Below are 57671 nucleotides of genomic sequence, written 5' to 3'. Positions count from 1 at the left end.
TGAAAGCTCCGGACAGTCAGATTGCAGTGACCCTCTACAACCTGCGCGATTACTGCAAAACCGAAAGCGACCTCGACAAGACGCTCGACAAGGTCTGCGATATCGGTTACCGCGCGGTTCAGGTCTCCGGGACGCCGCTCCCGGCCGATGTGATCAGAAAACAGCTCGACAGCCATAACCTCTACTGCTGTGCAACCCATGAGGGGCTCGACACGCTCAAAGGCGATCCCGCCGCGCTGATCGACCGGCTCCAGACGCTCGAATGCGATTTCACCGCGCTCGGCGCGCCCCCGCCGGAGTACCGGCAGGACGTGAAGATGGTCGATGAACTGATCCGCATTTTCGAAACGATGGGCGGCAAGCTGCGCGAAAAGGGAATCCGTCTCGGCTACCATAACCACCATTTCGAGTTCGAGCGGCTGCCCGGCACCCGGCAGATCATGCTCGACTACTTCTATGAGAACAGCAATCCGGAGCTTGTGGCGGCCGAGATCGACGTTCACTGGGTCACGCGCGGCGGCCAGAATCCCGTGAACTGGATTCACAAGGTCGGCAAGCGCATGCCGGTGATCCACTTCAAGGATTTCGCGATCATCGACGGCGGCACTCCGGTCTTCTGCGAGATCGGCGAAGGCAACCTCGACTGGCCGGCGATCATCCAGGCCTGCCGCGAAGAGGGGGTGCGCTGGTATTCGATCGAACAGGATTCGCTGTTCCGCGACCGCGACATTTTCGAGTCGATCAAAATCTCCTTCGACAACCTGAAGGCGATGGGCGTGAAGTAATTCCGTCCGGTCTACGGGAGAAAGGCGGGCGTGCGGTTTGCATGCCCGCTTTTTTGTGTGTCCGGGCGGCGCTTTTTCCGGCCTCCGGCTTGAAAGCCGCTTCCGGGCGTGGTATTTTAAAGCATTTGCACACAGGAAAGGTTTACGGATGGTCTGGGAGCTTTTGTCGAACCCGGTGCTGGTTTCGGTCGCGGTGCTGCTCGCGCTCGCCGCGCTGCGCATGAATGTCGTATTCGCACTGATTTCGGCTGCGGCGGTCGGCGGCATGCTGGGAGGACTCGACGGCGAGGCGTTCGCGCTGCTCGGCAGCGGCGAATTCACGGAGTTCTGGAAGAGCGCCGTTTCGGTGTTCGGTTCGACGATGAAATCGTTCCAGAGCAGCCTCGACAACGGCGCGGTGCTCGCGATCAACTATGTCATGCTCGGAACCTTCTCGATCGCGATTTCGCGCTCCGGCGTCACGGAACTCATCGCGCGGAAGCTCTTTCAGTGGATCGGCTGTGAAATGACCGCGAAGAAGCTGTTCTGTTTCAAATACGCGCTGCTCGGCATCCTCACGCTCACGGCGGTTTCGTCGCAGAATCTGATTCCGATGCACATCGCTTTCATTCCGGTCCTGATTCCGCCGCTGCTGCCGGTGTTCGACCGGCTCCGGCTCGACCGGCGCGCGGTGGCCTGCGTGCTGACCTTCGGGCTTATCACACCGTACATGGTGCTGCCGGTCGGCTTCGGGAAAATTTATCTCAACACGATTCTGCTCGACAATATCCGGCGCAACGGCATGGAGGTGGCCGCCGCGCAGGCCTCCCCGGCCATGTTGATTCCGGCGCTCGGCATGGTGGCGGGGCTGCTGATCGCGGTGTTCCTGAGCTATCGCCGTCCGCGTGCGTATAATCCGGTCAAAACCGAGCTCATGGTGGAAGCGACTGAGCCGGTCGAGATCAGGCCGTTCAATGTGGCGGTCGGCGTTGCGGCGATCCTGATGGCGCTTTTCGTGCAGATATTTCTCGATTCGCTGCTGATCGGTTCGCTGCTCGCGGTCATGGTGTTTGTCGCGGCGCGGGTCATCCGCCTGCGCGACACGCAGGATGTTTTCGTGCAGGGCGTTCACCTGATGGGCGGAATCGGCATCGTCATGATCGCCGCCGCCGGGTTTGCGAACGTGATGAAGGACACCGGCGGCGTGGCTGAGCTGGTCGAGCTCGTGAAGGGCGTCGCCGTTCACTACAGGGGGGTGACGGTCTTTGCGATGCTGCTGATCGGGCTGATTATCACGATGGGAATCGGTTCTTCCTTCTCGACGGTGCCGCTGATCGCCGCAATCTATGTGCCGCTCTGTGCGGCGCTCGGCATCTCTCCGCTGGCGACGATCGCGATCGTCGGCTCGGCCGGAGCGCTCGGAGACGCCGGCTCCCCGGTGTCCGAATCGGTGCTCGGTCCGACCGCCGGGCTCAACGCCGACGGGCAGCACGATCATATTTACGACTCGACGATTCCGACCTTTCTGCACTACAATCTGCCGCTTCTGGCGGCCGGGTGGATCGCCGGAATGATTCTGTAATTCGGAGGAAGGAGCACGACATCATGTTTGGATTTTATCGTCTTGCGGCGGCGGTCCCGAAGCTGAAGGTGGCCGATGCGGCGTTCAATACGGAGGAGCTTCGGCGCTGTTTCCGGCAGGCCGCGGAGAACGGCGCCGACGCGGTTGTCTTCCCTGAGCTCTGCGTGACCGGTTACTCCTGCGGCGATCTGTTTTTCCAGGAACGGCTGCTGGCGGCGGCCGAAGCTGCCGCCGTTGATTTTGCGGCGCGGACGGCCGGCAGCCGGACGGTCGCCGTCATCGGCCTGCCGTTCCGCCGCGGCGACGTGCTTTTCAACGCCGCCGCCGTCGCCGCGGACGGAGCGATCCGCGGAATCGTGCCGAAGTGCGTGCTGCCGAACTACCGGGAATTTTACGAGAAGCGGCATTTCCACTCCGGGCGCGGCATAACGGACGCGACTGCGTGCATCGGCGGCCGGGAGGTGCCGTTCGGCGCCGACCTCATTTTCGACGGCGGTGCCGGGTTCCGTTTCGGCGTTGAAATCTGCGAAGACCTCTGGTGCGTGCTGCCGCCGTCGCTGTACCTGGCGCTCGGCGGGGCCCGGGCGGTGTTCAACCTTTCCGCTGGCAACGAACTGGCGGGCAAGGCCGATTACCGCCGGGAACTGGTGACGCAGCAGAGCGCCCGCTGCCTCGCGGCTTATGTGCTGGCCGGGGCCGGAGTCCATGAGTCGACGACCGACCTGGTGTTCGGCGGACACGCGATCATCGCTGACAACGGCCGCCTGGCGGCGGAAAACCGCCGTTTCGACCGGGAGTCGAGCCTGACGTACGCCGACGTTGATTTCGAACGGCTCGGCGCGGCGCGGCTCTCGGAGAGCTCGTTCAACGACAATCCGCTGCCGGAGGGAATGCGTTTCCGCCGGGTCCGGCTGCCGGAGGCGGCAGGTTCTCCGGATCTCCGGCACGCCTCGATTCCGCGTCATCCGTTTGTGCCGGAGAACGCAGCCGGCCGCCGGGAGCGCTGCCGGGAAATCTTCGATATCCAGTGTGCGGGGCTCGCCAAGCGGATCGAGCATACGCGGGCGAAGACGATGGTGATCGGAATTTCGGGCGGGCTCGATTCGACGCTTGCGCTGCTGGTCGCGGCCGAATGCTGCCGCCTGCTCGGCCGCCCCGCCTCCGATATCATCGCTTTCACGCTGCCGGGGTTCGGCACGACCGGAAGGACCTACAACAACGCCGTGACCCTCTGCCGGCTGCTTGGAACGACCTTCCGCGAAGTCGATATCAAAGCCGCCTGCCTGCAGCATTTCAGCGACATCGGGCACGATCCGGCGATCTGCGATACGGCATATGAGAATGTGCAGGCGCGCGAGCGCACCCAGATTCTGATGGATGTCGCGAACAAGACCGGCGGGCTGGTGGTCGGCACCGGCGACCTTTCCGAAATCGCGCTCGGGTGGAGCACCTACAACGGCGACCACATGTCGATGTATGCCGTGAACTGTTCAATCCCGAAGACGCTGATCCGCTTTCTGATCGAAACCACGGCGGAGCGGGAGACGCCGGAACTGGCGGCGGTCCTGCGCGATGTGATCGATACTCCGGTCAGTCCCGAGCTTCTGCCGGCGGACGGCGACGGCGCGATCAACCAGAAGACCGAGGAGCTGATCGGTCCCTACGAGCTGCACGATTTCTTCCTCTATCACTTCATCAAATACGGCGCGGAGCCGGAGAAGATCCGTTGTCTGGCCGAAAACGCGTTCGCCGGAACTTATCCGCCCGACGTGATCGGCCGCTGGTTTGCGTTGTTCGTGCGGAGATTTTTCCGCCAGCAGTTCAAGCGCAGCTGCGTGCCGGACGGTCCGAAGGTCGGTACGATCGCGCTTTCGCCGCGCGGCGACTGGCGCATGCCGAGCGACGCGAGCGACGCGGCCTGGAACTGCTGAGAAGCGGCCTGTTCCCGTTCAGAACGGACCGTCGCAGACGCTTTCTCCTTCGCAGAGGGTCATCGGCAGAAGGGTGACCGCGTTGCCGCCCGCTTTCGGGTGACGCATGACGTCGAGCAGCGCCCGCATGGCGAGCTGACCGAGCCGCCGGTTGTCGAGCGCCATCGTGGTCAGGGCCGGGCGGCAGAGTTCGGTCACGCGCGAGTCGTTGCCGATGCCGATGACGGAAAGCTGCTCGGGGATGCGGATCTTGTTCTCCTGAAACACCTGAATCGCTCCGAGCGCCATATTGTCGTTCAGCGCCAGCAGCGCGGTGGCGCCGTTGAGGCCCTTGCGCAGCAGGGAGGCCGCCGCGGCGGCCCCGCCGGAGACGGTGTCGGCGTCCCACCCGGCCTCTTCGACGAAGGCGATTTCGGAGAGCAGTCCATGCCGGTGCATTTCGGCATGGAATCCGGCCCAGCGTTCGTTCAGCCGCATTTTGCGGGGACGGACCGAGATCATGCCGATCCGGCGATGGCCGCGCTCGATCAGGTAGCGCACCGCCCGGGCAGCGCCGGAGAGGTTGTCCTTGCTGACGCAGGTTACGCCGGGCAGGTCGGTCACGTTGTCGACGAGGACGACCGGAACCTGGCACTTCTCGATGAATTTTTCGGCGATGAAATCCGGGGTCGGGCCGACCAGCATCGCGCCGGCGATGCCGCGGGTGCGGAAGGCGAGGCGCGACAGCGAAAAACGTTTTTCGTCCGCCTCCCACGGCAGCGTCAGGCAGACCGGGCGGATGCCGCTGCCGGGACCGGCGGCCGACTCCGCGCCGAACAGGATTTCGGCGAAGAGCGGGGAGATGATGCCGCGTTCGATCCAGCGCGGCATGACGAAGGCGACCGGCAGGTCGGTCACGGGACCGAGCAGTTTTTCGGCCTGCTCGACGTTGCAGACCCGGAAGCCGCCGCGCGGAACGGCAGTGAGCACTTCGGCGTCGACCAGTTCGCGCAGCGCCAGATGGACGGTCTGGCGGCTGCACCCGGTCGTCTGTTCGAAGGTCCGGATCGAGGGCAGGTACTGCCGCTCCGGCGTCCCCCGGTCGACGATATGGCGCAGGATCTTCTGCCGCACCTCATGAACTTTGTTTCTCAAAACAGATATTTCTCCGTGTCGTCAATATACCGTTTTCGTCATATAAATGCAAGCAGACCCGTTATTCAAACACTACGAGCGGATATTGCTCCGGTGTTTTGGATTCTCCGATGCCGGGAACAATGTGAATCCAATTTTCGCGTCCTTCGCCGTCGTTGTCGTTAATCAGGAGATTGAACCGGAATCCTTGCCGCAGCAGCTTCGGCGACAGCTTGAGCGCAGTAAGGGGGATCGATACCTGATAGGAGGTTCGGTTGCCGTCCCGCTCAGTCTTCAGAACCGCGGTTTTCATTACTGGCGCCGGATCAAGTCCATCCGGAGTACTCCAGCAGAATACTTCGTTTTTTCCGTCGTCACGCCGGGTCAGACCGATTTCCCACAGGCCGGAATGTTCCGGAACAGCGATGGCAAACTGTACACAGTCTCCCTGCCAGACGCCGGAACCGGAGAACGGCTGGCAATGGCGGTCGTCAGTCACATCCACGGCCAGGATGAAGTTCTGTCCATCTTGGCTCAGGCGGGCGGTCGCGCTCAGGTCTTCCGGCCCCTTCCAGTTCAGATGTTCCCTGCTCGGATCGGCGCCGATCAGGCTGTGAACTTGCTCACGCCGGTTCAGCAGAAAATCCGGCGCGCCGTCGTTCCGCTTCGCGGGAATCACGGTCGCGGACAATACGGGCAGTTTAAAACAGCCAGTCCAGCCGGAATTGATTCCGTGCCATTCCACTTTGATGAAATCTCGGACGCCGGATGGCAGGCGGAATTTTGCGTCGACCTGAGCCTCAATTGGAATGCACCGCGATTCCCCGGCGGCGAGAGAGATGCGGAGTTCCGGGCAGATGAGGCGGATGCCGGGAGGGGGCGAAAATCGAAGAACAAAATTCTCCGGTTTCGGCAGGGGATTGTTTGCTGTGAACTGAAAAGCGAATGTTTTCCCTGCGACTGCCGCTCCGGAAAAGACGGCTTTGAATAGTTGGCCAGCCGGTTCGATATCTGTCGAGACCGGAAGTTCAACCGCGACAGGATACTCGGAGGCTTCAAGCGGGAAACAGCCGCCAACTGTCGGAATCGGTCTCCGGTTTCCCATCAGGTCGACAAGCTCCGGGACCGTTCCTGCGGCACTCGTCTGAAAGAGCAGCGTTGCGGGGGGCGTATCGACCTCACTCCATGCTGCCAGCAGCCGTTTCTGATGATCGGCGAATTCAAACAGCCAGATTCCGTCAGGTGCGGGAAGCTGCCGGAGGAATTTTTTCGTACGGAAAAGCCCGGTCAGCGTGTTATACGCGACATAGACCGGTTTGGGCTGAAAATCGTTGGTGAGCAATCCGTAATTGTGTTCGCCGTTATCCGGGTCGAATCCGTCGTTCCTGAGATCGTACCAGTTGTAGCCGACCGCGCCGCGGCTCCAGGCGAATAATAGTTTTTTCCAGAGAGCGGCCGCCTGACGCTTTTCACGGCCCCCGGCCGCAGTGAGTGCGGTCTCATTCGCATACCACGGGGCAGCTATGCCGAGCCGGCGTCGCATCGGCAGAAATTGTTCGTCGATGATCCGGCAATACGCTTCGAAAGGACCGTGCTCGTGATGCGCATGAATGTCGAACGTGCCGTTGGTTCCCGCCAACGCTTTTTCGATATAACCGGGAGCGTGGGAGCTCGCCACCTGCAGCATCGTGGCAAAGCCGCCGGTCAGGATCACGGCGGCCGGATCAGCCTTGCGTAGCTCTTCCGCTCCGGCACGGAAAAGCTCGATGTAATCCTCTGCTCCGAAGTTGTAGAAGGCAGCAAGGTCCGGTTCGTTGAACTGCTCGTAGAAGCGGATTTTGCCGCGATAGCGCTCGGCGACTCGGCGGATATATTCCCGGTAAAGGGCGGTCTGCGGTCGAATCTCACCCCTGATGTCGGAACGCACCGGTACGTATCCCGGAGTTACAGCCCAGCGTGGCGGCGCACCGAGCAGAGCTTCGAATTCGATTCCATGCGATTCGTAGAGACGCAGCACGGAATCGGGATAGCTGAAGTCCCAGTCTCCACCCGGTTGCGGCTGGAGTGCGCGCCAGTGAATATCGAGCCGCAGAACCTTGATGCCAGCCAAGCCGGCGGCCCGCGCTTCAAGCTCGCGGTCCTGTTTACTCCAGCGGTAGGGATGCGAATGGACACCGAACAGGAAACCGGAAGTACGATTCGGAGTTGGTCCGGATGGTTCCAGGCTGGCGAATTGCAGGGTTCCGCCGTGCTCCGCTCCTTCCTTATTTCCCTGTACTGTCCAGAAAATCTGCCAATGTCCCGGCGCGGGAAGCGGACGGTTAAGCGGCAGGCGCATCGTTCCTCCCGGTGGCAGTGATAATGACCGTTCAAGTCGGAAATGTCGGCCGTAGAAGTCTTCAAAGCGACAGGAGGCTCTTCCGTCGAATTCACGGTCGCCGCAGTTGGTGAAAACAACGGCGAGTTTCGACTCTTCGCCGGGACGGATCAGGTACAGCGGATCTCCGGTGTCGACTTTCGCTTCAATGGCTGCGAGTGAAAATTTTTCGATACGTCCTATTGTGAACTCGCCGCGTTTTCCCGTACCACGGAATCCGATGGCGAATCCGGTGATTGTGACTTCTCCATCGATGCGTCCGTTTTTGTCACCGCCCCAGAAATCACGGATTTTTTCCTGTGTGATTTCAAATTCGACACTGTCGTGAAAACCGCGTTTCCGGGTATCGAACTGAAACGTTTCGCCAGATGAGTCGGTGAGACGAATTCGAATCCGGTCGAAGTTTTCTGTCAATTTCCCATGCAGGGCGGCTCGTAGCACACACGGTTCGAAACGACCGAGCCGGATTGGTTTCGTAAAGACGAATTCCCCATACGGAGTATTGCCGGATTCCCAGCAGAACCGGATTCCCGGAGAACCGTCCGGCAAAGTCGCGCTGATCGCCGAATGGCGGCGGCTTTTTGCCTGAACTGCCGAAGCTGACCAATGGACCGGCAATGGAGCGGCGGCAGTTATGGATATCAATGCAAACGATATGCAGAAAAGTGACAGTTTCATGGCAATCATTCCTGCGTCGCGACAGGAACGCCGTTCCTGACGACCTGTTCGATGGTGGCGGACGACCGATATAGTTCCTTCTTGCCCAGCGAGGCGACATGGCCGTCTGCAAATGCGGTATTTGCACGGTTGTTGTGCCGGATCGACGCGCCCCCTTCGCCATCAACATTCGGTTGGAAGAACCAGAGCATCTTCCCCGCGTTCGAGTGAGTTCCGCGGTATTCGGTATCCATCACCAGAAGAATCTGCGATGGAGTTTTCATTTTCTTGAAGGAATAGCCGTTGTTATTGTTGTCGAACTTGTGAAAATACGGCCCAGTTTCCTTGATCTTCGCCTCGTAGCGGGTGGTATCGCTTCCGTTGTAGCGATTGTCGAAGGCTCCGTAGGTCTGATACAGAAAATAATCTTTTCCGGCCGATAGACTCGAAGGACAGACCAGCAGCTTATTTTGTCTGGTGTCCGGCAGATAGGCATTACCCCCGGTGCGGCCGATTATGAATTCGGACCACGATTTGTTGCCGGCCGCCTTCGAATAGCGCATGACGATTCCGTCGTAATCGTCCGCGTAGAATTGAAAACCGGTCATGATTTGCTTCAGATTTCCGGTACACGATGTGGAGCGGGCGCGTTCTCTTGCCTGATTCAGCGCGGGCAGCAGCATCGAGGCGAGGATCGCGATGATCGCAATAACGACAAGAAGTTCGATCAAGGTGAAATTCCGTTTCATGGCATTGTCTCCGTTGGGTTGGTTGAGCATCTGTTTAAATTATACCGGAGAACGGCGGCCATGTCAATAACCCGCAATCTTTTTCCGGAATCATTCATGACAGAATCATGACAGACGGCTAGGACAGGGCGGCGGTCACAGCGAAATGACGAGGATGCCGGAGAGAACCGCGAGGAATGCCGCCGCCGCCGCGAAACCGGCCTTTTCCCGCAGAATCGCGCGGCTGTAAATCAGGAATCCTGCAATGCAGGAGCCCATGGCGACCGGGTAGCCGATCGAGCCGCAGCCGAGGGACGCGAGGATATTGAGTCCGCGGTAAAAAAGGAAGAACAGCGAAACGATGTTTACGCAGCCGAGCGTGACCAGCGGCAGCAGTGTGCCGCGTGCTCTCCACCGGCTCCGGGCCAACCCGGCGTTCACGCCGAACGAGGCGAGCACGCCGAGCTGGACCAGCAGTGCCCGGCGCGTGCTCGGCATGTCGCCGGCGCCGAGGTAAGAGGGCAGATTCGCGCAGCATTGCGAGATTCCGGCAAAAAAAAAAGCGCCGAGCGTCGGAAGGAGCCAGTTGCCCGAAGTTCCCGGTTTTTTCTCCTTCGAGAAGCTGAAAAGAACGATCGCCGCCAGGATCAGCGCCAGCCCGGCCAGGCGGCTGACGGTCGGGGCGACGCCGAAGAACAGCATTCCCATCGTGAACGGAAAGACGAGCGCGCTCTGGGTGATTCCCCAGACCGCACCGTTGTGACCGCGCGCCATCCCGGCATTCATAAGCTTGATCATCAGGTAGTTGCCGACTCCGGCGCCGAATACGGCCAGCTGGAGCGGAAGGGGGATCGTGGCGCTTCTCTGGAACAGGAGCGCGCCTCCCGCCGCGGCGGCGGTCAGCAGCGCGGCGCCGGCCTGGATGAAGTCGAGGTCGAGCCGCCGCCGCGCGGCCGTGCTGATCACAACCGCGATCAGCACCCAGCAGAGGCCGGTTGCGACGAGAAGCAGGGTGCCGTGAATCATGCGTATGTGATCTCCACGCGCTCCTGCGGTATGACCGCGTCGACGACCGCGTAGCGGCCGGCGCCGACCCGCTCTTCACGGAAATCGGCCGGTTCTCCGTTTCGGGAGACCCTGAGTTCTCCGGCCTCTTCCGGCACGAACAGCCGCAGCTTCGCATGATCGTGCCGTGAGAGCAGTTCGAAACCGAGTTGTTTCTTATCGTAATCGGCGGTGAAATGATATTCGGCCGCCGCGCCCGAGGCGGCGTATTCGAGCCGCACGTGCGCCTCCGGCTCCCGGGCCGCGGCGAAGCGCGGCGAGAGGGTGACGTCGCGGAAAAGCCTGTCGTTGTCAACCACGCCGGCGAGCCCGGCGCATTCGGCATGCATAATCTCCGCTCCGCACCAGCAGCGCGGACCGCCGCCGATGTCGCGCCCCTCCCAGTCGTAGAGGAAGGCGATCTTGCCGTCGCGGAGCATCTTGCGGCCCATGCGCTTGAGGATGTCCACGCCGTACTCCTCCATGCCGGTTTCGAAAGCGCCGAGCGCAAGCTGTCCGGCGACGAAGGGAGCGATCGCGCCGTTGACGTAAGCCCCCGGTTTCATCCCCTTGAAGCAGGGGTAGGGGGGCTCGAGATTGCGGAAGTCGTCGAGTTCGCCCCGGTATTTCTCCCGCATCGCCCGATAGGCGTCGATGACGCTCCGGCGTTCGTCGAAGTTCAGGATATTGCGGTTCAGCGCGTAGGCGTTCGAAAGGCTCATCTGGCACGTTTCGTCCACGCCGTAATTCACCGGGTCCAGCGGCAGGAAATGGCGGAAAAAGCTGCCGTTCCAGAGATGCTTCATGATCCGTTCGCGCAGCGCGGCGGCCTCCTCCTCATGGCGTGCGGCGGCGGCCTCGTCGTTCAGATGGCGGTACAGCTTCGCCAGCAGCAGCTTGGCGTTGTAAAGCCCGGTGTTGTCACCGTGGAAGATGCCCATCGGGTCGTCCGGACGCACGGCCCGGTCCCAGCTGGAGTCCTCCCGGTCGAGAAAGTCCCAGGTGTCGAGCGTGCGCGGACGCTTGGCCAGCTGATGCTCCGCATCCCAGCGCAGCGGATCGGTCATGATGTAGCGGAGGCCCTTTTCGACACGGGGCAGGTTGCGTTGGAGCCATTCGTCGTCGCCGGTCGCCTGCCAGATCATGTGGACGCCTTCGGCCATCAGGTACTCGATGTCGGCCTCGAGTTCGAGGCGGCAGAGGCCGAAGCGCGAACCCGGCTCCCGCAGCGCGCACTCTTCGGAAGTGATCCGGTACTCCCGGCCGTCGTGCCGGAACGGAGCGCCGGAGTGCATATCGGTCAGCGGGGCGACGATTTCGTAGAAAAAGCCTTTTTCGTGCTGGCGCTCGAGCAGCAGGTCCGGAAACGAGCGGATGTCGCGCTCGGTGTAGCGGAATCCCTTGAGCGTCAGGATATAATCGCGTATCCAGTTCAGGTTGACCCGGACCGGTTCGTCGTGCCGGTAGAGGAACACGCGGTTGTTGAACTCCATTGCCCCGGCGCACATGCCGAAGAGCAGCGAGAGCGGCTCCCCGTGAAAGGCCGTGGCGGCATCGGGAATGTTGGCTGTGGCGATGAAACTGCCTTCGATCCGGCTGAACACTGGAATTTCCTCCTGGATTGGTTTCGTACACTGCTCTTTATTATAGCCGGTTCCGGCTTGAAACACAAGAGCGGAACTGTTATATTACTTCTTGAATCGTCACCTTTTGAAAAACGGAGGAGCCGGATGGGACCGGTCGGCCGGGAACTCGGACTTGAACATCTGTCGCGGGAAGGATTCCTGCGGCTTGTCGATTTTGTGCTGGAACAGATTCCGCCGGCGCGGGTTCATGCGGGCAGGCGGATGCCGCCGCCGCCGTCTGGCGTGTCGGTCGAGCTCTACGCTTATCCGGTCTTCGATGTGCCGCTCACCGGCGGCAAACACCTGCGCTGCGGCGACGGAGACGGCGTTGCGGAGCTGGAACTTCATCCCGGCGAAGTTCTGTTTTCGGAGCCTTTCGCCTGGAAGCTGCCGCTGTGGGACCGGCCGCACGAGCTCTGCTGCCTCGTTTTCCGGCCGGAGTGCATCCGGATCACCTACGTTGATGCCGGTTCCGGCGGGCGCCCGGTCTGCGGCTGCTTTTTCCATACGGCGCTGCCGCCCTCCGACACGGTCCGCAAGGTTGCCGGCTGTCTCGCTGCGGCGCCGGACGAGGCGAGGTGCGACCTGGTCCGCGCCCTGTTCCGGATGAGCCGGGCGGCGCTGGCCGAAGACCAGGCGGAGCCCCCCGGCAAGGCGCGAATCACCTATGAGAAAATCCGCCTCCATCTCGAAGAAAATTTCGGTGTGGAGACGGACCGGGCGCGGGTCGCGCGGCTGTTCGGCCTGAATCCCGGTTATCTTTCGCGCCTCTTCGCAGAGCACGGAGAGCGCGGTTTTTCGGAGACGCTGCTCGAGATCCGCATGGCGTATGCCGCGATGCTGCTGCGCGAAACGGAGCTTCTCGTCGATGAAGTCGCATTCCGCTGCGGCTACCGCAGCACGACTTTCTTCTCCGCGGTATTCCGGAACTGCCACGGCATGCCGCCGGGGCGGTTCCGACGCCGGTTCCGGTGATCCCGGGCTCGCTGCTCAGGCGGTCGCGCCCGGATCTTCCGCGCTCTCGTCGATGCGGAGATAGCGGAGCTCGATGCCGCGTTCCCGGCAGAACGTTTCGAGGCGGCTCATCCGTTCGCGGTTCCCGGTATGCGCCGTGACCAGGAGCTTGCCGAACGGGTGCCGCGCATGGATCTGCTCGAGGCGGTCGCTTCCGCCGAACACGCGGAAGCCGTAGATGTGCAGCCCGTGCAGCGCGGGGTCGTCATCGATGATCCCGACGATCCGCTCGGGATTGTCCGCCTTTTTGGCGCAGTAGAGGCAGTTGATGTATACCCGGCATTTCAGGCCGCCGCCGTAAATGACGAGTTTCCGCTGCAGTTCCGGCGGCTGGCGCTGCACGTACAGCTCGTGAAACCAGAACCAGCCCGCGTAGTGGATGATGAGCCGCTCCGAGACGATCAGCAGCGTGGCGAGCGTGATGAAGAGCAGGCTTCCCGTGACGAACTGCCGGATGCCGACCCCGAAGGAATCGGCGATGTACTCGTAGCTGCCGCAGAACAGCAGCAGACTCGAAAGGATGGTCCCGGACAGGATAAGCAGGGCGAGTCGGCAGTAGTCGTTCACGCCGGCGCGGAGCCAGTAGACCCGGTAGATTCCCGAAAAACAGAGCACCAGCGCGAGCGGACAGAAGCAGTAAACGAAGATTTTGAGGTTGCCGATTTCTTCGGTCGCACACCAGTGGGCGGTCAGGAAGGCAATGCCGATCAGCGCAAAGTCGATGAACGGGTGTACGAGGTTGATCAGCAGCCCGCGGCGCGGTTTCGACAGGCCGTTCTGGATCAGGCGCGCCGAATCGCTGAGTTCGACGCCCGCCAGCTGGCGGATGGCCAGCAGCACCGCGAGCAGCAGGATGATGTACGCGATCGCCGCCGCAGTGCGGAAGACCAGCAGCAGCAGAACGCCGGCCGCGAATCCGCAGCCGAGCAGGTACATGATGAGCGCCGTCGTCGCCTGCTTGTGCGTCTTTTTGAACAGGCGATGGTGCAGGTGGTCCTGGTCGCCGTCCATGATTCCGCCGGCATGCGGGTCGAGCAGCTTGCGCATGCTGCGCCGCCAGATCGCGAGGATCACGTCGAAAAGCGGCACGCCGATGGCCAGCAGCGGCAGCAGCAGCGAGGTCGCGGTCACGGCATGGTCGATCGTCGAGAGGCCGATGACCGCGAAGATCAGTCCGAGAAACGTGCTGCCGGTGTCGCCGAGAAAAATCCGGGCCGGATAGAAGTTGTAACGCAGGAATCCGAGGCAGGCGCCGGCCAGAACCAGCATGGTGACCGCCTCCGCGTCGTGTCCGCCGATCAGCAGGAACCAGATCGTCATGCAGCCGCCTGAGACGATCGCGAGTCCCGAAGCGAGTCCGTCGAGCCCGTCGATCAGGTTGAATGAGTTCAGAATAATGATGATCCAGACCGCCGTGAAGGTGAGCGACAGATACCAGGGGACCGGCCAGCCGAACACGCTGTAGGTCTGCGCCCCCATGCTCCAGACGATCAGCGCCACGAGAAGCTGGACGAAAAGCTTGATCCAGGAACTCAGCTCGAAACGGTCGTCGACCATGCCGAGGCCGCCGAGCAGGAGCGAAGGCGGCAGCAGCCGCTTCCAGAGTTCCGCCACCGGCCCGGACTGCTCCAGCGCCAGGATGCCGAGCACGAGGAAAAAGGAGAGGATGATCGCGATCCCGCCGCCGCGGGGCACGATCCGCTGATGGATATGGCGGCCGCCGGGCTTGTCCACATAGCCGAGGCGCGGCAGCAGGCGGATCGCAAAAAACGTGAAGAACGCGGAGAACACCGCCGCCGCTCCCGGATACACGATCCAATTCGCATAGTATTGAAGAAATTCCAGCATCGTCAGACACTCGCTTTCCGCTGAGGCCTCCGGCCTTTCAGCAGCCGGAGAAGCCAGTTGCCGTTCTCCTCGGGCCGGAGGCTCACCGGCGGGAGGTTTTTCAACAGCCGTTCGGGATTCGTATCCATGATCGTTCCGGCGTACGCCTTCCCGCAGCGCTGCTCGAGATGGGCGCGACAGCGGCTCAGGCGGAAGGTCCGGTGCCTGCCGTGGGCGTCCGACGCGACGTAGTGGCAGCAGCCGCTGCGGATCAGGCGCGCGGCCATGCGGCGGCAGCGCGGGCCGTTGCCGCCGAGGATGCTGTCGGCGTTGAGCTGGAAAAAGGCGCCGAGCCGCGACAGCTCCAGGGCGGACTCCACTTCCGTCAGGTACCGCTCCGGGTGGGCGATGATGATCTGCATATTGTTCCGGCCCAGAAGAAAAAACAGCTCCTCGATGGACGGAGGCAGGTTCGGAACGCCCAGATCGATCAGGACAAATGAGCTTTCTCCGAGCGGCCGCAGATTTTCGATCTCCGCATCGAGCCGGGCGAACGAATACTCCATACCCGGCAGCAGACGGATGCCCGCGGCTTTTGCGCTGCCGGCAAGCTTCTCAAGGACCCGGGGGCAGTCACGGTACGCCTTCGGCGAATAGTGCGGAGTGCAGATCAGCGTGTCGATACCGTCTTCTGCCGCCGTCTGCAGCATCTGCTCCGCAGTTTTGAAATCCGATGCACCGTCATCCATCCCCGGAAGGATGTGGCAGTGAATATCGACCATCAGGCCTCTTCCTTCTTCTCTTTCGCTTTTTCTTTCCGGGAACTCTTGCTTTCGCCGTATCCGTAACCGTAGCCGTAGCCGTATCCGTAACCATACCCGTATCCGGCGGTCTGGGCCGAATAACGGTTGAGGACGACGCCGAGGATATTCACATCGAATTTGCGCAGCTGGTCGACGACCTGCCGGACCGCATCGACCGGTGTGCGCCTGCTGTTGACCACGAGAATCGTTCCGTCGGCCAGCTTGCTCAGCAGCAGCGGATCGGCCATGTTCATGCAGGGCGGCGAGTCGAGAATGATATAGTCGTACCGGGTCGCCAGCTCATCCAGAATGCCGGAGGTCTGGAAGATTTCAAGCAGCCGCGTCGGGTTCGGCGGAATCGGGCCGCTGCGGATCACCGAGAGCGGGGTCCCGAGCACGTTCTTGTGGATGACCTCGTCGATCTTCTTTTCACCCAGCAGGAAGTTCACGAGTCCCGGCTGGCGCGGCAGATCCAGATAGTCGTACTCCGCCTTGCGCAGATCGCAGTTGATCAGCAGCACGCGCTTCGAGTTGCCGCACAGCGTCAGGGCCAGATTCAGCGAGGTGAAGCTTTTGCCGTCCTTCGGAAACGCGCTGGTGAGGACCAGAATCTGCGCCCTGTTCTTTTTCGGCAGGGAGTATTGCAGATTGGTCTGCAGCAGCAGGAAATCTTCGAGGATATGATTGAAGCAGTAGCTGTCGCTTTTTTCCGTCAGGCAGGCGAGATTCGCATTCTGCTTTTCGGAGCAGGTTCCGATCATGCCGATGGTCGGCAGGTCGAGCTCCGCCTTGACGATATCCGAGTTGCGCAGCGTGTACCGGAAGAAATCGTACAGACAGAAGAGCCCGAAGACGAAACCGGCGCCGAGCAGGAACGCGATCACGGTGACGCGCGCCGTTTTCGGACTCACCTTGCCGAGCACCTGCGGGGAATCCACGACCTGCACCCGCTTGATCTTCATGAACTTTTCGACGGACTCGGAAAATACCTCGGCGATGACCTGCGCCGCTTTCTCGGCTTTGACCGTCGACTGGCTGAAGACGGAGACCTTGATGAACCGCGTCTTGTTCAGAACCAGCGCCTCGAACCGGTACGGCACCTCGGCCAGCTCCGGATATTCCAGATTGAGCCGCCGGCGCGCTTCATTGCTCACGTTGCGGCTGCCGAGCAGTTCCTTGTAGTCGTTCACGAGCAGATTGCCGAATATGATATCCTGCTGGGTCAGTTCGCGCGGTTTCCGGGCGTCGTCGGCATCGTCTGCCGCCGGTCCGGCGGACGGCAGCAGATGGTTCTCGTTTTCATATTTCGGATTGCCGCCCCAGGCGAAAAGAGAGATTTCGGCCTTATAGGTGGGAGGAACCAGGTAACGGCAGACCAGATAGGCGGAGACGCCGCAGAGGACGCCCGCCAGCACGATCCACAGATAATGTTTCCGCAGGTTTCTCCAAAAGAAAAAGAAATCGATTTCCTCCATCCGTCTCATCAATCAATACTCCTCCGCGGGATAATGCTGTTTCTGTCGTCCATTCATCCGGGTTTCTTCGAAAATTGCAGGTACTATCATCATACTATACACCCGGATTTAACTTTTTACTGCCTTGAAAAACAAAATTTCTCGTGTTTTTCAGACTTTGCCGGGTATCCGGCCCGTTTCATTCCTCAGGGGAAAATGGCCCGCCCTCCGGGGCGCGGCGCAATTTCTCTGAATCCGGCAGCGGGGGCCGCTGCGGAGCTCCTGAAACGCGAGGCTCCGCCGGAACCGTTCAGTCCAGCCGGGGCCGGTCGGTCAGCGTGACCGACGGAGCGTTCAGCTTGTGCAGTTCAAGGACGACAATCTCATTTTTCCCTTTGCGCAGCAGCGGCGCGGGGATGTAGAGCGTATTGCCGGGGCCGATGTTCCAGTAACGGCCGATGTTGAAGCCGTTGATCCAGACCACGCCCTTGACGCCCGGGAATTCGAGGAAGGTCTCGGCCGTCTCGGTGACATCGAAGCTGCCGCGATGGAAGGCCGGCCGGTTCTCTTCCGCCGAAAACGGTCCGTAAACGAGGCCGCTCAGGTCGTCGAGCTCAAGGTTCCACACTTCGAAGTTGCTCAGCATCTGCCAGGTTATGCCGACGCCGAGCGGCAGTCCCTTGCAGTCCCGCCCGACGAGCGGTCCGTAGTTGATGCGTCCGGTGTTCTCGACGAGCAGATCGAGCACCGCTCCCGCCGGCCCGGTTCTGACCGGCAGGAAACGGTCGGCGTCGTTGCGGTAGACGGTCCCGAGATAGCTCCCGTCCGCCCAGGCCATGACCCGGTCGCGCACTTCCGGAAAGTAGAGCCGGTTGTCGAACGGGCCGGAGAGTTTCGTGCGGTAATGGATGAAGCCGAAGTTCTGGCCGCACGCCTCCATGGTCGGCGGCCGCACCGATTCATGCTTTGCGGCGAGCCGGTCGAGCGCTTCGAGCAGCGGGGCGCTTTCGGTCAGCTCCGCCTTGCCGTAGGCGGCTTTGCGGACCGGGGAGGGAGTGCCGAACGGCGCGTCGGGGCGGTATTTGCGGATGACCTCCTGGCAGGCGAAGAATTTCGGTGTCGGGTCGCCCCATTCGGTGAGCGGGCCGTCGTAATCGTAGCTGGTCACGGTCGGGGCGTAGTCGCCGGGCCGGTCGCCGTTGCCGTTGGCGCCGGCGGTGAAGCCGAAATTGGTTCCGCCGCAGAACACGAAGAAATTGACCGAGGCGCCGGTTTTCAGCATCGCGTCGAGCTCCTGTGCCACATCATCGGCGGCGCGGGTGTGGTGCTCTTCTCCCCAGTGGTCGAACCAGCCGTTCCAGAACTCCATGCAGAAATCCGGCCCTTCCGGCCGGTATTTGCGGCTCTGGGCGAACGCTTCGGCGGAACGGCTGCCGAAGTTCACGGTCTGGAAGCATTCGGGGATCGTGCCGCCCTGGAGCATCCAGTCGTCCGGCCCGTCTGAAGTGAAGAGCGGCACGTCGATTCCATTGTCGAGGCAGATTTGCCGGACATGCCTGAGATAGGCTTTGTCGTTGCCGTAACTGCCGTATTCGTTTTCGATCTGCAGCATGATGACCGGGCCGCCCGCCGTGTACAGGTGCTTTTTCACGAGCGGCAGAACCGTGTTCAGATACCGGTCGTTCGCGGCGAGAAAAGCAGGGTTCATGCAGCGGAACTCGACGCCGGGCCGGGCGGAGAGCCAGGCCGGCAGCCCGCCGTTCTCCCACTCGGCGCAGATGTACGGGCCGGGACGGACGATCGCATAGAGTCCGGCCCGGTGGATTTCGTCGAGAAACGCTTCGAGATCCAGCATGCCGGCGAAGTCGAACTGCCCCGGTTTCGGTTCGTGCAGATTGTGACAGACATAGGTTTCGACCGCGTTGAGGCCCATCATCTTCGCTTTGGCGATGCGGTCGCGCCACTGCTCGGGACGGATGCGGAAATAGTGAATGGTTCCCGAGATGATCTGCGTCGGCTTTCCGGCGATCCGGATCGCGCCGCCTGAGATTTCGACTCCGGCCATGTGTTACCTCTTTCGTTATTGGTCGATGAAAAATTGAACGTTCGCTTTTTTGAGTTCGCCGCGCAGAATCGTTTCGAGCGCCTTTGCGGTTTTTTCGGACCGGAGCTGGAGCCGCAGGTACGGGGCGGCGTCTTTGAGCGGAATGTAGCGTCCGGGCGTTTTCGATTTGACCTTGATCAGAAAATAGGCCTCCTGATTTTCAAGGAGTCTGCTGACGCTGCCGGCCGGCAGAGCCGGGTCACCCTGCTTCAGGAGTCCGAGCAGGTCCGTTTCGGAGAGCTCCGCTCCGGACGGGTTGGTCTCGGCTGCGACCCGGTCGAAATCCTCGCCCTGCCGCAGGCGGGCGCGGACCGTTTCGGCCGCCTCCCGGGCGTCGGCCCGGCTCTTCGGAATGCGGATCACGCCGAACTGGTATTGCTCCGGCAGCCGGAACTGATCCTGATTCAGCCGGTAGACCTGTTCGATTTCGGCGTCGCTGACCGCGATGACCTCGGGAGCGGCCCGGCGCAGGAACTCCTGCAGCGCGACGTTCCAGCGGTAGTTTTCGGAGGCGGCGATGCGGGCCTTTTCCCCGCTTTCGCGAGTCGGCAGCCCGTGCGGAAGCAGCCGCTCGAGCTCTGCGAGATGCCGTGCCGCGGCTTCCTCCGACGGCGTGATGTTTTCGGTCGCCAGCAGCCGGCCGAGCAGGAAAAAGTAGACCTCCGTCTCCGCCGCCTGCCGCGCCGCGGCCCGCATGGCGGCGGGACCACCCTCCGGTGAAAGTTTTCCGGAGTTTTTCAGGCGCGCGACGACCGCGTCGCGGGTCACGGCATGGCCGTCGACGGTTGCGACGATGGCAGGGAGCGTATCGAATTCCGCAGCCGGGAGCAGAATGCCGGCCATTGTCAGCAGCATGACGGGCAGAAACCGCATTTTTCGGCCGGCTCCTATTTTTCCGGGGCCGGGGGCGTTGCCGCCGGGTTCACGGTCGGTTCGGGAGTGGCGGTCCTGGCCGCCTCTTCCCGGGCGGTTTCATCGATTTTGAGCTTGTAACTGTTGAAATAGGCCTGAAGCTTCGGCGTCATGTTCGCGGAGAGCCCGGTCGAGGCGGCGGTCAGCGCCGCCGACATGGCCGCGGAGTTTTTCGCCTCCTTCATCTCATTCAGCAGCATCTTCGCGTTGCGGAGCTGGCGGACCCGGCCGCGCTGGCGGGACAGATCGCGGTTGCCCGGATACGTCTTGACCCCTTCATTCAGAATTTCCAGCGCCTTGTCGATGTTGCCGGCGTTGATTTCACCCTGGGCGCGCTGCAGGTAGGCGTTGCTCTGCTGGATCGTGACCAGCTTGATGATGTAATCGTTGGCATTGTCCATCTGCCGAAGCTTTTCGCCCTGTTCCGAAGCGGCTGCGGCATCCGCCGTCGTCATGCTGTTGAAGAAGCGCAGAATCAGGGAATTGCGCTCAACGGGCGGCGCAGGATGGGCTTTGCCGCACCCCGTGACGCCTCCGGCCAGGCAGAGAACTGCTGCGATTGTAAGCAAATGTTGTCTGTTCATATCCTATAAGATAGCCCGCCTTTCTGCGTTTTGCAAAGTTTCGGCATAAAAAAAGCCGAACCTGAGTTCGGCCTGGCGGATTCCGGTCTGTCTCTCCTTACGGTTCGAGGCGGAGATCGTCGATGATGAACTTCACGGGGGCGCCGGAGGCGTTGTACAGGAAAATTTCGCCGCGCAGCTCCTCCGGCTTCATGCCGTTCCTGCCGAACTTGAAGTCCCGTTCGAATTCAAGCCTGACAGTGCGCCATCCGGCGGCGTTCCCGTCGAGCGGAAGCACGGCTTCGGCGCGGCGCGTCCAGTCGCGGTTCGGGAGCGCGATCCGCAGGGAACCCGGCGTTTCGGCCTTGTACCGGAAGCTGACCGCCGTGCACTTCTTCCGGGCGGCCGCGGCCGCATCGAACCGCGTGAAGGCGGCCGGCGACTCGCTGCCGGCCGGCGCGGCGAGCTCGATCCGGGTCGAAACGGCGCCGTCCGCGACGTTCTCCGGCTCGTCGGCGGCGCGAACGGTCCGGACCTTCGAGGCGGAGGCGGCGTTTTTCGGACCGGCGGTTTCCCATTGGAAGGTTCCGGCCCGTTCATCGCCGAACGGGAGCTGTCCGGCGCGCCGGTCTTCGGCGGCGCTTTCGCGGAGCAGGTCGAGCAGGATCACCATCGCGGGCGTCTCCCAGTCGGCCAGCCCGGCGCCGAGCGCGTTCGCCGAACAGCCCGGCATGGTGAAGGTGCGGTAGAGCATGCGTTCGAGATCGGCGCGGTCGCGCGGAGACTTCAGGTAGGCGTTGCCGGCGGTCCGGCTGTACAGATAGGGCGCTTTGGCGGCGTATGCGGCGTCGCGGAAGGCGGCTTCGTACTTCCGCAGCGGTTCCGCCAGCGCCTCGTTCGAGCGGTAGAAGGCCAGCAGCTCGACCGGAACGCCCTTGCTCGTGCTGTAAAAGTCCTTGCCGTCGATGAAGTGGTTCAGCAGCCCCTTCGAGATCGAAGTCGGCCAGAGCGAGGGCCATCCTTCGCCGTAGCCCTGTGAGACGCCGAGCGGCAGGTAGGCGTCCTTGCGTCCGGCCTGTTCAACGTCGGCCATCTCGTGGATAACCGGCGCCAGGTGCGGCGGAATCGGGAAGTTCAGCGAGTTATAGAATTCGCTCATCAGCAGCCGGGCCCCGGTCGATGCGCCGGCTTTGGCGGCCATGTAACGGCCGAAGTCGGCCTCGTCCGGCTTGCCGAGGAACTCCTTGATCCGGACCATCCCGGCCCAGCCGGAAAGCTCGGCGTTCAGCATGTCGATGTTGTTGCCCATGCCCCATTCGACCGCATTCGAGGCCATCCAGGACCAGTCGTGCGAAACCAGGAGATTGCTCATGAAGAGGTCGATGTACGGTTCGTTCGACGCGAAGAATACCGGGTCGCCCATGATGCGGCTGTAAAGGCCGAGCGTCTGGAGGAAGATGCCGGCCGTCTCATTCATGTCGTGGAACATCCAGTAGCCGTCGTTGAAGCGGACCGGGGCGATGAACGCCATCAGGTACCAGGCGCCGGTGAACGGCTCCTGCCGGTAACGCAGGAAGGTCTTGTACTGGAAGAATTCGATGTCGCGCCGGATATTCCGGGCGATCTTCGCGTTGAGCCGGGCGCGGGTGTCGCCGTATCCCCTGATGCCGTCGAGATACGGCTTGAACATGAGGTTGCCGGCCACGCCGCCGAGCGTGCGGTGCAGGTCGATGTAGTTCCATTCCGCCGCTTCGGGGCCGGGTTTCATGGAGGTCGCTTCGCGCAGTTCGCGTTCCGGGTAGACCGTTTTTTCCCGGCGTTCCACAATGCCGTAGTCGGAGGGGATATAGGAGAGCCCCGGCTCCGCTAGGTGTTCGGTGATCCGTTCGAACAGCGCTTTGTTCACCGGCAGTTCGAGGTGCGGATCGGCAGCCGTCACCGGCAGCGGATAATCGACTTCCGGAATCGCGAGCGTGTATTCGGAACGTTTGCCGGAAACTCCGTGCAGCGGCCCCTGAAAAGTCGCGTAGTCGAGGTCGGCGGTTCCGTCGGCGAACTTCACGTTGCCGGACTTCGCATAGAGCGGCAGCAGCGGCGGAACCGGAGCGACGTATTCGGGCTCGACGCCCCAGTCGTTCGGAATGACCAGATAGTCGAAGTCGTTGCGGATCAGGACGGTGCCGTTCTTCTTGTCGAGCTTGTAGCGTTCGGTGCAGCCGACTGTCCGCGCGGCCTGAATCCGGCTCCAGCGGGCGCAGCGGGCGGCGATGTCCGCCGGGAGCGCCTGTTCCCAGCCGACGGTTTCGGCGGGCGTGTAGTGCTTGATGCCGGCCAGCGGCATGACGGCGAGATCGACGCCGCGTTTCGCGAAATCGATTTCAAGGTGTTTGCCGTTCATCCGGGCAGCGGAGATTTTACGGCTGAAGGTGAAGAGCAGCGGCCACGCATCGTATTTGTCCGTCCGCTTCCAGACCAGGAACCAGTTGGAGGAGAGTCCCTTGAGATCGACCATCGCGCCCGGTTCCAGCGAAATCGCGCGGGTCCCGCCTTTGACCGGATAGGCCAGCGTCGCCGACATCGGGCTCTCGATCGAAACTTTATCCGCATCGGGGTTGCGCAGCAGGACGCCGGGCGTGCCGAGCCCCCAGACGATTTCGGTGCCCTGTCCCCAGCGGCCGCCGGTCCCGAGCATGGATTTGCCGAGCCAGCTGGTTTTGAGTGCCGCGAGTTTGCCCGGCGTGTGGCTGCCGGAGAAGCTCACGCCGAAGTAATCCTGATCGACGTCCCACATCCGGAAGGTCTGTTCCGGACGGATGCTGATGGCGTTGATCCGGTCGTCGTTCAGCCAGCCGAACCGCCCGAAGTTGTTGCGGCTGATCCCTTCGCGAAAGCCGTCGGCGTCGGGCGCGGCGGCGCGGAACACGGCCGGGGCCTGACGTTCGGCCTTGAGTCCGAGACCGTACGGATAGATCATTCCATCGTAACCGGCGCCCGGCTTCAGCGCTCCGGCGTAGGCGATGACGCGGCCGGAGCCGAACCGCTTTTCGGCGATTTCGGGAGAACCGTCGGAAGCGGCCTGCAGCAGCTTTGCATCTTCGGCCGTCGAGGCGTTGAGCAGGTAGGCGGGATTGCCCGCATGGTCGCGCTTCGGCGCGGCGGGATACAGGGAGCCGCGGTTCAGCTTGAGCGGGTTCAGCTCGTCAAGCTGGGGATGGTTGACGCCGAAGAAAAGAGCGGTTCCGCCGTTTGCGACGTACGATTTCAGTGCTTCGAATTTCGATTCCGGCAGCGGGGCATAGCTTGAGACCACGACGCAGTCCGGCTTGCCCTGCTCCGGGAAATCGCGGAGCGGCTCGATCAGGTTGCCGTCTCCATTGATCCAGAAAGCGAATCCCTCCGGCGTGACGCTGTCGAGCAGATAGACGACCCGATGGGCGAATTTGCCGCTGCGGACATAAAATTTCATCCGGAAATAAGCCGCCTGTTTGTCGGCTGCCGGCTTGATTTCAAGCGTATGCCAGCCGCTCTTGAGCGCGGAAACCTGCTTCGGCGTCAGCAGCCGGTAGACGGCCAGTCTGCCCTGTTTTTCGAAGGCGCGGGCGACACCGGCGGCAAGCTGCCGGTTGGCGAGGTCGAAAATCCGGTAGTCGACTCCTTCGCGCAGCGCGCTGTCGTCACCGTCCTGGAACCGGTAGGTGAAGCTGAGCGATTCGGAGGGGGTCAGGAAATGGTCGTTCTTTTCAAAATGGAATCCGTCCGGAACCATAGCCCCGGAGGCGGCGAGCACAAACAGTGCCGAAATACCGGCGAACAGTCGTTTCATGGCATACCTTTTGTTTATCGTTCGATCAGTAAAGTTGGAATTTCGGTCCGGCAGGGAGCGCCGGTGCGGTCGGCGGTCCGGCGCCGGATCAGGTCACAGACCCGGTCGGTCAGCTTCGCGTAATCGACGCAGCTGGTGACGATCGCGGGGTGCCAATGCTGGAATTCGCGGTAGTCGCCTTCGCCGGAAAGGGCGATGTCCTTTCCGGGAACGCGGCCGAGCTCGATCACGGTCGACGCCGCGCCCTGCGCGACGATGTCGTTGTGACAGATCACTGCGTCGGCTCCCGCCAGCGCCTCGCGTTCGCGGGTCAGCAGCTCGCGGGTCAGCATGAATTCGCGGAACATGTTGAAGTCCCCGGCATTGCGCGGGGAGAGCACGAGTCCGGAGGCGTCCGGGTGCGCTGCCAGCGCCCGCTTGAAGCCTTCGAGCTTCATTTCGGCGTCGTATCCGTAATAATCGGGCCGGAGCGCTTTGATGTTGCAGCTCGACACGAAGATGAAGTTCCGTCTGCCGGCCCGGTGGAAGTGTTCGAACAGCAGTTCGATCTGCCGGTCGTTCCGCCAGTACAGGAAATCGTACTCCTCCTCCACGCCGGTGAAATCGCCGTGGCGGCGGAGGCTTTCGGCCGAATAGACCTCGATCATCGGCAGGTTGCGCCGGGAGAGCGAATCGCAGAGCAGGTTGTTGACCTGCCCGAAGTTGATGACGCAGTCGAGGTCGAGCAGCCGCGCGTTCCATTCGGCGCGGGAGTCCTCGTCCTTGATCCGCAGGATTTCGAGATTCATGTCGAGCCGCTCGTCGAGCGCTTTTTCGAGTTCGCACAGGATTCGCTGCACGATCGGAATCCCGGCGGTATGGAGGATCGGCGAACGGACATCTTCCCCCATCACGAAACCGACCCGGCCCCGGCGCGGCGCGTTGCGCCGCATGAGGACGCCGCCGATGTGCGGCCGGTAGTTGAGTTTGCGCATCGCGCTTTTGACCCGGCCGCGGGTGTCGGAAGAGATCGGGAAGACCTCGGTGCCGTTGATGAAGTTCGACACCGTGGTGGTGGAGACCTTTGCCGTTTTCGCTATGGTGTTGATATTGATCTTGTTGTCCATGATGTTCCATCGGGCGGCCGAAACCGGCCGCCGTCGTGTTGTTCCGGGGGGCGGGGCGGAATCCGTCGGAACGGTGATTAAGGCTCGGATTCGGCCTTGTTCGCCCGCCAGTGGCGCTTGTGCATGGTTCCGTCACTGACATTCGCGCTGTTGATCATGATATTGTCGACATTGCCGCCCAGAAAGAGGAATGTCCCTTTGGTTCCGCCGTGGGTCCACTGGGTCGGAATCGAGAACTGGTAATGGGTTGCGACTGCGCCGCTGTAACAGGTCATCTGCTCGTGCGGCTGGCAGACCAGGGAGATCAGCTGGGACGGCCGGTTCCGCACCCGGTTGATTGCCCCCTTCAGGCAGGATGCGTCGCCGTCGGACCAGAGATATCCGTTCGCCCGGTAGCTTTTGGGGCTGTGTTCGGTTGTGGTGCGTTTGATGAGGTCGCTCGGACAGCGCAGCAGTTTCACGCCGCCGCCGGAATACGGGATGTATCCGCCGTCCAGAAGCCGGTGCTCCCAGCCGACGCCGCTGTCGGCTTGCGGCAGGCGGTCTTTGTTGGCGTCGGCGTACATCTGGCACTGGAGCCCGATCTGCTTGAGGTTTCCCTTGCAGGTGGTTTCCCGGGCTTTCTCCCGCGCCTGGTTCAGTGCCGGCAGCAGCATCGAGGCCAGGATCGCAATGATTGCAATAACAACCAGAAGTTCGATCAAGGTGAATGGAAAACGGCTGGCGGTGAAGATATTACGTATTCTGTTCCGGTTCTTCATGATTCTGTTTTTCTTTAATTTGGGTATTTTCAGGATATCGCACGGGAGAATCAGGGCTCGGATTCAGCCTTGTTCGCCCGCCAGTGGCGTTTGGACAGAGTTGAGTCCGAAACCGTCGCGGAATTGAAAGAGACGTTTCCGACGTTCCCCCCGAGAAAAAGGTAGGTGCCTTTGGAACCGTGCGTCCACTGGCCGGAACTGGTTGCGCTCGGCATGGAAAAACCATACTGAAATGCGGCGGTCCCGGAGTAGAACACCATTCCTTCATGCGGCTGGCAGACGAGGGAGATCAGTTGCGAAGGCCGATTTCTTGTCCTCAGATAAGCGCCTTCGATGCAGGAACCATCGGCGTTTCCCCACAGGTAACCGTTGCAGCGGTAGCTCTTGGGGTTGTTGTTGACTGCCAGCGCGGCGGCGGTGCGCGGGATCGTGTCGCTGGGGCATTTGAACAGCTTGGTCACTTTGCCGGAATACTGAACCATACTGTTGACAAGCCGGTGTTCCCAGCTGACTCCCGAGCTTTTGGCATCCGCTTCCGGAAGCCGGTCCCTGTTGCTGTCGGCGTAGAGCTGAATCTGCAGCCCGAGCTGCCGGAGATTGTTCTGACAGCTGGTGGCCCGGGCCCGTTCCCGCGCCTGGTTCAGCGCCGGCAGCAGCATCGAGGCCAGAATTGCGATGATCGCGATGACAACCAGAAGCTCGATCAAGGTGAAGCGGAAACGCATAATATGTACTATGTTACGCATTTTGTGCCTCTTTTTCATTTTTCTTCTTTCCCTGTTTTTCCGTTTCCTGTGTGTTCTGTTCGACACGGCTGAACATAGTACATATTATACGCTCCCCATGCTCCGCCTTGCCGCACATTGTGATCATCTTCAAATTTCCGTTGTTGTGAACCTCCTGTCGTTTATATCGGATGTTGATGGTTATATGTTGAACATTGTATGTTGATCGTATATCCTGCAATATAATTATACCAAACCGAAAAGCGGTTGTCAAGAGGGTATTGAAAAAAAATGGAAAAAATGCCGGAGTGCCGGCCATGTTTCCGGCTGCGGGATACAGAGGAGCTGCCGAACGGATGAAACCGGTGAACGGGCCGCTCCCGGCCGCCGCTACGGCCTGAGCAGCAGCGTGGGCAGTTCGATCCGGAGGAGCTTCCCGGCGCGGCCCGCGGTTCGGAGCTCGATCAATTCGCAGAGCCGTTCGGTCAGGGCCGCGTAGTCGACGCTGCTGGTCGTGACCGCCGGGTGCCATTCCTGGAATTCGCGGTAATCTCCTTCGCCGGAAAGCATGAGGTCCGCGCCGGGTTTCCGGCCCAGTTCGAGCGCGATCGAGGCGGCTCCCTGCGCGACGATATCGTTGTGGCAGATCACGGCATCGGCTCCGGCGAGCGCTTTCTGTTCGCGCTCGAGCAGCTCGCGGATCAGCTTGAATTCGCGGAACATGTTGAAATCCCCCACATTGCGCGGCATGAGGATCGTGCCGGAAGCGTCCGGATGGGCGGCCAGCGCCCGCTTGAAGCCCTCGAGCTTCATTTCGGCGTCGTAACCGTAGTAGTCCGGCCGCAGCGCCCTGACGTTGCAGCTCGACACGAAGATGAACCGCCGCGCTCCCCGCCGGTGGAAGTGGTCGAACAGCGTTTCGATCTGCCGGTCGTTCCGCCAGTACAGGAAGTCGAACTCCTCGTCGACGCCGGTGAAATCGCCGTGGCGGCGGAAGGTTTCGGCTGAATAGACCTCGATCATCGGCAGGTTGCGCCGGGAGAGCGTGTCGCACATGAGGCTGTTGACCTGCCCGTAGTTGACGAGGCAGTCGAGGTCGAGCAGCCGCGCGTTCCATTCGGAGCGGGAGTCTTCGTCCCTGATCCGCAGGATTTCAAGGTTCATGTCGAGCCGCTCGTCGAGCGCTTTTTCGAGCTCGCACAAAATCCGCTGCACGAGCGGAATTCCGGCCGTGTGGAGGACCGGCGAGGTGACGTCCTCCCCCATCACGAAGCCGACCCGGCCGCGCCGCGGCGCGTTGCGGCGCATGAGAATGCCGCCGATGTGCGGGCGGTAGTTGAGCTGCCGCATCGCGTCTTTGATCCTCGTCCGCGTATCCGGGGAGATCGGGAAGACCTCGGTGCCGTTGATGAAGTTCGACACCGTGGTGGTCGAAACCTTCGCCGTTTTCGCGATCGTGTTGATATTGATTTTGCCGTTCATGGCAGCCTGCTCTCCGGGGATTTCACATGCAACGTATATTACCGGCATATCATACACGCTGCCCGGAGATTTGTCAAGCGGAATGCGCCGGAAAGACGGCGGAGGAAGGCCGGGATGACCCGGAATGTCAGGAAAACGAATGCGGTTTGAGGAGAGAAGGTTTGAAATTCAGGGAATTCGGGATATTTTACCGGAGGAGGACACAATAAGCGGCGCGCGCTTTGCGTTAAAACGGGTGTATGCAGGTTTTCAACTGGAACTGAAGTGACTCAACAACAGGGAGCCGTGACCATGAAACAGACTGCTTTTTTTCTTGGAACTCTCGCTTCGGCGCTGATCCTCTTTTCCGCGGCCGCCGCGGATGCCCCCGCCGTGCCGGGCGGCAGCCGGACCGATGAGAGCCGCGACGGCGGCCGCCGGTTCCGCCCCGGCCGCGACGGCATGGAGCGGCGCGGAGACCCGCGCGCCGAGGCCGAAGCGCAGATCAAGGAGAAATTCCCGGCGGAGTATGCCGAAATCGAGAAGCTGCGCGCCGAAGCCGATGCGAAACTCCGTGAACTGGCGAAAAAGGCCGGCATCGAGATTCCGAAAACGTTCGCCGAGCAGATGGCCGAGCTGAAGGAGAAATATCCGAAGGAGATGGCCGAGATCGAAGAGCTCCAGAAAACCGACCGCATGGCCGCCTTCCGCAAAATGCGCGAACTTGCCGAAAAGGCCGGGATCGCCCTTCCTTTCGGCCGTCCCGGACAGGGTCCCGGACGCATGGGCGGCCGCGGGGACGTTCCGGGCGAGGATGCGCCGCGGATGCGCGCCAACCCGATGCAGCAGCTCCGGCAGCTCCGGCAGAAGTTCCCGAAGGAGATGGCCGAAGTCGAAGAGCTGCGCCGGACCGATCCGGCGGCCGCGCGCGCGAAAATGCAGGAGCTGATCAAGCAGCTTGAAGCCGATCGGCCGGCCCGGCCGTAACCGGGGACGCCTGCGGAAAATGATGAGGAACAGTCACTTTCGGGAGTTTTCGGTGCTGGCGTTCGATGCCGCGTCGGTGCGGGGCTGCCAGTTCCGCCGCCGCGGTGCGCAGTATGCGGTCGAGCGCAGCGTCGTCGAATCGATCGAGGCGCACGATCCGGCCGAGGCGTGGCGCCGGGTACTGCGGCGCCTGGGCCGGGGCAGGGAGTGTCCGCTCTTCCTGACCGGGGCGCTTGCCGGCGGCATCTTCTTCCGTTTCCTGTCGATCGATCTGCCGCCGCGCGCCCGGCGCGAAGCGCTGGAACTCGAGCTGCCGCAGCGGATGCTGACGGTTCCCGATAACTGCCGGTTCCAGTTTTTTGCCGGCGAAACCGATGCGGAGGGAAACGTTCCGGTCAATGTCTATGTGATTCCGGGGAGCGCGCTTGAGCACCCGGCCGCCATGCTGACCCAGGCGGGGGGGCGGGCGGACGAGTTCCTGTATCCGCTGCTCGCCGTCCGGGCCGGGGACCCTCCGGCCGATCTGCCGCGGACCGATCCGGATTTCGGTTTCGAGGACGGCGAATGGCGGCCGAGCCCGCCGGAGCCGGATTTCCGTCCGTGGCTGACGATTTTTTCGTCCGAATTCAAATTGCCCGCCGACGGCGGATTCCGCGTCGGGGATTTTTTCGAGTGCCTGCTGGCCGCGCGGCTGGTTGTTTCGCCGTCGTTCGGCCAGCAGGAGCGCGCGCTCCGGCTGCTCCCGGCTGAACTTCGTCCGCGCCGTTACCGGAACCAGCTCAGGATCACCGCGCTTCTGGTTCTGCTGATCGCCGGGAACTATCTCTGGTCGGCAGCCGGCAGCTACCGGCAGAATTATCAGACGTTCAGCCGCCTGGCCGGGGAGCGCGACCGCATCAAGGCCGAGAACTCCTCGCTGACGGCGAAGCTGCGCAGCTTCGAAAAGGAGCAGCGGGAGCTGAACCGGGTGGTCAGCCTCGCGGCCGGGGAGCCGGATGTCCTGCCGAAGCTCGCGGCGCTGACGTCGATCCTGCCCTCCAACGTCATGGTTTCGAGTTTGCGCTGGAGCGAGTCGAGCGTCGACCTCATGTTGCAGAGCGAGGCGGACAACCTCGATCTGCCCTCGCTGTTCCGCCGGATTCCATACTGGAAGATCGGCCAGCTCCAGCAGCGGCGGATGGGCGACACGGTGACCATGATCACCCTGAAGCTCGTGCCGGCCGGGGAGGCGTCGAAATGAACGCGAAATTCAGGGAGTTCGTCAAGACCGGCCGCGGCAAGCTGACCGTTGCGCTGGGCTGTCTCGCGCTGAGCTGGATTTTCCTGCTCTGGCAGTTCAGCGGGTCGATCGGCGACCTGATGCCGGCGGCGGAGCGCATCGGCGCGGTCGAGCGCGAGGTCAGGGAGCTGCGGCAGCAGAATGCGGCGCTGAAAGCCCGGCAGAAAGCTGCCGGGGAGCTCAGGACGCGGTACGGAAAGCAGCTCGGCAGCTATTGGCGCGAGGAGCGCGACGGCGTGGTCGATACCGAGCTGCGCAACCGGATTCAGCAGGCCGCGCGTGATGTCGAGCTCAAGCTGAACAGTCTCGGTTCGGTGCGGACGAGCCGGATCAACAATGAACTTTATTACGCCGAGATCGACCTGTCGACCGTCGGCACGCTCGAGGCGATCACGGCGTTTCTGGCGAAGCTGCGGGAGAAGAGCCCGCTCGTTTCGTGGCGGCGGTTCGACCTGCGGCCGGAACCGGTGCGCGGCCAGAATGCCTCCTCCGCCGGAACCGTGGTCCAGAACCTGAACTTCAACGGCGCGATCCGGGTCATCGGCTTCGACGGCGACGCGGCGGAAAACGGAGGCGGCGGAAAATGAGAATCGTCCTCATACTGGTCAATCTCCTGCTGGCGGTCTGGCTGCTGGCCGTCGTGGTCGGGCGTTTCACGGGCGGCAAAGCCGAAGAGACGTTGACGGTGAAGGCGCGCAGCCCGAAAAAGAGCACGGCCGCAACGCCGGGGAATACGGTGAAAACGGCTCCGCCGGAGTCGGTCGGTTCGCTTCTGGCGACGATTGTGGACAACAATATTTTCAACCCGGACCGCTGTCCGAACGCGGTGTTCGGCCGCGGCCGCTCGAATCGTGTCGAACTTTCTCTGGTCGGGACCTTCGAGATCGGCGACTGCAAAGGGGCGATTATTCTGCAGAAGAGCGCGTCGAACAACCGGAACTTCCCCGGCATGATGGGGGGGCCGGGCGGCTTCGGCGGTTTCCCGGGCGGGCCCCCGATGCCTCCCGGGAATCTGGGCGCCGCGCCGGGGGCGGCCCGGAACCGTTTCGGCAGCTGGAACCGCGCCGGCGCCGGCGGCAGCGGCAACAATGCTTCCTCCACGCAGATCGGCGCGCTCAGGCAGTATGTGCGGATCGGGGAGACGCTGGCCAACGGTTACACGCTGACCGAGATCACCCGTACCGGCGCCGTGCTGACCCGCGGCAGCGACAAAATGGAACTTGAGCTGCAGGAGCCGTCGAAAAACCAGGCGAAGGCTTCGACCGGCACGAACAACAACCGGCGCGGCAACTTCTTCCAGCAGATGCAGCAGATGCAGCAGATGCAGATGATGCAGAACTTCCAGATGATGCGGATGATGCGCGATACCGTGCGGAATCAGAACCAGAACCGGAATCCGGGCGGCAACCGCGGCGGCAATGCAGGCGGCGGGCCCGGCGGCCCGCCGCCCGGACGGTGAGAATCCGGCGGATTGTTTTTTATGAAATTTCTGAAATAGAAAGAAACCGGTAAATAATAATGAGAAGAAAAAGAATGACACACCTTCTGCCGCGTATCGGAACGCCGGTCGCCGTCGTGCTCTCCGGGCTGCTGCTCTCCTCCTGTGCGATGTTCCGCCCCGAAGAGGAGGAGGACGCAAAGAAGAAAGACCGCTTCGAATTCCTGCGCAGCGAGCGGCAGCCCCGGGAGGCGGCCAAACCCGAGTCGATCGAAGAGGAACAGGTTCTTCCGAAACCGGCCGGGGAGGGGGAGCTTGGGAAGAAGAAGCTCGAGGCGCTGAGCTACAAAGGCGGGAAGCCCGCGCCGCCGGAGGCGCCGAAGGCGGAGGATACGCCGCATTTTTACGATGACTTCCTGCTGATGAACGGGGACGAGGAGATTCCGGTGTCGCTCGTGTTCAACAGCGCGCCGCTGCTCGACGTCCTGCCGGCCTTCGCCGATGTGCTCGGCTTCAACTTTGTGGCGGACAGCGACCTCAAGGGCGTCGTGACGCTGAATCTGAATTCGAACATGACCCGGCGGGAGCTCTGGAACACCTTCGACCGCATGCTGAATCTGGCCGGCGCCGGCGTGACCGTCGAGGATTCGCTCCTGAAGATCATGGCGCTGCCGAAGCTCGCCCAGCAGCCCGGCGCGCGAGTCGGCAGCGAGATCTTCTACTATCCGCTCAAGAATTCGACCGCCAAAGACGTTGTGACGCAGCTCAAGCCGTTTCTCGGCAAAGACAGCGTCTGTGTCGAACTGACCCGGCCGAACGCGATCCTGATCTGCGACGATGCGGGCAATATCGCGAAGCTGCGCCAGATTCTCGAAGTCATCGACCAGAGCGCGCGCCGCAACTGGCCCCGCATGCCGGTGCCGTGCCGCAACATCCTGCCGACCAAGGTGGTCGAGGAGCTGCAGAATGTCCTGCCCGTGCTCGGTTTCACGGTGACGCAGACCACCGACAAGACCGAGCTGCCCGGAGCGATCCAGCTGGTCGGCATCGACCGGCTCCAGATGATCGTGGTTTCGGCCGCGACGCAGGATGCGATCGAGGAGATCCAGAAGTGGATCGACATTTTCGACAGCGCCGATTCGATCGACCAGGAGCGCGTTTTCGTCTACAAAGTCAGCCACAACCGCGCGGCGCAGCTGGCGCAGGCGCTCTCGATCATCTACAACACGCAGGGCGCGACCCAGACCATCGATACCTCGACCGGAACCATCCGCACCGATACGCTGAGCACGGTCTCCTCCTCGAACCGGAACACCGCGCAGAACAACAACCGGAACGCGAATACCGGATCGACGCTCTCCAACAGTACGCAGACCGACCTGAGTTCGAGCCTCTTCGATACGCCGGTCCGCATCTTCGCGGACGGAATGCTGAACCGTCTCGTGGTCCGCACCACGCCGCGCACCTACGCGAGCATCAAGGCGCTGCTCGACCGGCTCGACGTGGTTCCGGCCCAGGTGCTGCTGCAGGTGCTCGTGGTCGAGGTCACGCTGACCGAGTCGACGAAGTTCGGGCTCGAGTTTGCGGCCAAGGGCAGCGGCAGCGGCCTGAACTCCATGCTCGGCACGAATTACGAGAACCTGACGCCGTTCGGCGAGAGCAAGCAGGAGGGCTTCACCTTCCTGCTGAACGACCCGAACAACCCCGAGAACAAGTTCGGCTATATCCGGGCGCTGGCCGGGAACAATGCGATCAAGGTCATTTCGAGCCCGCAGCTGCTGGTTGCGAGCCATACCGAGGCGCGGATTCAGGTCGGCAGCCGGGTGCCGGTCATCACCGGCGGCATCACGGACTCCTCCTCCGAGGGACGCGTGACGCAGACTTATAAATACGAGGATACCGGCATCATCCTCACGCTGACGCCGCAGATCACGAGCACCGACCTCATCACGCTTGACGTCACGCAGACGCTGTCGGACGCAATCAAGAACACCACGAGCTCCACGATCGATTCGCCGGAGCTCACGGTCCGGGAGATCGAGACCGGCATGACCATCGCCAACGGCCGCACCATGGTCATCGGCGGGCTGATTCAGGAAAAGCGCAACGACGAACTGCAGTCCGTTCCGTTCGTGAACGACATCCCGTTCCTGCGGCGGCTCTTCGGCAGCACCGAGGCGAAGGTTGAGCGCTCCGAGATCCTCGTTCTGATCACCGGCTACATTGTGGATGAACGCAGCCCGGTCGAAGAGCTGATCAAGCGTTACAACGAGGCGCTTTCGAGCCTGAACGACTTCGACCAGACGATCGGCGACAAGGCGAAGCCGCGCAAGGGGGCCAATAAATTCGACAGTTCGGAGTTCTGGCGATGAGTGCGGACGGATACGATTTCGCCGCCGCCCGGAAACGGCTGCGCGGGATGCTGGCGGAGAAGAGTCCGGACTACCCGGCTTCCCCCTCCCGCGAGGAGGTCAGGGCGGCCGACCGCGCGTTGATCCAGTCCGGCGCGCTCTCCGAGTCACAGCTGGTCGCGCTCTATGCCGCCGCCTACGGGACGGAGCCGGTCGAGGAGGAGGAGTTCCGGACGCCGGAGCCGTTTCCGGATGCGCCGTACGACTTTTTCAACGCGAACGGCTGCCTGCCGGCCGAGTGGGACGCCGATGCGATCACGTTTCTCGTCGTCGATCCGTACGACCTCGAGCAGCTGACGTTCCTCGTCCGCCGCACCTGGAAGACCGGCGCGAAGTTCCGTTTCGTCCGCCGTACCTTCCTCGAGCGGCTTTCGAGCAAGCTCCAGAGCCTTGAAGAAGAAAACGAGGTGATGGAGCTCGAGGATGAGAACACGCTCCGTTCGATGGCGGGCGAGGCGCGGATCGTCCGGCTTGTGAACGACATTTTCACGCGCGCGATTGAGCTCGGCGCGTCGGACATCCACATCGAGCCCGGCGAAGAGAACGTCGCGGTCCGATGCCGGGTGGACGGTGTTCTGACCGAGATCATCAGCACGCCGCTTTCGCAGTTTCCGGCCATCGCGTCGCGCATCAAGCTGCTCGGCGGGCTCAACATCGCCGAGAGCCGGTTGCCGCAGGACGGCCGCACGAATATCCAGCTCGGCCGGCAGGAGCTCGACATGCGCATCTCGACGATTCCGATCCTGACCGGCGAAAGCATCGTGCTGCGGCTGCTGAACCAGGAGGCGATTTCATTCGACCTCGGCATCCTCGGCATGTCGCCGACCCATCTCGCGCAGTTCAGAAAGCTGATCCAGATTCCGCACGGCATCATTCTCGTGGTCGGTCCGACCGGCAGCGGCAAGACGACCACGCTGTACAGCGTGATCAACCAGCTGAACGACAATCGCAAGAAGATCATCACGGTCGAGGACCCGGTCGAATACAAAATGGCCGGGCTCTGCCAGATGCAGGTCAATTCGAAGATCGGCGTGACCTTTGCGACCGGACTGCGCAGCATTGTGCGGCAGGACCCCGACATCATTCTGGTCGGCGAGATCCGCGACCGCGAAACCGCCGACATCGCGATCAACGCGGCGCTGACCGGCCACCTCGTGCTTTCGACGCTGCACACGAACGACGCGGTCGGCGCGGTGACCCGCCTGCTCGATATGGGCGTCGAGAACTTCCTGGTTTCGTCGGCGCTGTTCGGCGTGCTTTCGCAGCGGCTGGTCCGCAAAATCTGCCCGGTCTGCCACGGGAAGACGACCGATGCGGCCGGGAACAGGTGCCGCAGATGCAACGGCTCCGGCTACAAGGGGCGCTGCGGCATTTTCGAGCTGCTGACGGTCAGCGACGAACTGCGCGCGGCGATCAACCGCAGCGCGTCGAGTTCGGAGCTGGAAGCGATTGCGGTCAGGGAGGGCATGGTGACGCTGCAGGAGGACGGCCTGGCGAAGGTCCGGGCCGGCATTACCACCCCGGAAGAGCTGAACCGTTCCACGGCGGAGTTGTAGACAATGGGACTCTATAAATACCTTGCTGCCGCGAAAGGCGAAGCGCCGCACGAGATCCTGATCGAAGCCGACAGCATCGCGGAGGCGCAAAGCAAACTGCGCAGCCGGAAGATCGTTCCCGTGCGTTACTGCGGGGAGGCGACCGTTTCCGGCGGCAGGTTCACGTTGCGCCGCAGCAAGGTGAACACCTACGAATTCACGCGGCAGCTCGCGCCGCTGCTCGATTCGCACATCCCGCTCGAACGGGCGCTGGCGATCATTGCGGACAGTTCGACCGAAGCGGAACAGCGCGATTTCGTGAACGCGCTGCGCCAGGGGCTGCACGAGGGCAAGAAATTTTCGGAGCTGGCCCGAAGCCACGGGACGCTCTTTCCGGGTTACTATGCGAACCTGATCGAGTCCGGCGAGGAGACCGGCTGTCTGCCGGAGGTCGTGAACGAGCTGCACAAGTTCATGGGGGAGAGCAAGGAGCTGAAGGACTTCATCGTGTCGAGCTCGATCTATCCGCTGGCGATCCTGACGGTCACGATGATCGTCACGGTCGTGCTTTTCACGGTGTTCGTGCCGCGTTTTGCGAAGATTTTCATCGATATGGGGCGCGAGATGCCGCCGTCGATGGAGTTCCTGCTTGCGATGAGCTCTTTCTTCTCCTGGGCCTGGTGGCTGATTCCGCTCTGCTGCATCGGCGGCTGGCTGCTGCTGAAGAAGATCATGGGCGAGCGGGAGCTCAAAATCGCGCTGTCGCGGCTCGTCCTGAAGCTGCCGCTTTTCGGGCGGATCGTGGTCGATCTCGAGATGTGCAAATACATCCGCACGCTTGCGATTCTGATTGCGAACCATGTCGAGATCATCCGCACCGTCCGCATTTCGGGGAAGATCATCTCGAACCCGACCGTGTCGGCCGGATTCGCGGAGATCGACCGCAAGCTCAAGGGAGGGGACAAACTCTCGGCCGCGCTGGCCGGGAACCGGTTCATTCCGGCCGGCATGGTGCCGATGCTGCGGGTCGGCGAGGAGTCCGGCACGGTCGGCGAGATGCTCTCGAAGATCGCGTCGCATCTCGAGAACGATACGAAACTTAAAATCAAGCGGCTGCTCAGTTTGTTCGAGCCGGCGGTGATCATTTTTCTCGCCCTCATCGTGCTGGTCGTGGTCGTTTCGATCTTTGTCGCCATGATGGAAATCAACTCAATCAGTCAAGGAGGACCTGCGATATGAGAAAGCATTGTTTCAAGAGAAGCCGTTTCACCCTGATCGAAGTTGTGGTCGTGATCATCATTCTGGTCACGCTCGCTTCGATCGCCACGCCGATCTACCTGAACTACGTGAAGAAGGCCAACGTCGGCGCGGCGACGACGCAGGTCAAACTGCTCGAAGACGCGCTGACCGGCTACAAGCTCGACATCGGCAGCTACCCGGATACGGCGACCGGCCTGCGCGCGCTGGTCGAGAATGTCGATCAGAACGAGAAGTGGGACGGGCCGTACATCAAGCCGGCGGTTCCGAAGGACCCGTGGGGCAACGATTACGTTTACACCAGCCCCGGCGAACACGGCGACTTCGATCTGGTCAGCTACGGCGCCGACGGCCAGCCGGGCGGCACCGGAGAAAACGCCGACATCACGAATTACGTGGAAAAATAATGGTGTGCCGGAGGTTTACGCTGCTTGAGCTGATGGTGGTGATTGCGATCATCGCGATCACCACCACGCTTGCGGTGTCGACCTTCCGCGGCGAATCCCCGGCGCAGAAGCTCCGGAACGCCTCGCTCGGTTTCGAGGCGTACTGCGCGCGGGTGCGTTATGCGGCGATGGAGAACGGTTCCGACCGCGTCGTCGCCTTCGATCCGGCGGCGCGCCGGTTCACGGCGGAAGAGCCGGAATTGCCGGCGGAGAACACTTTTTCCGGAGACGGGCGGCCGCCGTTTGTCTGGGAGCTGCCCGCCGATTTTGAGCTCGACACCGAAATGCTGAACGCCGAAACCGGCGAAAACGGCACGGTTGAAGTGTTCCGTTTTTTTTCGGACGGCAGTGCGAATGCTTCGCGCGAATTCATTCTGCGGTTTCGGAAGCTGCAGCGCCGCTTTGCGGTTTCGCCGCTGACCGGGCTGCTGCTGGCGAAGGAGGAGGAGGCCGTGCTGTGAGAAGGGGAGCATTCACGCTGATCGAGGTTGTGGTCGCCCTCGGCATCCTGGCGCTGGCGCTGGCCGGGCTGCTGCAGCTGCTGACCGCCTCGCAGGGGCGGCTAGCCCGCACGATGGAGAAGTGGCGCGAGACGCACATGCTCATTCAGGCGGCGGAGTACTGCCTGCTCCAGAAGGGGGAGGACCCCGGTTCGGTGCCGGTCGATTTTTTTCCGTACGACGGCTATACGGCGAACTGCACGTTCCGCGACGCCGAAAATCTGCCGGAGACCTATACGAACATCGTCGGACAGATTCCGCTGAAAGCCTGCGAGATCGAGCTGGTCCGGCAGCGGGACGGAAAAACCGTGGATTCAATCATTGTGGATAAATTCAGCTATGAGTCGACCGTACAGGGTGAGTAGACACAACTTCACATTGGTGGAGATGGCGATTGCGATGGCGATTCTGGTCGTTGTCGCGCTCATCATCGGCACTGCCTCGGCCACGTTCTACAACGGCTACCGGCGCTCGGCGAAGGTCACCGAACAGCTCAAGGCGTATCTGGCGATCGACCGGATCATGGATCAGAATATCCGGAACCTGATCCCGTTCCGCTGGAGCGACGAGCTGGAGGAGTCGCGCCTCGTCTTCGAGGGGAAAACCGATTCGCTCCATTTTGTGACGCTCCGCCGCACCTATGGAAACGACCGCGGCGCGCTGCTGTTCGTCCGGCTCCGGGTCGAGGACGGCGAACTCGTCGCCGAATATTCGAGCTATCCGAGGCTGCCGTGGGAGGACGAGGGCAAACAGGAGTATGCGCGCGAGGTGATTGCGAAAAATGTCCGCAGCATCCGCTTCCTCTACGCCGAGGAGGTCGATGAGGAGATCGAGTTCGAGGATACCTGGGAGGAGGATGACCACGAAGCGCCTCCGCTCGCAATCCAGATGACCGTCGAGTGGAACGACGGAACCAGCGAGCGCTGGCTGCGCCGCACCGCCGGCTCCGGCTCGAACAGCACTTTCGGCAATCGGCAGACTTCGGGGTTGTAAGATGATGGCAGGACGCAACGAACGCTCGTCGGAATCGGGTTCCGCGCTTGTCGCGGTGCTCTGTCTGGTGTTTATGGCCGGGCTGCTGGCCGGAGCCGTGCTGGCCATGTCGAAGTACGGCAGCTTCACGATGGCGGCGCACCTTGCGCTTCAGAAATCGATGTACGTCAACGAAGGGGCGGCAGCCCGGATTCAGTATCTCATTGCGGCCGACCGTTCGCTCTATGCGAACGTGCAGCTCGGGGAGACCGAGTACGCCGACTACGACACCGACCGCTTTTTCGCGGACGGCGTGATTCATGTGATGGACTATTACGGCACGCCGGTCGAATTCACGATCACCGATGCCCGCAGCGGGTTCGATCTCAGTGCCGCGCAGTACAACAGCACGCTGACCAATGTCGCCGGCTCCGATCAGCTTGATACGGAACTTTACGATACCACCGAACGGCTCAAAGCCCGGATTGCCGACTATGTCGATGCCGACGATACGGTTACGACCGACGGCTTCGAGGAGGCCGACTACGAGGCGTTCGGCATGTCGCCGCTGCCGCGCAACGCGGCGATGCAGTTTCGCGAGGAGCTCGCATGGATTCCGGGCGTGACGGAGATGTTTCCGGCGGACGGAAGCGGCCGGCTCAGCGCGCTCCGGCTGATTCCGCCGGACGGGATGACCATTCCGAACGGGTCGCCCAGCATTTTCACCGCCGACCGGCTTTTGCTTCAGACCTACTGCCAGGGGCTCGAGGACGAGGAGATCGAGCAGGTGCTCGCCGCGCTTGAGGTTTACCGCCGGGAGCGGATTCTGCTTTCGGATCAGCTGGATGCGCTGCTGACGCCGCGGCTGAACGGGCTCTCATGGGAGGAGAGCGGCATCTACACCGTCACCGTCGGGCCGCGCATGACGCAGCTGCCGGAGACGATCGCCGCTGCGGACGCGGGAGAGAGCGCCGTTTCCGCCGTCGGGCTGCCGGCGCAGCGCAGCCCGTCCACCCGGCTGACCTTCACCTATCCGGGGTTCGACAGCGGCGGCCCGTCGGACAACAAGGTACAATATTTGGAATGGATGTTCCATTAAGGAGAACATGCGCCATGAAACGAGGAATCCTGATTCTGCTGATTTTGTTCTGCTTCGCCGCGCCGCCGTTCGTGCGGGAGGCGCAGGCGATGGACCCGGTGACCATCGCGATCCTGACCCCGATTGCGATCAAGGGGGCGCAGGTCGCTGCGCCGTATGTCATGCGCGGGCTGGCCAGCGGAGCGCGGCATATGGTGTCGATGGGTTACGACCTCATCAACTTCTTCCGGCTTCCGCTCGGTTTCCTGCAGGTCACGGCCGGAATTCCGTTCGGGCAGCTCAAGGGAGGATTGAACAACATTGTCGCCGGCTTTACGGCGCCGGTCAAATTCACGATCAAGACCTTGATTCTGCCGGTGGCCTTCTGCAACATCGGCGGAGGGTGACGGCGCTGTTTCACCGAAACACGCTTTCCGCTTTCGGTCCGGTCTTCCGGAAAAATCGCTTTTTTTTCATTTTTCGGCTTGAAATTGTATTATATCAATAGTACAATAGTATCAGTAAGGCAGTACGGAAAGGAGGCGGCATGAAAATCGATCCCGACAGCGGCACGCCGATTTATCTGCAGATCATCGACGAGCTGAAGACGGCGGTTCTCAGCGGACGGTACCGCGACGGGGACCGGGTGCTGCCGGTGCGGGAGCTGGCGGTTCAGCTCCGGGTCAACCCGAACACGGTTGCGAAGGCGTACCGGCTCATGCAGGACGAGGGGCTGCTGGTCAGCCGGCCGGGCGGAGGCACCTTCATCGCGGTTCCGGAGGCGTTTTCGCTGCGCCGGGAACGGGAGGAGGCCATCGCGGCGCAGCTCGGCAGGCTGGTTGCGAAGGCAAAGGCGTTCGACATCGGGCCGGAACGGCTCCGCGAGCTTCTTGACGATGCATGGAAACGGCCGGCTGGCGATCAACATGGAATGGAGAGGTGAAGTATGGATTCGACGATGGCAATGATCCTGTTTGAGTGGAAACGGATTCGCTGGTCGCTGCTTGCGGCCTGCGGCATTCTGGTTCTGCTGTTTGCCGCGGCCGGGCTGTGGCCGGGAGAGAAAAGCATGCGGTTGGTCGGCATCGTGATTGTGGCGGTTCCGGCTCTGCTGGTTCCGGCCCTGTTCGGTTCGCTGGCGGCGGACCGCGGCGAGTGGCCGTTCCTGCTCGGGCTGCCGTACCCCGCTTCGAAGCTTTTCCTGCTCCGGCTGCTGCTGCGGGTGTTGATTCTGCTGCCGGCGGTCTCGCTTTTTTCCCTGACCGGCGTGCTGCTGCTGGAGGAGGGCATTACGATGGCTTTCCTGCAGGTTTTGCCGATCGTGCTGCTTGAGAATCTGGCCATCGCCGCGTTTTTCGTGTTTCTCGCCCCGGTGCAGAACGGGCTCGGTCTCCTGATGGGGGCGATCATCGGAATGCTGGTTCTGGTTCCGGCGCAGCTGCCGGCGATCGCGGCGGTGGAGAGTTTCGGCAGCAATGAGTTCCGGGTACTCGCGTATCCGGCGGTTCAACTGACCGTGCTGCTTGCGGCGGGCGGATATGTGTTGTGGAGGAAGCGGGTGCTGAACCGGCCGGTGCGGCGGGCGCTGATATTCTGGAGTCTGGCGATCGTTCTGGTTCCGTGGATCGAATGGGGCGGCGCGTGGCTGGCGGGATCGGTTTCCCTCGCCGTTGCGAAGCAGGAAGCGCGGGAGGCCGGAATTATTCTGGTGGAGCCGAAGCGACTTTTCCGGGAGTTCGATTCATTCACCCGAGCCGATCTCGACGACTATCTGGCGCAGTTCGGATATTCGCCGGACGAGGAACCGTTTTACTGCGTGCCGGTCGAAAGCCGCCGGACGAGGAAACAGATTTCAAAGTTTGTGACCGGTGCTGTGGCGGAGCAGCTTCAGCGGGACTACCGGGCGAACGATATTGAAAACCTGCGGCGGGATGTCAATGCGGGCGTGTTTTGCGGTTATGTCGCGCTCGGCCGGATTCTGTACGACGGCGGCAGCCTCGAGAAGTACGGCAAAACGCTCGAGGCGCTGATCGGGCAGCTCGAACGGGCGCAGAAGTACGATTTTTCACATCGGTATGCCGTGAGTATCCGCGATGCATGGCAGGAGGTCCGGCCTCTTTTCGGAAAGCGGGACAGCTTTCTCATGGCGCCCGGCCGTAAAGGGGCCGAAGCCCGCTTTCTGAGGCGCGAAACGGCCGCATTCCGCGATATTGCCCGGATTCGGGCAATGAACGGCGATGAGCTGGCTGCACATCTGAGGCGACCCGCCCGGCTTGAGGCATCGCGCTTATACGGCCTGGTTCTGCGGGAGCGCGAGGTGCGGAAGTGGTTCAAGTTGTACGCCGAAGCATTGAAGCTGAAGCTGGAGCTGTACCGGACCGGCGCTTTGCCCGAAACACTTGATATCGGGCTGCCGTTCCGGTATGAGCGGACGCGGAACGGCTTCCGGTTCGTCGGCAAAAAAGGAATGACGGTTTTGAGTTATCCGGTTCCGGAGCGGGCCGGTTCGATGAAAGGGCGGTGATCATGAGCAGGGATAAAGTAATCGAATTTTCCGGTGTCGCCAAGTCCTACGGCAGCCGGAGAGTGCTGAAGGGGTTCGACCTGACCGTATTCCGCGGCAATGTTTATGCGCTTCTCGGTGAAAACGGCGAGGGCAAGACGACGGCGATCAAAATGGCCGCCGGGCAGATGGAGCCGGACGCCGGCGCGGTCCGGGTATTCGGCCTCGACCCGGTCCGTGACGGAGTGCGGGTCAGGGAACGTTTTGCCTATGTCGCCGAACTGATGAAGGTTTACGACTGGATGACGCTCGCGGAACTTCATGATTTTCTGAAGCCGTTCTACTCGAACTGGAACGAGGATGCATTCATCAGGCTCACCCGCGGCTTCGGGCTGCCGCTGGACCGGAAGCTCGGAAGCTTTTCGCGCGGCATGTATGCGAAGAGCGTTCTCGCCGCCGCGCTTTGCCGGGAACCGGAGCTGCTGATTCTCGACGATCCGTGCCTCGGGCTCGACACGGCGTCGCGCCGGAATTTCATGGAGATGCTGGTCGATTCGCTGACCGGGTTCGGTTGTACGGTGTTCCTCTCCACCCACCTGATTCCGGAGGCTGCCGGAATTGTGGACCGGGTCGGCATCCTGAAGAACGGCCGGCTCGTGGCGGAGGAAGACGCGGCGGCGCTTCTGGAACGGACCCGGCTGCTGCGAATTCCGGCCGGTATGGAACCGCAGTTGCCGGAACTCGATGTGCTGCGGCGGAAGAGCTGCGGTCCGGAGCTGCTCCTGACCATCCGGGGAGATGAAGAGGAGACCGGCGCGGAATTGAGCCGGATTCCGGGTCTCGCGTTCGAATTGGAGCCGCTGCCGCTCGAGGAAATTTTCCTCGCCTGGACGGAGAAACAGGAGCCGCGGCAGGAAGACGCAGCCGGATAAAACCCGGTGCAGCGTCGCTGTCCGGCGAAAAAGCGCGATATGCGGCCGGTACGTGCACTCAAGGCATTGCCGCCGCCAGGAGGCCGGGAAATCGTGTTCGGGGAACCGCATACGGTATGAGAGTGCGCCCGGTCAATGTCATGGCTGGGGGAGGCGCGCCTCTTCCGGGGCGCGGTCTTTCTGCGCGTTCGCGCAGCAGACCGTGCGTGCTCCCCGTCCGAATCTTCGATTCGGTTTGTGAGCCGGTCGTTCCGCCCGCAGATCGCCTCCGGCGGCCGGGGCGCGTCGCCCCCGGACTCCCGACCGGCAAGGTGCCGGCGCCGGCGGCGGCTCCGCCGCCTTGACGGGTGTGCAGGCGGATTGGCCCACTTCACGCAACAGCGGCCGGGAACAGCTCACCACGTTAAACTGCGCCCGGTCAATGTCATGACTTGGGGGATGCGCGCCCCTTCCGGGGCGCGGTCTTACTGCGCGTTCGCGCAGCAGACCGTGCGTGCTCCCCGTCCGAATCTTCGATTCGGTTTGTGAGCCGGTCGTTCCGCCCGCAGATCGCCTCCTGCGGCCGGGGCGCGTCGCCCCCGGACCCCCGACCGGCAAGGTGCCGGCGCCGGCGGCGGCTCCGCCGCCTTGACGGGTGTGCAGGCGGATTGGCCCACTTCACGCAACAGCGGCCGGGAACAGTTCACCACGTTAAACTGCGCCCGGTCAATGTCATGACTTGGGGGAGGCGCGCCCCTTCCGGGGCGCGGTCTTACTGCGCGTTCGCGCAGCAGACCGTGCGTGCTCCCCGTCCGAATCTTCGATTCGGTTTGTGAGCCGGTCGTTCCGCCCGCAGATCGCCTCCGGCGGCCGGGGCGCGTCGCCCCCGGACCCCCCGACCGGCAAGGTACCGGCGGCGGCGGCGGCTCCGCCGCCTTGACGGGTGTGCAGGCGTGCGCCGCCTCAGCTCCGGCCTTCAGCGTTTCATTTCCGCTGTGTTGCTCTTCCCGGAGATGCTGCGGGCGGAGAGCCGCAGGATGGCAGTGCGTTCAAGCATGGCCTCGGGATAATCGTAGGTTCCGGCGCCGCCGCAGTGATGCATGATGCAGTCGAGGGCTGCGCGCTTCTCTTCGGGCGCAGTTACGAATTCAACCTCGCCCGACGCAATGACACTTTCGTAGAAACAGGTCGAACGGCAGGCCGGTTCGGCCAGGACAATGCGGTTGTCGCCCACGGCGGACAGCACGGCCCGCGGATCGTTTTGCAGGCATTCCATCTTATGCCCTTCGCCGGCGGAGTGGATGTAGAAGACAAAAATCCCGCCCTCGACCCGGTATCCGAACGAGACCGGGACGGCGGCGGGAGCTCCGCTGTCGAGGAACGAGAGAGTTGCATATGCCGCCCGGTCGAGAATTCCGGCCAGGGCGGCCACGCCGGCAACCTCCCGCTCCGCGCGCCGCATCAGAACGAGTTCCCCATATCGACGATGGCTTCCTTGACCTCTTTCTTCTGAAATTTCGAATTTTTGATCAGATCGTCGAGCATCGCGTCGAATTTCACGGTATCCATCGGGATCGAAACCTCCTCGCCCTTCAGGCCGGAGTAGAGCATCGCATTGCCGAATTCGACCGAGCGGATGCCCTCTTCACCCTCAGCCACCAGTTTCGCCTTCGGATCGAGAACCGCCTTGACGAACGCTTCAATCACATCCTGATGCTCATGGCCGGTGTCCTTGCGGGTCGGAACGACGATGTTCCAGGTGTCCATGCTCGGGAACGATTCCGGAGTGCTCCGGCAGAACTCGTTCACGTCGACTTCGGTGCGCTTGAACTTGATCACGCCGTCCTCGAAGACCATGCGGCCGCGGGTGCCGGAGATTTCGAGCCGGTTGGTGCCGGGGAATTCTCCGGTCGAGGTGATGAAGTTGCCGGTCGAACCGTCGGCGAATTCGCAATAGGTGTTCACATCGTCCTCAACCTCGATATCGTGGTATTTACCGATCGAAACCGTGCTGCGGACCTTGACCGGCAGCCCGAAGAACCACTGGAAGAGGTCGAGGTGGTGCGGACACTGGTTCAGCAGCACGCCGCCGCCCTCTCCGGCCCAGGTCGCGCGCCAAGAACCGCTGTCGTAATAGCTCTGGGAACGGAACCAGTCGGTGACGGTCCAGTTGACCCGGACGATTTTGCCGAATTCGCCGTTTTCGATCATCTGCTTGATCTTCCTGTGCGCCTGGCGGGTGCGCTGGTTGAACATGAGGGCGAAACGGAGTTCGGGGTGCTTCGCGTGCGCGTCAATCATCTTCTGCGCCCGGCTCTTGGTCACCGCGACCGGCTTCTCGCAGAGCACGTGGATTCCCTTTTCGAACGCCTGGATCGCAATCGGCGTGTGGTCGTAGTGCGGCACCGAAATGATGACCGCGTCGACCGTGCCGGAGTCCAGAAGGTCGTCGACCGAGTAGAACACCCTGCAGCCCGCCGGAGCCAGCTTCACCTTCTCATCCGCGCGCGCCCTGTCCCGGTCGCAGATCGCTGCAAGCTCCGCCTGCGGAATGTTCTGAACGCTCGTGATGTGCGACGTGCCCATATTGCCCACGCCGATGATGCCGATTCTGACCTTATCCATATCGAAAACCCTCCTGTATGCAACTTTGTTAAATCAGTTAACAATATATAAAATACCACTCTGTCAACATGATTGCAAGGGATTTGATTCGATTTTTTCGGGTTGCCGTGCTATATTAATTGGAATGCCAATCAAGTAAAGGACAAATCCAGTGCTGAATCCGATCATTGAAAACGCCTACAAGGTGCTCGACGGCGGAGTCCTGACCCGCGAAGAAGCGCTTGAAATCGCGGAAAAAATCGACGGGGAGGATATCCTCGACCTCGTATCGCTCGCCAACAAGGTGCGGAAAAAATTCGCGCGCGAAATCGCGCCGTGCTCGATTCTGAACGCAAAATCCGGCGTCTGCGCCCAGAACTGCCGGTTCTGCGCCCAGAGCCGGCATCACAATACCGGGATCGAAACCTATGATCTCCTCCCGGCGGAGGAGGTGCTCGAAGCCGCGCGGAAGGCGTATGATGCCGGAGTCCGCGCTTTCGGTTACGTCACCAGCGGCTACGGCTACAAAACGGTCACGCCCGAGTTCCGGCAGATCCTCGACACGCTCGATCTGCTGCACAAAGAGCTGCCGGAACTCAAAATCTGCGTGTCGATCGGCATCCTTTCGCGTGAAACCGCGAAGCTGCTGGCCGAACACCACGCCTGGCGCTACAATATGAACCTGCAGACCAGCCCGAAGCGTTACGCCGAGCTGATTGCGGACACCCACACCATCGAAGACAAGATTGCAACGATCAAATATCTGCAGGAGTTCGGCGTCACCAACTGCACCGGCGGCATTTTCGGCCTCGGTGAGAACTGGGAGGACCGCGTCGACATGGCGTTTGTGATCCGCGACCTCAATGTGGAGGGGACTCCGCTCAACGTTCTGCTGCCGATCAAGGGGACGCCGCTCGAAGGGCGTGAAATCATGGCGCCGGCCGATGTTGCGAAGGCATTCGCGATTTTCCGGCTCGTGAATCCGGCCGGGATGATCAAGTTCGCGGCGGGCCGCGAAACGGTCATGAAGGATTTCCAGGGGCTCCTGATGCTCTCCGGGCTCAACAGCATGATCACCGGCGGATATCTGACCACCCGCGGCCGCAGCGTCGAAGACGACGTGAAATTCATCGAACAGCTGAACAGGTTTTAGAAATGGGATTCCGGGAAGAACTCGCCGCCGATGCGGCGGCGCTTGAGGAAAACGGCCGGTTGCGGATTCTGCGCGAAATCGCGCCGGAAGGGCACGGGCTCTGCCGCTATGACGGCCGGGAATTCCTGAATTTCTCAAGCAACGATTATATGGGCATCGCGGCCGATGCGGAGCTGCGGCGCGAATTCTACGCGCAGTATCCCGATGCCGCCACGCCGGAACTCGCTCTGTCGAGCGCGTCGAGCCGGCTGCTGACCGGCAACACGCCGGCTTATGTCCGGCTCGAGGAGAAGCTCAGCGCCCTTTACAACCGCCGGGCGGCACTTGTTTTCAACAGCGGCTACCACGCGAATATCGGCATCCTGCCCGCTCTGTCGTCCGACAGGGACCTGATTCTTTCGGACAAGCTGAACCACGCGAGCATCATCGACGGGATGCGTCTTGCGGATGCGGAGTTCCGCCGCTACCGCCACCTCGACTGCGAACAGCTTGAGAAGATCCTGGCCGACAGGCGCGCCGCATACCGCCGGGTGTTCCTCGTGACCGAATCGGTCTTCAGCATGGACGGCGATGCGGCGGACCTGAAAAAGCTCGTCGGGCTCAAGAAGAAATACGACTGCATCCTCGTCGTGGACGAGGCCCATTCGGTCGGCGTCCGCGGTCCGAACGGGACCGGCCTCTCCGCCGAGCTCGGCGTTGCGGATGACATCGATATCCTGATCGGGACCTTCGGCAAAGCCTTCGGTTCGACCGGAGCCTACGCGATCATGGAGCCCGAGGTGCGCACGTATCTCGTCAATCACATGCGCCCGCTGATCTTCACGACCGGGCTGCCCCCGGCAGTGCTGAACTGGAGCTGCTTCGTGCTCGACCGCTGTGCGAAAATGGATGCCGAGCGCGCGAAACTGCGCCGGATGGGGTGCGAACTGCGCCGGCTCTTCGGAGAGAAGACCGTTCCGGGCGATTCGCAGATCGTGCCGTTCCTGATCGGGAACGACCGCGAGTCGGTCGAAAGGGCGGAGCTTTTCCAGCGGCACGGCGTTCTTGTCTTTGCGATCCGTCCGCCGACCGTGCCGCCGAACGGGGCGCGGCTGCGCTTCTCGCTCTCCGCGGCGCTGCCGGAGGAGTCCGTCGCCGAACTGCGGAGGCTGGTGTGACCGTCCGTCTGCTCCATCGCGCCGAAAACGGGAAACTCCTGCTGTTCTTCAACGGCTGGAGCATGGACGACACGCTTTTCGAGGGCTGGGAAAATCCCGGTTTCAACGTCATGACCGTGCATGACTACACTGCGCCGGAAGCGCTGCCGGACCTTTCGCCTTATACGGAACTCCATCTCGCCGCCTGGTCGCTCGGCGTGCGGATCGCGGCGGAGCTGCTCGCCGGCGCGCCGTACCGCTTTGAAAGCGCGGCCGCGTTCAACGGAACGCTGCGCCCGGTCGATCCGGAATACGGCATCGAACCGGCCGTGTTTTCGGGAACCGTTGCGAACTGGGGCGACGAACGCGCCCGCGCCCGCTTCTACCGCCGGCTCGCCGGAACCGCGGAATTCCGGTTGCCGCAGCGCAGTCCGGAGTCGCAGCAGGCGGAGCTTGCCGCGCTCGAAAAGCATATTCTCTCCGCGCCGGTTCCGGCCAATGTGTTCAAAACCGCGCGGATCGGCGGCCGCGACCGGATCATTCCGGCGGCGGCGCAGCGGAGTTTCTGGAGCGGAGAGGCCGTTTCGATCATCGAAGAGCCGGAGGCGCCGCATTTCCCGTTCCGCAACATTCATTCGTTCGAGGAGCTCATCGATGCCGGGCGAAATCGATAAAAACGCTGTGCGGAAACGGTTCGGCCGCAGCCTGGCAACCTATAACGGCGCGGCCGCGGTTCAGCGTGAAATGGCCGGGACGCTGCTCGATCTCTTTACCTCGGCGACGCTTGAACGGCAGTTCGCGGAAATCACCGAACTCGGCTGCGGCGCAGGAATCCTGACCGACCTCATCCCGGAGCGGTTCGATTACGCCCGGCTGACCCTGATCGACCTCGTGCCGGAGTGCGCGCAATTTCACGAACACCGGTCGAACGCGCATTTTCTGGCGGGTGATATCGAGGAAATCGACCTGCCGGAATCCGGCCTTTTTCTTTCGAACGCGGTTTTTCAGTGGGCGGCCGATCCGGGCCGGCTCTTCGGGCGGATCGCGGAGAAGCTGAACCGCGGCGGATACCTCGCCTTCACGACCTTCGGGCCGGAGACGCTGCGCGAGGTTTCCGCCCTGACCGGCGGCGGGCTCGCCTACCGGACCGCGAAGGAGCTGAACGTCCTGCTCGAAGCGAACGGCTTCGAGGTTCTCGCGGCGCGCGAAGAGCTGCTGACCCCGGAGTTCGATTCCCCGCTCGACGTATTGAAGAGCCTGAAGGCGACCGGGGTCACCGCCGTCTCCCCGGCCGAACCGTGGAGCCGCCGGCGGCTGGCGGCATTCAGCGAAGCATATACCGGGAACTTCCGGCTTCCGAACGGAAAAGTACCGCTGACCTATCATCCGATCGCCCTTGTGGCGGGAAAGAAGCAGTGACATGAGCGTCTATTTCATCTCCGGAATCGATACCGACATCGGCAAAAGCGTCGCGGTCGGCATGATGGCGCGCGACCTCCACCGGCGCGGCGTGCGGGTCATCACCATGAAGCTTGTCCAGACCGGCAACGACGGATTCTCCGAGGATCTCGACAAGCATCGGGCCATGATGGGAGTGCCTCCGTTTCCGGAGGACAAAGCCGGGCTGACTGCGCCGCAGATCTTCCGCTTTCCGGCTTCGCCGCATCTGGCGGCGCTGCTCGAAAAGCGCGAACTCGACCTTGACGCGATCCGCCGTGCGGTGACGGAGGTGTCGAAGCGTTACGACGTGGTCCTGCTTGAAGGGGCGGGCGGCCTCGCTGTTCCGCTGACCGAGGAGCTGCTGACCGTCGATTTCGCGGCGGAACTCGGCTGTCCGCTGATCCTCGTGACTTCCGGACGGCTCGGCAGTTTGAACCATACGATCCTGTCGATCGAAGCGGCCGCGAGCCGCGGGATGGTCGTCGCGGGAACCGTTTACAACCGTTATCCGGCCGCTGACCCGACCATCGATGCGGATTCGCCGCGCATGATCCGCAAATACCTGAAGCGGCACCGTATGCCGGAAGTCCTGGTCGAGCTGCCGAAGGTCGGAGAGCCGCTGCCGGACGTCGACTTCTCGGCGATCTTCGGGGAGACTGCGCAATGAACCGGGAAGAACTGCTCGCCTTCGACCGCAAGCACCTCTGGCACCCGTATGCGTCGATCTCCGCGCCGCCGCCCGTGAATCTCGCCGTCGCGGCAAAGGGGACGCACATCCGTCTCGACGACGGGCTCGAGCTCATCGACGGAATTTCAAGCTGGTGGTGCATGGCGCACGGGCACAACCACCCCGATATCGTCGCGGCGATCCGCGAACAGGCCGGAAAGTTCGCGCAGGTCATGTTTGCCGGGTTCACGCACGAGCCCGCAATCGAGCTTGCGGCGGAGCTGGTGAAACATACGCCGGCCGGAGTGGATAAGGTGTTCTACGCGGATTCCGGCTCCGTTGCGGTCGAGTGTGCGGCGAAGATGGCAGTTCAGTACCAGTTCGCCGCCGGGAAGCCGGGGCGCTGCCGGCTCGCCGCGCTGCGCGGCGGCTATCACGGCGATACGGCAGGCGCGATGGCGCTCTGCGACCCGGACGGCATGCATCAGGTCTTTCACGGCTATCTTCAGCGGAATGTGTTTCTGCCGCAGCCGCGTCTCGGTTTCGACGATGCGTGGGACGAATCGGAATTTGCGCCGATGGCGGAGCTGCTCGACCGTCATGCGGACGAGATCGCGGGGGTTTTCATCGAACCGGTTTTTCAGGGCGGAAACGCGATGCGTTTTTATCATCCGATGTACATGAAGCGGTTGCGCGAAGCGTGCAGCGAACGCGGCATCCTGCTGATTCTCGATGAAATCGCGACCGGTTTCGGCCGGATCGGGCGTTATTTCGCGGGCGAATATGCCGGAATCGTGCCGGACATCATGTGTGTCGGCAAGGGGCTGACCGGCGGAGCGATCACGCTTGCCGCGGCGGTCGCGTCGACGCATGTGGCGGAAGCCATCTCCGCAACGTCGCCCGGGAAATTCATGCATGGGCCGACGTTCATGGCGAACCCGATCGCCTGCGCGGCGGGAGTCGCCTCGCTGCGTCTTTTTGAGAAATACGACTGGCGCGCGAAGGTGGCCGCGATCGAAACACAGCTGAAACGCGAACTCGAACCGTACCGCGAACACCCGAATGTGACGGATGTGCGCGTCCTGGGAGCGATCGGGGTGCTGGAGCTCCGGACGCCGCCGTCGCCGGTGCGGGTGCAGCAGCTTGTGCGGGAGACGGGCGTCTGGCTGCGGCCGTTCGGGCCGTGGGTCTATGCAATGCCGCCGTTCGTCACGCCGCCGGAGGAGGTCGCCGCCGTAACCGGGGCCATGGGGCGCATGTTGGAGTAGAGTTCCGGAGGTGCGGCCCGCCCGTCTCCGGAACTTCCGCCATGCACTGTTACGGGTTGAAGCGCGCGGTGATTTCGGCGATGCGGCAGCCGTAATTCCAGGCGGTTTTCAGGTCGCCTGCCGGCGGCGCGTCGGGCGTTCTGACGCCGAAGCTGCTGGCCATGGGGCCGATGGAGGCGCTGTTGCGGTTCAGGCTGTCCGGACCGGGACCGTCCACCGTCGATTCGGCGCCCGGCTCATTGCTGCCGACGATGTCGCCGACGCCGACCCAGATCATGCCGAGCTGCATGGCGGCGATCATCATCCCCTGCAGGGTGTTGAGCTTGTCGCCCGAGAAGTTGCTGGAGTTCGTGAATCCGCCGGCGATTTTATTTTTCCACTTGCCGGACCCCCACTTCGTCACGGTCGCCTCGAGAAAGCTTTTCATCCCGGCGGCCATGTTGCCCATGTAGGTGGCGCTGCCGAAGACGATGGCGTCATATGCGTCGAGCTCGTCGATGCGTCTGACGGCTTCGGCGGCGTCGAGCAGGAGGACGTCGCTCCCCTTGAACGACGCGGCCCCGTCACGGACGGCCTCCGCCTGCAGTCTGGTGTGTCCGTACTTCGAAAAGTACACGATCGCGATTTTGATGTTTGACATACGCAACCTCCTTCTTCCTTAAGAGTTGATGGTTCACTATACCACCGGATGCGGGATTATGCAAATCCCGGAAGGAAGATGATCGATGGTTACTTCAGCAGATTCCGGGCGCGGAAGCTCATGCAGGCGCCCGGAGTCACGATCAGGTGATCGACAAGGCGGACATGGACCGTCTTGAGCGCCTCCAGAACCCGGTTGGTGGTCAGCAGGTCGTTGTCGGACGGCATGCATAGTCCGCTCGGGTGATTGTGGATGAGAATGACTGCGGTTGCGCCGACGCGCAGGCAGAATTCCGCAATTTCGCGCGGATAAACCGCAGCCCGGTCGACGGTTCCGGAGAACTGCTGATGTTCGATGAGCTGGTTCCGGCTGTTCAGGTACATCACCATGAAGGTCTCTTTTCGGCCGCCGCCGATTTTCATGCGGGCGAAGTTTTCCGCCTTCTCGATCGAATCGATCAGGTCGACGTTGCGCGCCTTCTGCTCGAGATACTTCGCACAGAGCTGGCGGAGCAGCAGGATCAGTGTCGCGCCCGAAGCGCCGACGCCGTGGCGGTCGAGCAGGTCGGCCGGAGTGGCGTCGAGCAGCTTCTCGATGGAGCCGTAAGCTTCGAGCAGTTCCTTGGCGAGCGGCTTCATGTCGCGGCGCGGAACCGCATAGGTCAGCAGAAGTTCGATCGCCTCGTAATCCAGGAGGCCGTCAAGGCCGGCGCGCAGAAAACGTTCGCGCAGCCGCTGACGGTGTCCGTCGGCATGATTTTTCTGCGGACCGGCCATTCAGTCGCGTACCCATTCGCTGAAGAGTTCGAAGTGTTCGGTTCTCGGGAACATATTGACCAGTTCGAGGCGGCGGAGGCGGAAGCCGCCCTTGCCGAGCCGGATCGCGTCCCGCGTCCAGGTCGCCGGGTTGCAGGAGACATAGACCAGCTGCCCGAGCGTGCTGCGGGTCAGCGCCTGCATCGCGGCGAAGGCGAGCCCGTTGCGGGGAGGGTCGACGATGAGCAGCGTGTGCGCGGCATCCTCCCGCCCGAGCTCCTTCAGTGCGTCTCCGGCGTCTCCGGCCGCGACCCTGGCATTGGCGGTGCGGCGGGCGAGGTTGAACCTGGCCGCTTCGGCGGCGGCGGCGTCGGATTCGACGGCGAGGATATCGCTTACGCCGCATGCGGCCGCCGCGCAGCCGAAGAGCCCGGCTCCGGCGTAGAGGTCGATCACCCGGGACGGCTCCAGACGTTTCACCGTCTCCATGAAGCGCTTCACCAGATGCGCGCCCCCGGCCGGGTTGACCTGAAAAAAGCTGCCGCACGGCACCGACAGCGTTCCGGCCGGAGTCTCTTCGCGCAGCCATGTCAGGTTCTTCGCCGGAGCGTTGCGCCAGAATTTGACGCCGTCGTGCTCCGTATGGCGGAAGGTCACGTCCATCCCCTCGTGCAGCGAGTGGAGGAACCCCTTGTCGCCGCGCAGTCCGGCAAGCTCCGCGTTGATGGCCGGATTCGCCAGCGGGCAGTTCGCGATATCGGTGACGGTCGTGTTGTCGGCCATGACATAGCCGAAAAAGGTTTCTCCCTTGACTTTGTGGGTGTGCAGAACGATCTTGTTGCGGTAGCCGAGCTCCGGCTTCGGCGCGAACGGCTCCGCGACCGCTTCGGGAGCGCATTCGAAGCCCGCCGCTTTCATATGGTCGAGCAGCTGCCGCTGCTTGAGGGCGGTTTCATACGCATAGTCGGCGTGCAGATACCGGCAGCCGGGACAGCGGCCGAAGTACGGACAGCCGGGTTCGACCCGGTGCGGGCTCGTCGCGCCGAAGCGGACGATTTCCGCCCGCGAAAAATTTTTCTTCTCGGCGGTGATCCGCCCGATCAGCTTCTCTCCCGGCAGCGTGCCGGGAAGAAAGACGACTTCTCCGTCGACGCGGGCGATGCCGTCGCCGCCGAGGGCGCATGTTTCGATCTCACACTGGAATTCAGTTCCGGTCCGCATAGTTGTCTCATTTCCGTTTTTTGCGGTATAATATACTCGCGGCCAAAGTAAATTGCGAAAAAAAAGTAAAAAAAAGGTGAAAGATTGCAGATGGAGGGTTATATTAGAAGAAGTCTTTTGCGGCTGTTCCGGCCGGGGGACTCATGCCCCATTCGGTGAGAGAGTATAAGGAGAGAACAATATGGCGGTTCCGTTGCTTGACCTGAAGGCGCAGTACGCGTCGATCAAGGAGGAAATTCTCAAGGAGATTTCGGAGATTTCCGATTCTCAGTATTTCATTCTCGGCCCGAAGGTCGAGAAGCTCGAAAAAGAGGTCGCTGCGTATTGCGCCAGCAATTTCGCGGTCGGCGTCACCAGCGGTTCCGATGCGCTCATCATCGCGCTGATGGTCGAAGGCATCGGCCCCGGCGATGAGGTCATCATTCCGCCTTTCACCTTTTTTGCGACGGCCGGCGCGGTCGTCCGCGTCGGGGCGACTCCGGTATTTGCGGATATCGACCCGGTGACCTACAACATCGATCCGGTGAAGGTCGCGGAAAAGGTCACGCCGCGCACGAAGGCGATCATCCCGGTGCACCTCTTCGGCCAGCCGGCCGATATGGACCCGATCATGGAGATTGCGAAAAAGCACAATCTGGTCGTGATCGAAGACGCCTGTCAGGCGATCGGTTCCGAGTACAAGGGGCGCCGGGTCGGTTCGATCGGCGATTACGGCTGCTTCTCGTTTTTTCCGAGCAAGAACCTCGGCTGTTTCGGCGACGGCGGCATGGTCACCTGCAACGACCCCGAAAAGGCGAAGCTGCTGAAGATTTTCCGCAACCACGGCCAGAGCGGCACCTACATGCACGAGTATGTCGGCGGGAATTTCCGTCTCGACGCGCTGCAGGCCGGCATTTTGTCGGTCAAGCTGCCGTATCTCGACGGCTGGAGCGAAGCGCGCCAGCACAATGCGGCCGAATACGACGAACTGTTCGCCGCGGCCGGGCTCGACGGAAAGGTCTCGCTGCCGAAGAAGGCGGCTTATCCGGTCCGCCACATCTACAACCAGTACTGCATCGAAGTCGCCGGCGGCAGGCGCGACGCGCTGGTCGCCCATCTGCGTGAAATCGGCATCGGCTGCGCGATCTACTATCCGCTGTCGCTGCATCTGCAGAAATGCTTTGCGGATCTCGGCGGCAAGCCGGGCGACTATCCGGTCAGCGAAGCGGCGAGCGGCAGAATCATGGCGCTGCCGATCTACCCGGAGTCGACGGCGGAACAGCGCAGGAGCGTCGTCGACGCGATTGCGGCTTTCCTGAAATAAGGGCGCGGCATGGGACGCAAAAGCGGCAACGAGGGCGAATTCAAGGCGCAGAGCTATTTCCGGCTGCTGCGCTATGCCCGGCCTTACTGGTTCCGGCTCACGGTCGGAATCGTATCGGGCATTCTCGTCGGCGGCTCGCTGCTTGTGAGTCTGCTGATGATCCCGCGTCTGGTCGGCGCGGTCGAGCCGGGCGCCGGGGGAGACACTGCGGCTTTCGAAGCCGAAGCCCGGAACGTCGTCCAGGTTCTGGAGAAGCCGGAGCTGACTCGCGCGGAGAAGGAGAAAGCCGTGCAGGAGCTCCTGCACCCGGTCGACAACGACCCGCAGCTGACTAAAATCCTGAACGAAGCGCGCCGGGCGGCGGAGAAATACGGATTGCCGTTTTCGGTGGAGGGCCGTGAAATCGTCGTCAGCTGGCCGGTTTCGTTCCGGTTCGAGGCGATCGGGCCCGGCGGTCGCCTCGCGTGGCAGATTTTTGCCGTCTACGTGCTCGTTTTCGTGCTTGCCTGGACCGTGAAGAACCTCGCGACCTTCATCAGCAACTATTATACGCGCTGGGTCGGCGCGAAAGTCGTTTCGGACCTGCGCGACAAGGTGTTCGACAAGCTCGTGAACCAGTCGCTGCAGTATTACGGCAAGATCGACATCGGCCATCTGATCAGCCGCTCGACGAATGACACGTCCGCAATCGAAAACGCCGTGTCGAACTCCGTTGCGGACCTCACGAGCGCGCCGATCCAGATTTTCGCCTGCCTGGTCGCCATCCTCATGGCGTGCCGGGAGTACGACAGCTATTCGCTGGTCGTGATTCTGCTCGTCGGCGTGCCCGCGATTTTCCTGCCGATCCACTTCCTCGGCCGCAAGATCCGGCGGGTTTACAAGAAAAGTTTCGCCCGCATCGCGGAGGTGTTTTCGCGCATGCACGAGGTTTTCACCGGAATCCGGGTGGTCAAGGCGTACAACACCGAAAAGGCGGAAAGTGCGCGGTTTCACAACGAAAACCGCCGTTACTTCAAGCAGGTGGTCCGGGCGCTGCGGCTGCAGCTGCTGCTCTCGCCCGCAATGGAGGTTGTGGCGGTGATTTCGACGCTGGTCTTCTTCGTCTATTCGTACAGCCAGGGCATCTCGCTCACCGAGATCGCGGCGCTGCTGGCGCCGGCTTTCATGGCGTACCGGCCGATCAAGGATCTGTCGAAGGTCGTGACCTCGATCCAGCGGTCGATGGCCGCCGCGGACCGTTATTTCGAGCTGATCGATACCGACACGTCGCTGCCGGAGAAGCCCGACGCCGTCAGGCTTGATGAGTTCAAGGATAAAATCGAGCTCGTCGACACCGAATTCTCCTACGATGAACGCAAGATCATCGACGGCGTGAGCTTCGAGATTCCGAAGGGCGAAATGGTCGCCGTGGTCGGTGAGACCGGTTCCGGCAAAACGACGATTGCCAATCTCATCGCGCGCTTCTACGACGTGACCGGCGGTGCGGTGAAGATCGACGGCGTCGATGTGCGCGACTATGAAATCGCGTCGCTGCGCCGGATCATCGGCGTTGTGAATCAGGATGCGATCCTCTTTAACGACACGATCGCGAACAATATCGCCTACGGCTGCCCGGATGCGACGCGCGAGGAGATCATCGAGGCGTCAAAGCTTGCGAATGCGCATCACTTCATTGTGGACGGGCGCCATTCCGACGGTTACGACACCGAGGTCGGCGACAAGGGATTCCGGCTCTCCGGCGGCGAGAAGCAGCGTGTGGCGATCGCGCGGGCGATCCTCAAGAATCCGCCGAT

General features: G+C 62.1%; 50 protein-coding genes (2 of these 50 cut by a window edge). 29 read left to right on the top strand and 21 right to left on the bottom strand.

Translation table 11 applies throughout. The features are described 5' to 3' along the window. The 3 genes from FYJ85_RS05650 to FYJ85_RS05640 all read left to right on the top strand — a co-directional run. Positions 1-785 carry the 3' portion of a sugar phosphate isomerase/epimerase family protein gene (locus FYJ85_RS05650; protein ID WP_106054539.1) on the top strand. The gene continues 1 nt to the left of window position 1, outside the view, so the window shows 785 of its 786 coding nt (coding positions 2-786); the start codon is cut by the window's left edge — 2 of its three bases fall inside, at positions 1-2; it ends in the stop codon at positions 783-785. A 148-nt stretch (positions 786-933) separates the two neighbouring features. Next, positions 934-2346, top strand: a complete 1413-nt coding sequence (locus tag FYJ85_RS05645) for a Na+/H+ antiporter family protein (RefSeq protein ID WP_106054540.1) — start codon at positions 934-936, stop codon at positions 2344-2346. Between the two features lie 23 nt (positions 2347-2369). Beyond that, positions 2370-4277 (top strand): NAD(+) synthase, encoded by a 1908-nt coding sequence (locus FYJ85_RS05640; protein ID WP_154417241.1) that lies wholly within the window; start codon positions 2370-2372, stop codon positions 4275-4277. Between the two features lie 18 nt (positions 4278-4295). On the opposite strand, the gene FYJ85_RS05635 is transcribed toward FYJ85_RS05640, so the two are convergent. The 5 genes from FYJ85_RS05635 to FYJ85_RS05615 all read right to left on the bottom strand — a co-directional run bounded on the left by FYJ85_RS05635 (position 4296) and on the right by FYJ85_RS05615 (position 11800). Further along, entirely contained in the window at positions 4296-5411 is a 1116-nt protein-coding gene (locus tag FYJ85_RS05635; RefSeq protein ID WP_106054542.1) for a substrate-binding domain-containing protein, read from the bottom strand. 61 nt (positions 5412-5472) lie between these two features. Then, positions 5473-8445, bottom strand: a complete 2973-nt coding sequence (locus FYJ85_RS05630) for a hypothetical protein (protein WP_154417240.1) — start codon at positions 8443-8445, stop codon at positions 5473-5475. Positions 8446-8450: 5 nt separating this feature from the next. Next, the gene (locus FYJ85_RS23975; protein ID WP_177994768.1) at positions 8451-9173 is read right to left on the bottom strand and encodes a prepilin-type N-terminal cleavage/methylation domain-containing protein; all 723 of its coding nucleotides are present in this window, start codon (positions 9171-9173) and stop codon (positions 8451-8453) included. A gap of 135 nt (positions 9174-9308) precedes the next feature. Further along, positions 9309-10178, bottom strand: a complete 870-nt coding sequence (locus tag FYJ85_RS05620) for a hypothetical protein (RefSeq protein ID WP_106054546.1) — start codon at positions 10176-10178, stop codon at positions 9309-9311. After that, positions 10175-11800 (bottom strand): glucosidase family protein, encoded by a 1626-nt coding sequence (locus tag FYJ85_RS05615; RefSeq protein ID WP_154417239.1) that lies wholly within the window; start codon positions 11798-11800, stop codon positions 10175-10177. The genes FYJ85_RS05620 and FYJ85_RS05615 overlap by 4 nt, the downstream gene beginning before the upstream one ends. Positions 11801-11926: 126 nt before the next feature. Between FYJ85_RS05615 and FYJ85_RS05610 the strand changes: the two genes are divergently transcribed. Next, positions 11927-12796 (top strand): helix-turn-helix transcriptional regulator, encoded by an 870-nt coding sequence (locus FYJ85_RS05610; RefSeq protein ID WP_154417238.1) that lies wholly within the window; start codon positions 11927-11929, stop codon positions 12794-12796. Between the two features lie 15 nt (positions 12797-12811). Here the strand turns inward: FYJ85_RS05610 and FYJ85_RS05605 are convergent, their stop codons facing one another. The 11 genes from FYJ85_RS05605 to FYJ85_RS05555 all read right to left on the bottom strand — a co-directional run bounded on the left by FYJ85_RS05605 (position 12812) and on the right by FYJ85_RS05555 (position 28395). Then, a complete protein-coding gene (locus tag FYJ85_RS05605; RefSeq protein WP_106054549.1) occupies positions 12812-14683 on the bottom strand; it encodes a hypothetical protein in 1872 nt (623 codons plus the stop codon). 2 nt (positions 14684-14685) lie between these two features. After that, entirely contained in the window at positions 14686-15444 is a 759-nt protein-coding gene (locus FYJ85_RS05600; RefSeq protein WP_154417237.1) for a tyrosine-protein phosphatase, read from the bottom strand. Further along, positions 15444-16949 carry a tyrosine-protein kinase domain-containing protein gene (locus tag FYJ85_RS05595; protein ID WP_106054551.1) on the bottom strand — a complete coding sequence of 502 codons (1506 nt, stop codon included), beginning with the start codon at positions 16947-16949 and terminating at the stop codon, positions 15444-15446. The genes FYJ85_RS05600 and FYJ85_RS05595 overlap by 1 nt, the downstream gene beginning before the upstream one ends. A 280-nt stretch (positions 16950-17229) precedes the next feature. Then, positions 17230-18984, bottom strand: coding sequence for a glycoside hydrolase family 35 protein (locus tag FYJ85_RS05590; protein WP_106054552.1), 1755 nt, complete (start codon positions 18982-18984; stop codon positions 17230-17232). A 15-nt stretch (positions 18985-18999) separates the two neighbouring features. Next, positions 19000-19896, bottom strand: a complete 897-nt coding sequence (locus tag FYJ85_RS05585) for a peptidylprolyl isomerase (RefSeq protein ID WP_106054553.1) — start codon at positions 19894-19896, stop codon at positions 19000-19002. A 14-nt stretch (positions 19897-19910) separates the two neighbouring features. Further along, positions 19911-20504, bottom strand: a complete 594-nt coding sequence (locus FYJ85_RS05580) for a tetratricopeptide repeat protein (protein ID WP_154417236.1) — start codon at positions 20502-20504, stop codon at positions 19911-19913. Between the two features lie 112 nt (positions 20505-20616). After that, positions 20617-24321 carry a type 1 glutamine amidotransferase family protein gene (locus tag FYJ85_RS05575; RefSeq protein WP_154417235.1) on the bottom strand — a complete coding sequence of 1235 codons (3705 nt, stop codon included), beginning with the start codon at positions 24319-24321 and terminating at the stop codon, positions 20617-20619. A gap of 14 nt (positions 24322-24335) precedes the next feature. Beyond that, complete coding sequence (locus FYJ85_RS05570) at positions 24336-25427, bottom strand: LacI family DNA-binding transcriptional regulator (protein ID WP_154417234.1); 1092 nt, start codon at positions 25425-25427, stop codon at positions 24336-24338. A gap of 77 nt (positions 25428-25504) precedes the next feature. After that, positions 25505-26188, bottom strand: coding sequence for a type II secretion system protein (locus tag FYJ85_RS05565; RefSeq protein WP_154417233.1), 684 nt, complete (start codon positions 26186-26188; stop codon positions 25505-25507). Between the two features lie 50 nt (positions 26189-26238). After that, on the bottom strand, positions 26239-26934 hold the full coding sequence (locus tag FYJ85_RS05560) for a type II secretion system protein (protein WP_106054558.1): 696 nt from the start codon (positions 26932-26934) through the stop codon (positions 26239-26241). A gap of 369 nt (positions 26935-27303) precedes the next feature. Then, positions 27304-28395: a LacI family DNA-binding transcriptional regulator gene (locus FYJ85_RS05555; protein ID WP_177995143.1), complete on the bottom strand. Its 1092-nt coding sequence runs from the start codon at positions 28393-28395 to the stop codon at positions 27304-27306. A gap of 139 nt (positions 28396-28534) precedes the next feature. On the opposite strand from FYJ85_RS05555, the gene FYJ85_RS23970 reads away from it, so the two are divergent. The 17 genes from FYJ85_RS23970 (at position 28535) to FYJ85_RS05475 (ending at position 43712) form a co-directional block, all read left to right on the top strand. Next, positions 28535-28663 (top strand): hypothetical protein, encoded by a 129-nt coding sequence (locus FYJ85_RS23970; RefSeq protein WP_268878714.1) that lies wholly within the window; start codon positions 28535-28537, stop codon positions 28661-28663. A gap of 23 nt (positions 28664-28686) precedes the next feature. After that, the gene (locus FYJ85_RS05550; protein ID WP_106054561.1) at positions 28687-29361 is read left to right on the top strand and encodes a hypothetical protein; all 675 of its coding nucleotides are present in this window, start codon (positions 28687-28689) and stop codon (positions 29359-29361) included. A 19-nt stretch (positions 29362-29380) separates the two neighbouring features. Further along, a complete protein-coding gene (locus FYJ85_RS05545) occupies positions 29381-30601 on the top strand; it encodes a hypothetical protein (RefSeq protein ID WP_154417231.1) in 1221 nt (406 codons plus the stop codon). Continuing rightward, a complete protein-coding gene (locus FYJ85_RS05540; protein ID WP_106054563.1) occupies positions 30598-31227 on the top strand; it encodes a hypothetical protein in 630 nt (209 codons plus the stop codon). Before FYJ85_RS05545 ends, FYJ85_RS05540 begins: the two co-directional genes overlap by 4 nt. Beyond that, complete coding sequence (locus FYJ85_RS05535) at positions 31224-32099, top strand: hypothetical protein (protein ID WP_154417230.1); 876 nt, start codon at positions 31224-31226, stop codon at positions 32097-32099. Before FYJ85_RS05540 ends, FYJ85_RS05535 begins: the two co-directional genes overlap by 4 nt. Before the next feature lie 74 nt (positions 32100-32173). Continuing rightward, the gene (locus FYJ85_RS05530; RefSeq protein WP_158704181.1) at positions 32174-34450 is read left to right on the top strand and encodes a secretin N-terminal domain-containing protein; all 2277 of its coding nucleotides are present in this window, start codon (positions 32174-32176) and stop codon (positions 34448-34450) included. Beyond that, the gene (locus FYJ85_RS05525) at positions 34447-36045 is read left to right on the top strand and encodes a GspE/PulE family protein (protein ID WP_154417229.1); all 1599 of its coding nucleotides are present in this window, start codon (positions 34447-34449) and stop codon (positions 36043-36045) included. The genes FYJ85_RS05530 and FYJ85_RS05525 overlap by 4 nt, the downstream gene beginning before the upstream one ends. A gap of 3 nt (positions 36046-36048) precedes the next feature. Continuing rightward, positions 36049-37263, top strand: a complete 1215-nt coding sequence (locus tag FYJ85_RS05520) for a type II secretion system F family protein (RefSeq protein ID WP_106054567.1) — start codon at positions 36049-36051, stop codon at positions 37261-37263. Continuing rightward, positions 37260-37688 carry a type II secretion system major pseudopilin GspG gene (gene gspG, locus FYJ85_RS05515; protein ID WP_106054568.1) on the top strand — a complete coding sequence of 143 codons (429 nt, stop codon included), beginning with the start codon at positions 37260-37262 and terminating at the stop codon, positions 37686-37688. The genes FYJ85_RS05520 and gspG overlap by 4 nt, the downstream gene beginning before the upstream one ends. Next, a complete protein-coding gene (locus FYJ85_RS05510; RefSeq protein WP_154417228.1) occupies positions 37688-38188 on the top strand; it encodes a pilus assembly FimT family protein in 501 nt (166 codons plus the stop codon). The genes gspG and FYJ85_RS05510 overlap by 1 nt, the downstream gene beginning before the upstream one ends. Further along, on the top strand, positions 38185-38592 hold the full coding sequence (locus FYJ85_RS05505; protein WP_154417227.1) for a prepilin-type N-terminal cleavage/methylation domain-containing protein: 408 nt from the start codon (positions 38185-38187) through the stop codon (positions 38590-38592). Before FYJ85_RS05510 ends, FYJ85_RS05505 begins: the two co-directional genes overlap by 4 nt. Next, entirely contained in the window at positions 38567-39220 is a 654-nt protein-coding gene (locus FYJ85_RS05500) for a PulJ/GspJ family protein (protein WP_154417226.1), read from the top strand. Before FYJ85_RS05505 ends, FYJ85_RS05500 begins: the two co-directional genes overlap by 26 nt. 1 nt (position 39221) lies before the next feature. Further along, positions 39222-40298, top strand: a complete 1077-nt coding sequence (locus FYJ85_RS05495) for a type II secretion system protein GspK (protein WP_106054572.1) — start codon at positions 39222-39224, stop codon at positions 40296-40298. Between the two features lie 14 nt (positions 40299-40312). After that, entirely contained in the window at positions 40313-40684 is a 372-nt protein-coding gene (locus FYJ85_RS05490; RefSeq protein WP_106054573.1) for a hypothetical protein, read from the top strand. Positions 40685-40824: 140 nt separating this feature from the next. Further along, positions 40825-41220, top strand: coding sequence for a GntR family transcriptional regulator (locus FYJ85_RS05485; protein WP_106054574.1), 396 nt, complete (start codon positions 40825-40827; stop codon positions 41218-41220). 3 nt (positions 41221-41223) lie between these two features. Next, positions 41224-42801 carry a hypothetical protein gene (locus FYJ85_RS05480; RefSeq protein ID WP_154417225.1) on the top strand — a complete coding sequence of 526 codons (1578 nt, stop codon included), beginning with the start codon at positions 41224-41226 and terminating at the stop codon, positions 42799-42801. A 2-nt stretch (positions 42802-42803) separates the two neighbouring features. Continuing rightward, positions 42804-43712, top strand: coding sequence for an ABC transporter ATP-binding protein (locus FYJ85_RS05475; protein WP_154417224.1), 909 nt, complete (start codon positions 42804-42806; stop codon positions 43710-43712). Positions 43713-44667: 955 nt separating this feature from the next. Here the strand turns inward: FYJ85_RS05475 and FYJ85_RS05470 are convergent. Both FYJ85_RS05470 and FYJ85_RS05465 read right to left on the bottom strand, forming a co-directional pair. Then, positions 44668-45153, bottom strand: a complete 486-nt coding sequence (locus FYJ85_RS05470; RefSeq protein WP_154417223.1) for a pyridoxamine 5'-phosphate oxidase family protein — start codon at positions 45151-45153, stop codon at positions 44668-44670. Beyond that, complete coding sequence (locus FYJ85_RS05465; RefSeq protein ID WP_106054578.1) at positions 45153-46316, bottom strand: Gfo/Idh/MocA family protein; 1164 nt, start codon at positions 46314-46316, stop codon at positions 45153-45155. The genes FYJ85_RS05470 and FYJ85_RS05465 overlap by 1 nt, the downstream gene beginning before the upstream one ends. A 151-nt stretch (positions 46317-46467) precedes the next feature. On the opposite strand from FYJ85_RS05465, the gene bioB reads away from it, so the two are divergent. Genes bioB through bioA form a run of 6 tightly spaced genes read left to right on the top strand, consistent with a single transcriptional unit; the run spans position 46468 to position 51959 of the window. Next, positions 46468-47448 carry a biotin synthase BioB gene (gene bioB, locus FYJ85_RS05460; RefSeq protein ID WP_177995954.1) on the top strand — a complete coding sequence of 327 codons (981 nt, stop codon included), beginning with the start codon at positions 46468-46470 and terminating at the stop codon, positions 47446-47448. Between the two features lie 2 nt (positions 47449-47450). Then, positions 47451-48605, top strand: a complete 1155-nt coding sequence (locus FYJ85_RS05455; RefSeq protein WP_154417222.1) for an aminotransferase class I/II-fold pyridoxal phosphate-dependent enzyme — start codon at positions 47451-47453, stop codon at positions 48603-48605. Beyond that, positions 48602-49258: a DUF452 family protein gene (locus tag FYJ85_RS05450; protein ID WP_106054581.1), complete on the top strand. Its 657-nt coding sequence runs from the start codon at positions 48602-48604 to the stop codon at positions 49256-49258. Before FYJ85_RS05455 ends, FYJ85_RS05450 begins: the two co-directional genes overlap by 4 nt. Continuing rightward, on the top strand, positions 49239-50003 hold the full coding sequence (bioC, locus tag FYJ85_RS05445; RefSeq protein ID WP_106054582.1) for a malonyl-ACP O-methyltransferase BioC: 765 nt from the start codon (positions 49239-49241) through the stop codon (positions 50001-50003). Before FYJ85_RS05450 ends, bioC begins: the two co-directional genes overlap by 20 nt. 1 nt (position 50004) lies before the next feature. Then, positions 50005-50691 carry a dethiobiotin synthase gene (gene bioD, locus FYJ85_RS05440; protein WP_154417221.1) on the top strand — a complete coding sequence of 229 codons (687 nt, stop codon included), beginning with the start codon at positions 50005-50007 and terminating at the stop codon, positions 50689-50691. Next, positions 50688-51959: an adenosylmethionine--8-amino-7-oxononanoate transaminase gene (bioA, locus tag FYJ85_RS05435; RefSeq protein ID WP_154417220.1), complete on the top strand. Its 1272-nt coding sequence runs from the start codon at positions 50688-50690 to the stop codon at positions 51957-51959. The genes bioD and bioA overlap by 4 nt, the downstream gene beginning before the upstream one ends. A 49-nt stretch (positions 51960-52008) precedes the next feature. Here the strand turns inward: bioA and FYJ85_RS05430 are convergent, their stop codons facing one another. The 3 genes from FYJ85_RS05430 to FYJ85_RS05420 form a co-directional block, all read right to left on the bottom strand. Continuing rightward, positions 52009-52599: a flavodoxin family protein gene (locus tag FYJ85_RS05430; RefSeq protein WP_154417219.1), complete on the bottom strand. Its 591-nt coding sequence runs from the start codon at positions 52597-52599 to the stop codon at positions 52009-52011. An 89-nt stretch (positions 52600-52688) separates the two neighbouring features. Further along, positions 52689-53375 carry a RadC family protein gene (gene radC, locus FYJ85_RS05425; protein WP_106054586.1) on the bottom strand — a complete coding sequence of 229 codons (687 nt, stop codon included), beginning with the start codon at positions 53373-53375 and terminating at the stop codon, positions 52689-52691. Then, positions 53376-54575, bottom strand: coding sequence for a class I SAM-dependent RNA methyltransferase (locus FYJ85_RS05420; RefSeq protein ID WP_154417218.1), 1200 nt, complete (start codon positions 54573-54575; stop codon positions 53376-53378). A 181-nt stretch (positions 54576-54756) separates the two neighbouring features. Here FYJ85_RS05420 and FYJ85_RS05415 point away from each other — a divergent pair, with 181 nt between their 5' ends. Next, complete coding sequence (locus FYJ85_RS05415) at positions 54757-55878, top strand: DegT/DnrJ/EryC1/StrS family aminotransferase (protein WP_154417217.1); 1122 nt, start codon at positions 54757-54759, stop codon at positions 55876-55878. A gap of 9 nt (positions 55879-55887) precedes the next feature. Next, positions 55888-57671, top strand: partial view of an ABC transporter ATP-binding protein gene (locus FYJ85_RS05410; protein ID WP_106054589.1) — the 5' portion only. Its footprint extends 253 nt past the window's final position; 1784 of the gene's 2037 nt are visible here — the first part of the coding sequence; the start codon lies at positions 55888-55890; its stop codon lies off the right edge, out of view.

It is taken from the genome of Victivallis lenta (assembly GCF_009695545.1).
GTDB classification, from domain to species: domain Bacteria; phylum Verrucomicrobiota; class Lentisphaeria; order Victivallales; family Victivallaceae; genus Victivallis; species Victivallis lenta.
Note: the sequence above shows the minus strand (reverse complement) of the source record. Positions and strands in the feature narration are given on the sequence as shown.

What these genes read in the sequence shown, in the direction of transcription:
- FYJ85_RS05470 (WP_154417223.1), bottom strand. Translation starts at nt 45,153, where the DNA reads ATGCGGCGCGCGGAGCGGGAGGTTGCCGGCGTGGCCGCCCTGGCCGGA.
- FYJ85_RS05630 (WP_154417240.1), bottom strand. Translation starts at nt 8,445, where the DNA reads ATGAAACTGTCACTTTTCTGCATATCGTTTGCATTGATATCCATAACT.
- FYJ85_RS05595 (WP_106054551.1), bottom strand. Translation starts at nt 16,949, where the DNA reads ATGAGACGGATGGAGGAAATCGATTTCTTTTTCTTTTGGAGAAACCTG.
- FYJ85_RS05480 (WP_154417225.1), top strand. Translation starts at nt 41,224, where the DNA reads ATGGATTCGACGATGGCAATGATCCTGTTTGAGTGGAAACGGATTCGC.
- FYJ85_RS05570 (WP_154417234.1), bottom strand. Translation starts at nt 25,427, where the DNA reads ATGGACAACAAGATCAATATCAACACCATAGCGAAAACGGCAAAGGTC.
- FYJ85_RS05540 (WP_106054563.1), top strand. Translation starts at nt 30,598, where the DNA reads ATGAACGCGAAATTCAGGGAGTTCGTCAAGACCGGCCGCGGCAAGCTG.
- FYJ85_RS05555 (WP_177995143.1), bottom strand. Translation starts at nt 28,395, where the DNA reads ATGAACGGCAAAATCAATATCAACACGATCGCGAAAACGGCGAAGGTT.
- FYJ85_RS05455 (WP_154417222.1), top strand. Translation starts at nt 47,451, where the DNA reads ATGGGATTCCGGGAAGAACTCGCCGCCGATGCGGCGGCGCTTGAGGAA.
- FYJ85_RS05610 (WP_154417238.1), top strand. Translation starts at nt 11,927, where the DNA reads ATGGGACCGGTCGGCCGGGAACTCGGACTTGAACATCTGTCGCGGGAA.
- FYJ85_RS05605 (WP_106054549.1), bottom strand. Translation starts at nt 14,683, where the DNA reads ATGCTGGAATTTCTTCAATACTATGCGAATTGGATCGTGTATCCGGGA.
- FYJ85_RS05415 (WP_154417217.1), top strand. Translation starts at nt 54,757, where the DNA reads ATGGCGGTTCCGTTGCTTGACCTGAAGGCGCAGTACGCGTCGATCAAG.
- FYJ85_RS05620 (WP_106054546.1), bottom strand. Translation starts at nt 10,178, where the DNA reads ATGATTCACGGCACCCTGCTTCTCGTCGCAACCGGCCTCTGCTGGGTG.
- FYJ85_RS05475 (WP_154417224.1), top strand. Translation starts at nt 42,804, where the DNA reads ATGAGCAGGGATAAAGTAATCGAATTTTCCGGTGTCGCCAAGTCCTAC.
- FYJ85_RS05600 (WP_154417237.1), bottom strand. Translation starts at nt 15,444, where the DNA reads ATGGTCGATATTCACTGCCACATCCTTCCGGGGATGGATGACGGTGCA.
- FYJ85_RS05575 (WP_154417235.1), bottom strand. Translation starts at nt 24,321, where the DNA reads ATGAAACGACTGTTCGCCGGTATTTCGGCACTGTTTGTGCTCGCCGCC.
- FYJ85_RS05525 (WP_154417229.1), top strand. Translation starts at nt 34,447, where the DNA reads ATGAGTGCGGACGGATACGATTTCGCCGCCGCCCGGAAACGGCTGCGC.
- gspG (WP_106054568.1), top strand. Translation starts at nt 37,260, where the DNA reads ATGAGAAAGCATTGTTTCAAGAGAAGCCGTTTCACCCTGATCGAAGTT.
- bioA (WP_154417220.1), top strand. Translation starts at nt 50,688, where the DNA reads ATGAACCGGGAAGAACTGCTCGCCTTCGACCGCAAGCACCTCTGGCAC.
- FYJ85_RS05495 (WP_106054572.1), top strand. Translation starts at nt 39,222, where the DNA reads ATGATGGCAGGACGCAACGAACGCTCGTCGGAATCGGGTTCCGCGCTT.
- FYJ85_RS23970 (WP_268878714.1), top strand. Translation starts at nt 28,535, where the DNA reads ATGCGGTTTGAGGAGAGAAGGTTTGAAATTCAGGGAATTCGGGATATT.
- FYJ85_RS05500 (WP_154417226.1), top strand. Translation starts at nt 38,567, where the DNA reads ATGAGTCGACCGTACAGGGTGAGTAGACACAACTTCACATTGGTGGAG.
- FYJ85_RS05535 (WP_154417230.1), top strand. Translation starts at nt 31,224, where the DNA reads ATGAGAATCGTCCTCATACTGGTCAATCTCCTGCTGGCGGTCTGGCTG.
- FYJ85_RS05545 (WP_154417231.1), top strand. Translation starts at nt 29,381, where the DNA reads ATGATGAGGAACAGTCACTTTCGGGAGTTTTCGGTGCTGGCGTTCGAT.
- FYJ85_RS23975 (WP_177994768.1), bottom strand. Translation starts at nt 9,173, where the DNA reads ATGAAACGGAATTTCACCTTGATCGAACTTCTTGTCGTTATTGCGATC.
- FYJ85_RS05565 (WP_154417233.1), bottom strand. Translation starts at nt 26,188, where the DNA reads ATGAAGAACCGGAACAGAATACGTAATATCTTCACCGCCAGCCGTTTT.
- FYJ85_RS05465 (WP_106054578.1), bottom strand. Translation starts at nt 46,316, where the DNA reads ATGGATAAGGTCAGAATCGGCATCATCGGCGTGGGCAATATGGGCACG.
- FYJ85_RS05590 (WP_106054552.1), bottom strand. Translation starts at nt 18,984, where the DNA reads ATGGCCGGAGTCGAAATCTCAGGCGGCGCGATCCGGATCGCCGGAAAG.
- FYJ85_RS05585 (WP_106054553.1), bottom strand. Translation starts at nt 19,896, where the DNA reads ATGCGGTTTCTGCCCGTCATGCTGCTGACAATGGCCGGCATTCTGCTC.
- FYJ85_RS05640 (WP_154417241.1), top strand. Translation starts at nt 2,370, where the DNA reads ATGTTTGGATTTTATCGTCTTGCGGCGGCGGTCCCGAAGCTGAAGGTG.
- FYJ85_RS05520 (WP_106054567.1), top strand. Translation starts at nt 36,049, where the DNA reads ATGGGACTCTATAAATACCTTGCTGCCGCGAAAGGCGAAGCGCCGCAC.
- FYJ85_RS05550 (WP_106054561.1), top strand. Translation starts at nt 28,687, where the DNA reads ATGAAACAGACTGCTTTTTTTCTTGGAACTCTCGCTTCGGCGCTGATC.
- FYJ85_RS05420 (WP_154417218.1), bottom strand. Translation starts at nt 54,575, where the DNA reads ATGCGGACCGGAACTGAATTCCAGTGTGAGATCGAAACATGCGCCCTC.
- FYJ85_RS05645 (WP_106054540.1), top strand. Translation starts at nt 934, where the DNA reads ATGGTCTGGGAGCTTTTGTCGAACCCGGTGCTGGTTTCGGTCGCGGTG.
- bioD (WP_154417221.1), top strand. Translation starts at nt 50,005, where the DNA reads ATGAGCGTCTATTTCATCTCCGGAATCGATACCGACATCGGCAAAAGC.
- FYJ85_RS05485 (WP_106054574.1), top strand. Translation starts at nt 40,825, where the DNA reads ATGAAAATCGATCCCGACAGCGGCACGCCGATTTATCTGCAGATCATC.
- FYJ85_RS05560 (WP_106054558.1), bottom strand. Translation starts at nt 26,934, where the DNA reads ATGCGTAACATAGTACATATTATGCGTTTCCGCTTCACCTTGATCGAG.
- radC (WP_106054586.1), bottom strand. Translation starts at nt 53,375, where the DNA reads ATGGCCGGTCCGCAGAAAAATCATGCCGACGGACACCGTCAGCGGCTG.
- FYJ85_RS05510 (WP_154417228.1), top strand. Translation starts at nt 37,688, where the DNA reads ATGGTGTGCCGGAGGTTTACGCTGCTTGAGCTGATGGTGGTGATTGCG.
- FYJ85_RS05530 (WP_158704181.1), top strand. Translation starts at nt 32,174, where the DNA reads ATGACACACCTTCTGCCGCGTATCGGAACGCCGGTCGCCGTCGTGCTC.
- bioC (WP_106054582.1), top strand. Translation starts at nt 49,239, where the DNA reads ATGCCGGGCGAAATCGATAAAAACGCTGTGCGGAAACGGTTCGGCCGC.
- FYJ85_RS05430 (WP_154417219.1), bottom strand. Translation starts at nt 52,599, where the DNA reads ATGTCAAACATCAAAATCGCGATCGTGTACTTTTCGAAGTACGGACAC.
- FYJ85_RS05490 (WP_106054573.1), top strand. Translation starts at nt 40,313, where the DNA reads ATGAAACGAGGAATCCTGATTCTGCTGATTTTGTTCTGCTTCGCCGCG.